At 65.7% G+C, this 55,792-nt stretch carries 53 protein-coding genes and 3 pseudogenes (2 of these 56 cut by a window edge); 28 read left to right on the top strand and 28 right to left on the bottom strand.

Translation table 11 applies throughout. From position 1 onward, the window contains the following. From mmsA to C380_RS10370, 15 genes are all read left to right on the top strand, one after another. Positions 1-1,124: the 3' portion of a multiple monosaccharide ABC transporter ATP-binding protein gene (gene mmsA, locus C380_RS10435; RefSeq protein ID WP_015013816.1), read on the top strand. It extends 394 nt beyond the left edge of the window; 1,124 of the gene's 1,518 nt are visible here — the last part of the coding sequence; the start codon falls outside the window, past its left edge; its stop codon occupies positions 1,122-1,124. Between the two features lies 1 nt (position 1,125). After that, the gene (mmsB, locus tag C380_RS10430) at positions 1,126-2,355 is read left to right on the top strand and encodes a multiple monosaccharide ABC transporter permease (protein ID WP_015013815.1); all 1,230 of its coding nucleotides are present in this window, start codon (positions 1,126-1,128) and stop codon (positions 2,353-2,355) included. Next, complete coding sequence (locus C380_RS10425) at positions 2,355-3,989, top strand: sugar ABC transporter ATP-binding protein (RefSeq protein WP_015013814.1); 1,635 nt, start codon at positions 2,355-2,357, stop codon at positions 3,987-3,989. The genes mmsB and C380_RS10425 overlap by 1 nt, the downstream gene beginning before the upstream one ends. Then, on the top strand, positions 3,982-5,028 hold the full coding sequence (locus C380_RS10420) for an ABC transporter permease (protein WP_015013813.1): 1,047 nt from the start codon (positions 3,982-3,984) through the stop codon (positions 5,026-5,028). The genes C380_RS10425 and C380_RS10420 overlap by 8 nt, the downstream gene beginning before the upstream one ends. After that, positions 5,025-6,062 carry a galactofuranose ABC transporter, permease protein YjfF gene (gene yjfF, locus C380_RS10415; protein WP_015013812.1) on the top strand — a complete coding sequence of 346 codons (1,038 nt, stop codon included), beginning with the start codon at positions 5,025-5,027 and terminating at the stop codon, positions 6,060-6,062. The genes C380_RS10420 and yjfF overlap by 4 nt, the downstream gene beginning before the upstream one ends. Before the next feature lie 34 nt (positions 6,063-6,096). Then, positions 6,097-7,830, top strand: a complete 1,734-nt coding sequence (locus tag C380_RS10410; protein ID WP_015013811.1) for an IlvD/Edd family dehydratase — start codon at positions 6,097-6,099, stop codon at positions 7,828-7,830. A gap of 109 nt (positions 7,831-7,939) precedes the next feature. Next, positions 7,940-8,878: a dihydrodipicolinate synthase family protein gene (locus tag C380_RS10405; RefSeq protein WP_015013810.1), complete on the top strand. Its 939-nt coding sequence runs from the start codon at positions 7,940-7,942 to the stop codon at positions 8,876-8,878. An 11-nt stretch (positions 8,879-8,889) separates the two neighbouring features. After that, positions 8,890-9,939 carry a 2-dehydro-3-deoxygalactonokinase gene (locus C380_RS10400; RefSeq protein ID WP_015013809.1) on the top strand — a complete coding sequence of 350 codons (1,050 nt, stop codon included), beginning with the start codon at positions 8,890-8,892 and terminating at the stop codon, positions 9,937-9,939. Next, complete coding sequence (locus C380_RS10395; protein WP_015013808.1) at positions 9,936-10,595, top strand: 2-dehydro-3-deoxy-6-phosphogalactonate aldolase; 660 nt, start codon at positions 9,936-9,938, stop codon at positions 10,593-10,595. Before C380_RS10400 ends, C380_RS10395 begins: the two co-directional genes overlap by 4 nt. A 57-nt stretch (positions 10,596-10,652) precedes the next feature. Next, positions 10,653-11,801 (top strand): galactonate dehydratase, encoded by a 1,149-nt coding sequence (gene dgoD / locus C380_RS10390; protein ID WP_015013807.1) that lies wholly within the window; start codon positions 10,653-10,655, stop codon positions 11,799-11,801. 335 nt (positions 11,802-12,136) lie between these two features. Beyond that, positions 12,137-13,810 carry a hypothetical protein gene (locus C380_RS10385; RefSeq protein ID WP_015013806.1) on the top strand — a complete coding sequence of 558 codons (1,674 nt, stop codon included), beginning with the start codon at positions 12,137-12,139 and terminating at the stop codon, positions 13,808-13,810. Next, positions 13,807-13,950 (top strand): hypothetical protein, encoded by a 144-nt coding sequence (locus C380_RS25310; protein WP_168162363.1) that lies wholly within the window; start codon positions 13,807-13,809, stop codon positions 13,948-13,950. Before C380_RS10385 ends, C380_RS25310 begins: the two co-directional genes overlap by 4 nt. Then, on the top strand, positions 13,922-16,477 hold the full coding sequence (locus C380_RS10380; RefSeq protein WP_238544116.1) for a DUF2726 domain-containing protein: 2,556 nt from the start codon (positions 13,922-13,924) through the stop codon (positions 16,475-16,477). The genes C380_RS25310 and C380_RS10380 overlap by 29 nt, the downstream gene beginning before the upstream one ends. A 35-nt stretch (positions 16,478-16,512) precedes the next feature. Beyond that, positions 16,513-17,391, top strand: coding sequence for a nucleotidyltransferase (locus C380_RS10375; RefSeq protein ID WP_015013804.1), 879 nt, complete (start codon positions 16,513-16,515; stop codon positions 17,389-17,391). Then, a complete protein-coding gene (locus C380_RS10370) occupies positions 17,369-17,950 on the top strand; it encodes an SLATT domain-containing protein (RefSeq protein WP_015013803.1) in 582 nt (193 codons plus the stop codon). Before C380_RS10375 ends, C380_RS10370 begins: the two co-directional genes overlap by 23 nt. A gap of 200 nt (positions 17,951-18,150) precedes the next feature. Here the strand turns inward: C380_RS10370 and C380_RS10365 are convergent, their stop codons facing one another. From C380_RS10365 to C380_RS10355, 3 genes are read right to left on the bottom strand one after another with little or no spacing between them, the layout of a single operon-like run. Further along, positions 18,151-19,170, bottom strand: coding sequence for a tyrosine-type recombinase/integrase (locus C380_RS10365; protein WP_015012965.1), 1,020 nt, complete (start codon positions 19,168-19,170; stop codon positions 18,151-18,153). After that, positions 19,163-20,164, bottom strand: a complete 1,002-nt coding sequence (locus tag C380_RS10360; protein WP_008903160.1) for a tyrosine-type recombinase/integrase — start codon at positions 20,162-20,164, stop codon at positions 19,163-19,165. The genes C380_RS10365 and C380_RS10360 overlap by 8 nt, the downstream gene beginning before the upstream one ends. Continuing rightward, positions 20,161-21,411 (bottom strand): site-specific integrase, encoded by a 1,251-nt coding sequence (locus C380_RS10355; protein WP_235516236.1) that lies wholly within the window; start codon positions 21,409-21,411, stop codon positions 20,161-20,163. The genes C380_RS10360 and C380_RS10355 overlap by 4 nt, the downstream gene beginning before the upstream one ends. A gap of 458 nt (positions 21,412-21,869) precedes the next feature. Here C380_RS10355 and C380_RS10350 point away from each other — a divergent pair, with 458 nt between their 5' ends. Beyond that, entirely contained in the window at positions 21,870-22,763 is an 894-nt protein-coding gene (locus tag C380_RS10350; protein WP_015013802.1) for a hypothetical protein, read from the top strand. Then, the gene (locus tag C380_RS10345) at positions 22,760-25,060 is read left to right on the top strand and encodes an ATP-dependent DNA helicase (protein ID WP_015013801.1); all 2,301 of its coding nucleotides are present in this window, start codon (positions 22,760-22,762) and stop codon (positions 25,058-25,060) included. The genes C380_RS10350 and C380_RS10345 overlap by 4 nt, the downstream gene beginning before the upstream one ends. A gap of 245 nt (positions 25,061-25,305) precedes the next feature. On the opposite strand, the gene C380_RS10340 is transcribed toward C380_RS10345, so the two are convergent. Further along, positions 25,306-26,820, bottom strand: coding sequence for a tripartite tricarboxylate transporter permease (locus C380_RS10340; protein WP_015013800.1), 1,515 nt, complete (start codon positions 26,818-26,820; stop codon positions 25,306-25,308). A gap of 10 nt (positions 26,821-26,830) precedes the next feature. Further along, on the bottom strand, positions 26,831-27,253 hold the full coding sequence (locus C380_RS10335) for a tripartite tricarboxylate transporter TctB family protein (RefSeq protein WP_015013799.1): 423 nt from the start codon (positions 27,251-27,253) through the stop codon (positions 26,831-26,833). 152 nt (positions 27,254-27,405) lie between these two features. On the opposite strand from C380_RS10335, the gene C380_RS10330 reads away from it, so the two are divergent. The 4 genes from C380_RS10330 (at position 27,406) to C380_RS10315 (ending at position 31,002) form a co-directional block, all read left to right on the top strand. Then, positions 27,406-28,104: a response regulator transcription factor gene (locus C380_RS10330; RefSeq protein ID WP_015013798.1), complete on the top strand. Its 699-nt coding sequence runs from the start codon at positions 27,406-27,408 to the stop codon at positions 28,102-28,104. Next, positions 28,085-29,575 (top strand): sensor histidine kinase, encoded by a 1,491-nt coding sequence (locus C380_RS10325; RefSeq protein ID WP_015013797.1) that lies wholly within the window; start codon positions 28,085-28,087, stop codon positions 29,573-29,575. Before C380_RS10330 ends, C380_RS10325 begins: the two co-directional genes overlap by 20 nt. Then, positions 29,572-30,345 carry a YkgJ family cysteine cluster protein gene (locus C380_RS10320; protein ID WP_015013796.1) on the top strand — a complete coding sequence of 258 codons (774 nt, stop codon included), beginning with the start codon at positions 29,572-29,574 and terminating at the stop codon, positions 30,343-30,345. The genes C380_RS10325 and C380_RS10320 overlap by 4 nt, the downstream gene beginning before the upstream one ends. A gap of 120 nt (positions 30,346-30,465) precedes the next feature. After that, positions 30,466-31,002 (top strand): hypothetical protein, encoded by a 537-nt coding sequence (locus tag C380_RS10315; protein WP_015013795.1) that lies wholly within the window; start codon positions 30,466-30,468, stop codon positions 31,000-31,002. A gap of 78 nt (positions 31,003-31,080) precedes the next feature. Here the strand turns inward: C380_RS10315 and C380_RS25860 are convergent, their stop codons facing one another. The 4 genes from C380_RS25860 to C380_RS10300 form a co-directional block, all read right to left on the bottom strand. After that, the gene (locus C380_RS25860; RefSeq protein WP_369750476.1) at positions 31,081-31,590 is read right to left on the bottom strand and encodes an IS30 family transposase; all 510 of its coding nucleotides are present in this window, start codon (positions 31,588-31,590) and stop codon (positions 31,081-31,083) included. Continuing rightward, positions 31,512-32,051, bottom strand: coding sequence for a helix-turn-helix domain-containing protein (locus C380_RS25855; RefSeq protein WP_015011973.1), 540 nt, complete (start codon positions 32,049-32,051; stop codon positions 31,512-31,514). The genes C380_RS25860 and C380_RS25855 overlap by 79 nt, the downstream gene beginning before the upstream one ends. A gap of 215 nt (positions 32,052-32,266) precedes the next feature. Beyond that, positions 32,267-32,698, bottom strand: a complete 432-nt coding sequence (locus tag C380_RS10305) for a nuclear transport factor 2 family protein (RefSeq protein ID WP_238544091.1) — start codon at positions 32,696-32,698, stop codon at positions 32,267-32,269. Continuing rightward, entirely contained in the window at positions 32,695-33,705 is a 1,011-nt protein-coding gene (locus tag C380_RS10300; protein ID WP_015013793.1) for a zinc-dependent alcohol dehydrogenase family protein, read from the bottom strand. The genes C380_RS10305 and C380_RS10300 overlap by 4 nt, the downstream gene beginning before the upstream one ends. A gap of 109 nt (positions 33,706-33,814) precedes the next feature. On the opposite strand from C380_RS10300, the gene C380_RS10295 reads away from it, so the two are divergent. Further along, complete coding sequence (locus tag C380_RS10295) at positions 33,815-34,690, top strand: LysR family transcriptional regulator (protein WP_015013792.1); 876 nt, start codon at positions 33,815-33,817, stop codon at positions 34,688-34,690. A 42-nt stretch (positions 34,691-34,732) separates the two neighbouring features. On the opposite strand, the gene C380_RS24015 is transcribed toward C380_RS10295, so the two are convergent. Continuing rightward, on the bottom strand, positions 34,733-35,689 hold the full coding sequence (locus tag C380_RS24015; protein WP_015013791.1) for a LysR family transcriptional regulator: 957 nt from the start codon (positions 35,687-35,689) through the stop codon (positions 34,733-34,735). 58 nt (positions 35,690-35,747) lie between these two features. Here C380_RS24015 and C380_RS10285 point away from each other — a divergent pair, with 58 nt between their 5' ends. Next, the gene (locus tag C380_RS10285) at positions 35,748-36,926 is read left to right on the top strand and encodes a lyase family protein (RefSeq protein ID WP_238544090.1); all 1,179 of its coding nucleotides are present in this window, start codon (positions 35,748-35,750) and stop codon (positions 36,924-36,926) included. Between the two features lie 30 nt (positions 36,927-36,956). On the opposite strand, the gene C380_RS10280 is transcribed toward C380_RS10285, so the two are convergent. Then, positions 36,957-37,367, bottom strand: a complete 411-nt coding sequence (locus C380_RS10280) for a hypothetical protein (RefSeq protein WP_015013789.1) — start codon at positions 37,365-37,367, stop codon at positions 36,957-36,959. A 116-nt stretch (positions 37,368-37,483) separates the two neighbouring features. On the opposite strand from C380_RS10280, the gene C380_RS10275 reads away from it, so the two are divergent. Beyond that, positions 37,484-38,365, top strand: coding sequence for a LysR substrate-binding domain-containing protein (locus tag C380_RS10275; protein WP_015013788.1), 882 nt, complete (start codon positions 37,484-37,486; stop codon positions 38,363-38,365). 79 nt (positions 38,366-38,444) lie between these two features. Here C380_RS10275 and C380_RS25555 read toward each other — a convergent pair whose 3' ends face one another. After that, positions 38,445-38,621 carry a hypothetical protein gene (locus C380_RS25555; RefSeq protein ID WP_209819402.1) on the bottom strand — a complete coding sequence of 59 codons (177 nt, stop codon included), beginning with the start codon at positions 38,619-38,621 and terminating at the stop codon, positions 38,445-38,447. A gap of 235 nt (positions 38,622-38,856) precedes the next feature. On the opposite strand from C380_RS25555, the gene C380_RS10270 reads away from it, so the two are divergent. Continuing rightward, positions 38,857-39,228, top strand: coding sequence for a hypothetical protein (locus C380_RS10270; RefSeq protein WP_015013787.1), 372 nt, complete (start codon positions 38,857-38,859; stop codon positions 39,226-39,228). 98 nt (positions 39,229-39,326) lie between these two features. Here C380_RS10270 and C380_RS10265 read toward each other — a convergent pair whose 3' ends face one another. From C380_RS10265 to C380_RS10235, 7 genes are all read right to left on the bottom strand, one after another. After that, entirely contained in the window at positions 39,327-40,280 is a 954-nt protein-coding gene (locus C380_RS10265; RefSeq protein ID WP_015013786.1) for a CysB family HTH-type transcriptional regulator, read from the bottom strand. A gap of 194 nt (positions 40,281-40,474) precedes the next feature. Then, positions 40,475-41,833, bottom strand: coding sequence for a sulfatase (locus tag C380_RS10260; RefSeq protein ID WP_015013785.1), 1,359 nt, complete (start codon positions 41,831-41,833; stop codon positions 40,475-40,477). Then, positions 41,830-42,924, bottom strand: coding sequence for an ABC transporter substrate-binding protein (locus C380_RS10255; RefSeq protein ID WP_015013784.1), 1,095 nt, complete (start codon positions 42,922-42,924; stop codon positions 41,830-41,832). The genes C380_RS10260 and C380_RS10255 overlap by 4 nt, the downstream gene beginning before the upstream one ends. Positions 42,925-42,960: 36 nt before the next feature. Further along, positions 42,961-43,794, bottom strand: coding sequence for an ABC transporter ATP-binding protein (locus C380_RS10250; protein WP_015013783.1), 834 nt, complete (start codon positions 43,792-43,794; stop codon positions 42,961-42,963). 45 nt (positions 43,795-43,839) lie between these two features. Further along, the gene (locus C380_RS10245; protein WP_015013782.1) at positions 43,840-44,643 is read right to left on the bottom strand and encodes an ABC transporter permease; all 804 of its coding nucleotides are present in this window, start codon (positions 44,641-44,643) and stop codon (positions 43,840-43,842) included. A 13-nt stretch (positions 44,644-44,656) separates the two neighbouring features. Further along, positions 44,657-45,529 (bottom strand): ABC transporter permease, encoded by an 873-nt coding sequence (locus C380_RS10240; RefSeq protein ID WP_051022678.1) that lies wholly within the window; start codon positions 45,527-45,529, stop codon positions 44,657-44,659. 294 nt (positions 45,530-45,823) lie between these two features. Continuing rightward, the gene (locus C380_RS10235; RefSeq protein ID WP_015013780.1) at positions 45,824-46,930 is read right to left on the bottom strand and encodes an ABC transporter substrate-binding protein; all 1,107 of its coding nucleotides are present in this window, start codon (positions 46,928-46,930) and stop codon (positions 45,824-45,826) included. 268 nt (positions 46,931-47,198) lie between these two features. Here C380_RS10235 and C380_RS10230 point away from each other — a divergent pair, with 268 nt between their 5' ends. Further along, positions 47,199-48,056, top strand: coding sequence for a TauD/TfdA family dioxygenase (locus C380_RS10230; RefSeq protein ID WP_015013779.1), 858 nt, complete (start codon positions 47,199-47,201; stop codon positions 48,054-48,056). 305 nt (positions 48,057-48,361) lie between these two features. Beyond that, positions 48,362-49,726, top strand: a pseudogene (locus C380_RS10225) (LLM class flavin-dependent oxidoreductase). 18 nt (positions 49,727-49,744) lie between these two features. On the opposite strand, the gene C380_RS10220 reads toward C380_RS10225, so the two are convergent. The 3 genes from C380_RS10220 to C380_RS10210 form a co-directional block, all read right to left on the bottom strand. After that, a complete protein-coding gene (locus tag C380_RS10220; protein ID WP_015013776.1) occupies positions 49,745-50,701 on the bottom strand; it encodes a universal stress protein in 957 nt (318 codons plus the stop codon). Positions 50,702-50,824: 123 nt separating this feature from the next. Next, on the bottom strand, positions 50,825-51,229 hold the full coding sequence (locus tag C380_RS10215; RefSeq protein WP_015013775.1) for a GreA/GreB family elongation factor: 405 nt from the start codon (positions 51,227-51,229) through the stop codon (positions 50,825-50,827). Between the two features lie 437 nt (positions 51,230-51,666). Next, positions 51,667-51,882, bottom strand: a complete 216-nt coding sequence (locus C380_RS10210) for a molybdopterin-binding protein (protein ID WP_015013774.1) — start codon at positions 51,880-51,882, stop codon at positions 51,667-51,669. Positions 51,883-51,967: 85 nt separating this feature from the next. On the opposite strand from C380_RS10210, the pseudogene C380_RS25850 reads away from it, so the two are divergent. Next, positions 51,968-52,297, top strand: a pseudogene (locus tag C380_RS25850) (hypothetical protein); the annotation flags it as partial. On the opposite strand, the pseudogene C380_RS25845 reads toward C380_RS25850, so the two are convergent. The 6 genes and pseudogenes from C380_RS25845 to C380_RS10185 all read right to left on the bottom strand — a co-directional run. Beyond that, positions 52,283-52,675: pseudogene (locus tag C380_RS25845) on the bottom strand (ABC transporter ATP-binding protein); the annotation flags it as partial. The pseudogenes C380_RS25850 and C380_RS25845 sit on opposite strands and share 15 nt — an antisense overlap. A gap of 149 nt (positions 52,676-52,824) precedes the next feature. Then, positions 52,825-53,709, bottom strand: coding sequence for an aliphatic sulfonate ABC transporter permease SsuC (gene ssuC, locus C380_RS10200; RefSeq protein ID WP_015013772.1), 885 nt, complete (start codon positions 53,707-53,709; stop codon positions 52,825-52,827). Further along, positions 53,706-54,083, bottom strand: a complete 378-nt coding sequence (locus C380_RS10195; protein WP_015013771.1) for a VOC family protein — start codon at positions 54,081-54,083, stop codon at positions 53,706-53,708. Before C380_RS10195 ends, ssuC begins: the two co-directional genes overlap by 4 nt. A gap of 26 nt (positions 54,084-54,109) precedes the next feature. Continuing rightward, on the bottom strand, positions 54,110-55,273 hold the full coding sequence (gene ssuD / locus C380_RS10190; protein WP_015013770.1) for an FMNH2-dependent alkanesulfonate monooxygenase: 1,164 nt from the start codon (positions 55,271-55,273) through the stop codon (positions 54,110-54,112). 46 nt (positions 55,274-55,319) lie between these two features. Continuing rightward, complete coding sequence (locus C380_RS25300; RefSeq protein ID WP_015013769.1) at positions 55,320-55,460, bottom strand: hypothetical protein; 141 nt, start codon at positions 55,458-55,460, stop codon at positions 55,320-55,322. Between the two features lie 41 nt (positions 55,461-55,501). Continuing rightward, positions 55,502-55,792: the end of a sulfonate ABC transporter substrate-binding protein gene (locus C380_RS10185; protein ID WP_015013768.1), read on the bottom strand. It continues 687 nt past the right edge of the window; 291 of the gene's 978 nt are visible here — the last part of the coding sequence; its start codon lies beyond the right edge, outside the window; it ends in the stop codon at positions 55,502-55,504.

Genomic DNA, 55,792 nt, shown 5'->3' with positions numbered 1-55,792 from the left:
AATCGCCCGACACACCCGTGGGCCAGTTGGGTGTGGGCAAGCAGCAGCTGGTGGAGATTGCCAAGGCTTTGTCGCGCAAGGTGCGCCTGCTGATCCTGGACGAGCCCACCGCCAGCCTCAACGAGAACGACAGCCAGGCGCTGCTGGACCTGCTGCTGGAACTGAAAGCCCAGGGCATTACCTGCATCCTGATCTCGCACAAGCTCAACGAAATCTCGCGCGTGGCCGATGCCATCACCGTGCTGCGCGATGGCAGCACCGTGCAGATGCTGGACTGCCGCGAGGGCCCGGTGAGCGAAGACCGCGTGATCCAGGCCATGGTGGGCCGCGAGATGAGCGACCGCTACCCCCAGCGCCAGCCGCAAGTGGGTGACATTGTTTTTGAGGTGCGCAACTGGCGCGCCCACCACCCGCAGCGCAGCGACCGCGAGCACCTCAAGGGGATCGACCTGAATGTGCGGCGCGGCGAGATTGTGGGCATTGCGGGCCTGATGGGCGCAGGCCGCACCGAGCTGGCCATGAGCATCTTCGGCCGCTCGTGGGGCCAGCGCATTAGCGGCGAAGTGCGGCTGCACGGCCAGCCCATCGACGTGAGCACGGTGGAAAAGGCCGTACGCCACGGCCTGGCCTATGTGACCGAAGACCGCAAGGGCAATGGCCTGGTGCTGAACGAAGACATCCAGTTCAACACCTCGCTGGCCAACCTGCCGGGCGTGTCGTTCGCCAGCGTGATCGACAGCGGTCAGGAACACCGCGTGGCACAGGACTACCGCGAGAAGCTGCGCATCCGCTGCTCGGGCGTGGACCAGAAGACGCTGAACCTCTCGGGCGGCAACCAGCAAAAAGTGGTGCTGAGCAAATGGCTGTTCACCAGCCCCGAAGTGCTCATCCTCGACGAGCCCACGCGCGGCATCGACGTGGGCGCCAAGTACGAGATCTACACCCTCATCGCCCAGCTGGCGGCCGAGGGCAAATGCGTGATCGTGATCTCCTCCGAAATGCCCGAGCTGCTGGGCATCACGGACCGCATCTATGTGATGAACGAAGGCCGCTTTGTGGCCGAGATGCCAACTTCAGATGCCTCGCAAGAAAAGATCATGCGAGCGATTGTGAAAGCCAGTTGATATGATCCAGACCACCCATCCCCCCGCCAGCACGCTGGCCGACGGCAGCCCGACAGCAGCGGCGCGGCACGACAAATCGCTGTTGCAGCACCTGCAGCACAACCTGCGCGAATACGGCATGTTGATCACGCTGGTGGCCATCATGGGCTTCTTCCAGTACATGACCGAGGGCACGCTGATGCAGCCCTTGAACCTCACCAATCTGGTGCTGCAGAACAGCTACATCGTCATCATGGCGCTGGGCATGCTGCTGGTCATCGTGGCCGGGCACATCGACCTGTCGGTGGGCTCGGTGTGTGGCTTCATCGGCGCACTGGCTGCGGTGCTGATGGTCGAATACAACTGGCACTTTGTGCCCGCCACGCTGGTGTGCCTGCTGTGCGGCGGACTCATTGGCGCCATTCAAGGCAGCTTTGTGGCGTTCTCGCGCATTCCGTCGTTCATCGTCACGCTGGCGGGCATGCTGATCTTCAAGGGCCTGGCGCTGGCGCTGCTGGCGGGTCAGTCGGTGGGGCCGTTCCCTTCGGCGTTCCAGATGCTCAGCTCGGGCTTTATCCCCGACCTGTTCAGCGTGGAGGGTCTGCGCATGACCTCGCTGCTGCTGGGCGCTGCCGTGGCTGCGGCCCTGGCCGTGGGCGGCCTGCGCCAGCGCGCCAACCGCCTGCGCCATAGCGTGCAGACGGAGCCCGCTGGCCTGTTCGTCGCACGCACGGTGGTGTTTGGCGGGTTGCTGGTGTACTTCAGCTACCTGCTCGCTTCGTACAAGGGCCTGCCCAATGTGCTCATCGTGATGGCGCTGCTGATCGTGCTGTTCGACTTTGTCACCAGCCGCACCACCGTCGGCCGCCGCATCTATGCCATGGGCGGCAACGAGAAGGCGGCCAAGCTCTCGGGCATCAAGACCGAGCGGCTCACGCTGTATGCCTTCATCAACATGGGCGTGCTGGCGGCCCTGGCCGGGCTGGTGTTTGCGGCGCGGCTCAACACCGCCACGCCCAAGGCGGGGCTGGGCTTTGAGCTGGACGTGATTGCGGCCTGCTTCATCGGCGGCGCCTCTGCATCGGGCGGCGTGGGGAAGGTGATGGGCGCGGTCATCGGCGCCTTTGTGATGGGCGTGATGAACAACGGCATGTCCATCCTGGGCATCGGCATCGACTACCAGCAGGTCATCAAGGGCGTCGTGCTGCTGGCCGCCGTGCTCGTGGACGTTTACAACAAGAACAAAGCGTGATGACCCCCATGGACCCGTCCACCGCTCACGCCCCCGCTGCCGCGCCTGTGCTGCAGCTTTCGGGCATCCACAAGCAGTTTGCGGGCATACCCGTGCTGCGCGACGTGCAGCTCAACCTCTACCCCGGCGAGATCCATGCGCTGATGGGGCAAAACGGTGCGGGCAAGTCCACACTGATCAAGGTGCTGACAGGCGTGCTGGAGGCCAGCGACGGGCAGATGCGGCTGGGCGGGAACGCCGCAGCGCCGGGCCGCCCCAAGCAAGGCGACGCCCCCTCGGGGGGCAGCGACCCGCGCAGCGGCGGAGCGTGGGGGCAGGTCAGTGTGTGGCCCGACTCGCCCCTGGCCGCGCAGCGCCTGGGCATCAGCACGGTGTACCAGGAGGTCAACCTTTGCCCCAACCTCTCGGTGGCCGAGAACATCTTTGCGGGCCGCTACCCGCGCTGCGGGATTGCGCAGGGTTTTCGCATCGACTGGGCCACGCTGCACCAGCGCGCCCGCGATCTGGTGGCGCGCATCGGGCTGCAGATCGACGTGACGCGCCTGCTGTCGGACTACCCCGTGGCAGTGCAACAGCTGGTGGCGATTGCGCGGGCGCTCAGCATCGAATCGCGTGTGCTGATCCTGGATGAGCCCACCTCCAGCCTGGACGACGACGAGGTGCAAAAGCTCTTCGAGGTGCTGCGGCGCCTGCGCAGCGAGGGGCTGTCCATCGTCTTTGTGACGCATTTCCTGAATCAGGTGTATGCCGTGTCCGACCGCATCACCGTGCTGCGCAACGGCAGCTGGGTGGGTGAGTGGCTGGCCAAGGACCTGGGCCCTCAGGCGTTGATTGCTGCCATGCTGGGCCGCGACCTGGCCGCTGCATCGGAGCGACCCGCACCAGCACCCGCCGTGGACAGCCGCCAAGCCAACCTGCTGCAAGCCGAGGGCCTGGGGCAGGACACGCAACTGCAGCCGCTGGACCTGCAGATCCGCGCTGGCGAGGTGGTGGGCCTAGCGGGGCTGCTGGGCTCTGGCCGCACCGAGCTGGCGCGCCTGCTGTTTGGCCTGGAGCAGCCCGACCGGGGCGCGCTGCGCATCGACGGGCAGGTGGTGAAGTTTGCCAACCCCATGGACGCCATCCGCCATGGCCTCGCCCTGTGCCCCGAAGAGCGCAAGACCGACGGCATCGTGGCCGAGCTGTCGGTGCGCGAGAACATTGCGCTGGCGCTGCAGGCGCGCATGGGCGTGGGCCAATTCCTCTCGCGCGCCGAGCAGACGGCGCTGGCCGAACGCTACGTGAAGCTGCTGGGCATCAAGACCGAAACCGTAGACAAGCCCATCGGCCTGCTCTCGGGCGGCAACCAGCAAAAGGCGATCCTCGCGCGGTGGATGGCCATCGAGCCGCGCCTGCTCATCCTGGACGAACCCACGCGCGGCATCGACGTGGCCGCCAAGCAGGAAATCATGGACCAAATCCTGCGCCTGGCGCAGGCGGGCATGGCCGTGCTGTTTATCTCTTCCGAAATGAGCGAGGTGGTGCGCGTGGCGCACCGCATCGTGGTGCTCCGCGACCGCCACAAGGTGGGTGAGCTGCCTGCGGGCAGCAGCGAGGACGCCGTCTACGACCTGATTGCTGCAGAACATGTCTGAACGCTCCCCTTCCCTTTTGGCGTCGCTTTTGCGCCACCGCTTGGCCTGGCCGCTGATCACGCTGGCGCTGCTGCTGATCGTGAACACCGTTTTCAACAGCAGCTTCCTGCACATTGAATGGCGCGACGGCCACCTGTACGGCAGCCTCATCGATATCCTGAACCGCGCTGCACCGCTGGTGCTGGTATCGCTGGGCATGACGCTGGTGATTGCCACGCGCGGCATCGACATCTCGGTGGGCGCCGTGGTCGCCATAGCTGCTGCTGTGGCTGCTTGGCTCATCGGCGGTTCGGTGTCGGGCACCGAGAGCCGGTTCCCACTCCCAGTCGCCATCCTGGGTGCCATCGGCATCGCACTGCTGTGCGGGCTGTGGAACGGCGTGCTGGTGGCCAAGGTGGGCATGCAGCCCATCATTGCCACGCTGATCCTCATGGTGGCAGGCCGGGGCATTGCCCAGCTTATCACCGACGGGCAGATCATCACCATCTACTACACGCCCTACTTCTTCATGGGCGGCGGGTACCTGGCGGGGCTGCCGTTCTCGCTATTTGTGGTGGCTGTGGTCTTTGCCGTGCTGTACCTGGCCATCACGCGCACGGCGCTGGGCCTGTTCATCCAGGCGGTGGGTATCAACCCCACGGCAGCGCGCGTGGCGGGCGTTCAGGCGGGGCGACTCATCGTGGCGGCCTATGTGTTCTGCGGCGTGTGCGCGGGCATTGCGGGGCTGCTCATCAGCTCCAACGTGAAGAGTGCCGACGGCAACAACGCCGGGCAGCTGCTGGAGCTGGACGCCATCCTGGCCGTCACGCTGGGCGGCACCGCCCTCACCGGTGGCCGGTTCAGCCTGGTGGGCAGCGTGATCGGTGCGCTCATCATCCAGACGCTGACATACGCCATCTACTCGCTGGGCGTGCCGCCCGAGATCAACCTGGTGGTGAAAGCCGTGGTGGTCTTCATCGTGATGCTGCTGCAGTCGCCCGAGTTCCGGGCGCAAGTGGGCGCCCTGGCACGTCGCCCCGGCGCGGGAGCTTTGCAATGAGCGCCGTACCCAAGACCGCAGGCTTCGGCACCGTGAAGCACCCTGCCCCACAGGCCACGGCCGAGCGCGCGCGGTTCAACCCCAAGTACCTGCCGCTGGCCGCCACCATCTCGCTGTTCGTGGCCATGGCCACGCTGGGCTCGGTGCTGTACACCGGGTTTTTCTCGGCCCAGGTGTTCCTCAACCTGCTGATCGACAACGCCTTCCTCATCATCGTGGCGGTGGGCATGACGTTCGTGATCCTGTCGGGCGGCATCGACCTGTCGGTGGGCTCGGTGGTGGCGCTCACCACCATGGTGCTGGCCGCGCTGGTGGAACACCGGGGCTGGAACCCACTAGCCGCCATCCCGCTGGTGCTGCTGATGGGCACGGCGTTTGGCGCGTTCATGGGTTTCCTCATCGAGCGCTTTCGGCTGCAGCCCTTCATCGTCACGCTGGCCGGCATGTTCCTGGCGCGCGGGCTGTGCTACCTGATCAGCATCGACTCGATCAGCATCACTCACGAGGGCTATTCGGAGCTGGCCCAGTGGCGCCTGCCGCTGTGGGAAGGCGCATCGCTCTCGCTGGGCGCGCTCATTGCCATCGCGGTGCTGCTGGTGGCGCTGTTTGTGGCGCACTGCACGCCCTTTGGCCGCAGTGTGTATGCCGTGGGCGGTAGCGAGCACTCGGCCGTGCTCATGGGCCTGCCGGTGCGCCGCACGCTCATTGGCGTGTACACGCTGTCGGGCTTTTGCTCGGCGCTGGCGGGCGTGGTGTTCACGTTCTACATGCTGTCGGGCTATGGCCTGCATGCCGTGGGCATGGAGCTGGACGCGATTGCCGCCGTGGTCATTGGCGGCACGCTGCTCACGGGTGGCGTGGGCTATGTGGCGGGCACGCTGTTTGGCGTGCTCATGCTCGGAATCATCCAGACCCTGATTTCCTTCGACGGCACGCTCAGCTCCTGGTGGACGCGCATCGTCGTTGGTGTGCTGCTGTTCGCTTTCTGTCTGCTGCAGCGGCTGCTTTCGCGCCGCTCGGGCAAGGCCCGTTGAACCTTCATTTCTCCCCTTTCTCTCGCACCCCACCATGACCACCCCCAAGCGCAAACTTCGCTCCGCCGAATGGTTCGGCACCGCCGACAAAAACGGCTTCATGTACCGCAGCTGGATGAAGAACCAGGGCATCCCCGACCACGCGTTCGACGGCCGCCCCGTGATCGGCATCTGCAACACCTGGTCCGAGCTGACCCCGTGCAATGCTCACTTTCGCAAGATTGCCGAGCATGTGAAACGCGGCATTTACGAGGCAGGCGGCTTCCCCGTCGAATTCCCGGTGTTCTCCAACGGCGAATCCAATCTGCGCCCCACGGCCATGCTCACCCGCAACCTGGCCAGCATGGATGTGGAAGAGGCCATTCGGGGCAACCCCATCGACGCCGTGGTGCTGCTGGTGGGCTGCGACAAGACCACGCCCGCGCTGCTGATGGGCGCGGCCAGCTGCGATGTGCCTGCCATCGTGGTCACGGGCGGGCCCATGCTCAACGGCAAGCTCGACGGCAAGGACATCGGCTCGGGCACGGCCGTGTGGCGCCTGCATGAATCGCTGAAGGCGGGCGAGATCAACGAGCACCAGTTCTTCGCGGCCGAGGCCGGCATGTCCCGCTCCGCCGGCACCTGCAACACCATGGGCACGGCCAGCACCATGGCCTGCATGGCCGAGTCGCTGGGCACATCGCTGCCGCACAACGCAGCCATACCGGCCGTGGACTCGCGCCGCTATGTGCTGGCCCACATGTCCGGCAAGCGCATTGTGGAGATGGCGCACGAAGGGCTCACGCTCTCCAAGATCCTGACCCGCGAAGCGTTCGAGAACGCCATCCGCACCAACGCGGCCATCGGCGGCTCGACCAATGCCGTCATCCATTTGAAGGCCATCGCGGGCCGCATCGGCGTGCAGCTGGACCTGGAGGACTGGACCCGCATCGGCCGTGGCACGCCCACGCTGGTGGACCTGCAGCCCTCGGGCCGCTTCCTGATGGAAGAGTTCTACTACGCGGGCGGCCTGCCCGCCGTGCTGCGCCGCCTGGGCGAGAACAGCCTGCTGCCCCACCCCAACGCGCTCACCGTCAACGGCAAGAGCCTGTGGGACAACGTGCGCGAAGCCCCGCAATACAACGACGAGGTGATCCGCCCCATCAACAACCCGTTGATTGCCGACGGCGGCATCTGCATCCTGCGCGGCAACCTCGCGCCGCGTGGCGCGGTGCTTAAGCCCTCGGCCGCATCGCCCGAGCTGCTCAAGCACCGGGGCCGCGCCGTGGTGTTCGAGAACCTGGAGCACTACAAAGAGCGCATCGTGGATGAGAACCTGGACATCGACGCGAGCTGCGTGATGGTGCTCAAGAACTGCGGCCCCAAGGGCTACCCCGGCATGGCCGAGGTGGGCAACATGGGCCTGCCGCCCAAGCTGCTGCGCCAGGGCGTGAAGGACATGGTGCGCATCTCCGACGCGCGCATGAGCGGCACCGCCTACGGCACGGTGGTGCTGCATGTGGCGCCCGAGGCCGCTGCACTCGGCCCCTTGGCTGCGGTGCGCGATGGCGACTTCATCGAGCTGGACTGTGAGAACGGCCGCTTGCACCTGGACATCAGCGATGAGGAACTGGCAGCACGCCTGGCCGCGTTGGCGGGCACCGACAACGGTGGGCGCGGCGGCTACCAGCGCCTGTACGTGGACCACGTACTGCAGGCCGACGATGGCTGCGACTTTGACTTCCTCGTCGGCTGCCGGGGCGCTGCCGTTCCTCGCCACTCTCACTGATACCGGTGGTTAAGCCGCTGGTTGAAATGCTACGACTTTCATAGCTAATAGCGCTTGCTAGATAAGCGCCAGAGCCCTATTTCACTCAAATTTCGATCCTTCCCTCGCCATGCCAGCCACCCATTCCCTCCAGAACCCTCGCTACCGAGGCATCTTCCCCGTCGTGCCCACCACGTTCCATGAGGACGGCACACTCGACCTCGACAGCCAGAAGCGCTGCCTCGACTTCATGATCGACGCCGGCGTGGATGGCGTCTGCATCCTGGCCAACTTCTCCGAGCAGTTCTCGCTGTCCGACGCGGAGCGCGAAGTCCTCACCCGCACATCGCTGGAGCATGTGGCGGGCCGTGTGCCGGTCATCGTCACCACAACACACTACGGCACGCGCGTGTGTGCCGAGCGCAGCCGCGCCGCGCAGGACATGGGCGCGGCCATGGTGATGGTCATGCCGCCTTACCACGGTGCCACCTTCCGCGTGCCCGAGGCGCAGATCTACGAGTTCTATGCCCGTGTGTCGGATGCGATCCGCATTCCGATCATGGTGCAGGACGCGCCCGCCAGCGGCACCGTGCTTTCGGCCCCCTTCCTGGTCCGCATGGCGCAAGAGATTGAAAACCTGGCCTACTTCAAGATCGAAGTGCCCGGTGCCGCCAGCAAGCTGCGCGAGCTGATCCGCCTGGGCGGCGATGCCATCGAAGGCCCGTGGGACGGCGAAGAGGCCATCACCCTGCTGGCCGACCTGGATGCGGGCGCCACAGGCGCGATGACGGGTGGCGCGTTCCCTGACGGCATTCGCCCCATCATCGAGGCGCACCGCCAGGGTGAAATGGACCAGGCGTTTGCGCTCTACCAGCGCTGGTTGCCGCTCATCAACCACGAGAACCGCCAGGGCGGCATCCTCACAGCCAAGGCACTGATGAAGGAAGGCGGCGTGATCGCCTGCGAGGCAGGCCGCCACCCCTTCCCGGCCATGCACCCCGAGGTGCGGCGCGGCCTGATCGACATCGCGCGGCGGCTTGACCCGCTGGTGCTGCGCTGGGCACGTTAAGCAGGACACGCATGGTGCCTGCACGTTTTCTGGTGCCCGCCGAGGCGGGCCTGATCGCCCTGGACTGGGGCACCAGCGCATTGCGCGCCTTCCGCATGGGCGCGCATAGCGAGGTGCTGGAGACGCGGCACCGCCCCTGGGGCATCATGAACCTGCCCCCCACCACCGCGAGCGTGGCAGACGGCGAGCCCGGCGCCGCGTTTGAACGCGCACTGCAAGACACCTGCGGCGACTGGCTGGCCGCCACACCCGGCCTGCCTCTGCTGGCCTGCGGCATGGTGGGCAGCGCCCAGGGCTGGCGCGAGGCCAAGTACCTGCCGACGCCCACCTCGCTCGATGCACTGGCGCGGGGCCTGACGCTGGTGGAGCGGCGCGACGGCCCGCCACTGCACATCGTGCCGGGCCTGTTGCAGCAGGGCGCGCTGCCCAACGTGATGCGCGGCGAAGAAACACAGGTGCTGGGCGTGCTGGCGGGCCTTGCGCTGCCTGCGGATGCGCCCGTGCTCATCGGCCTGCCCGGCACCCACAGCAAATGGGTGCTGGCACGCCGGGGCCGCATCGAACAGTTCCACACCTTCATGACCGGCGAGGTGTTTGCTGCCCTGCGCGGTCACACCATCTTGGGCAAAACCATGCAGGCCGCTGCCACGCCCGACGACGAAGCCTTTGTGCGCGGGCTGGAGGTGGCGCGCGGAAGTGACGCCGCACTGGGCTTGCTCTCGCACATTTTCAGCACACGCACGCTGGGCCTGACCGGAACACTGGCGCCCACCGCCCAAGCGGACTACCTCTCGGGCCTGCTGATCGGGCACGAGATCGCCAGCTTGGCCCGTGTGCAGGATCAGACGCAGGCCACACCCCAAACGCTGGTGCTTTGCGGCGAGCCCGACCTGTGCCGCCGCTACGCCATCGCGCTGCAGACCTACGGCTTTGCCGCCCCCACCATCGCCACGCAAGCCACGGTCATCGGGCTGTGGCAGATCGCGCTGGCGGCAGGGCTGGTCGTTGCGCCAGCCCCCTCATCCTCACACCCCTTCACCGCCGGGAGTCTGGCTGCATGAACCCCATCGACAAAGCCCTGTTCCACATCCTGCAGCGCTGCGGACTCATCGCCATCCTGCGCGGCGTGCAGCCGCACGAGGTGGTGGCCATCGGCCACGCTCTGTACGACGCGGGGTTTCGCATCATCGAAGTGCCGCTCAACTCGCCCGAGCCGCTGGCCAGCATCCGCGCGCTGCGCGATGCACTGCCCGCCGACTGCCTCGTGGGTGCAGGCACCGTGCTCTCCATCGAGGCCGTGGCCGATGTGGCCGCAGCGGGCGGGCAGATCATCGTCATGCCCCACAGCGACCCCGACGTGATCCGCGCCGCACGCGCCGCTGGCATGGCCTGCGCGCCCGGCGTGGCGACGCTGACCGAGGCCTATGCCGCGCTGGCAGCGGGCGCCAACATGCTCAAGCTGTTCCCGGCCGAGGCGCTGCCGCCCCATGTGCTCAAGGCCTGGCGCGCCGTCATCACGCCGCCCATGGCGCTGGTGCCCGTGGGCGGCATCGTGCCCGAGAGCATTGCCCCCTATGCGGCAGCAGGCGCCAGCGGCTTTGGCCTGGGCTCGGCCCTGTACCGGCCCGGCGACCAGGCTCCCGAAGTCGCGCACAAGGCTGCAGCGTTTGCGCGGGCGTGGCGGGCATCCTTTGGAACCGCGCCCGCCACGGCCTGAACCGCCCCCTACTCGCTCCAGACAACCCAGCATTTCTGAACCGACTGTCCAGCTCCCATGAAGATCACCCGACTCACCACGTTCATCGTCCCGCCGCGCTGGTGCTTCCTCAAAATCGAAACCGACGAAGGCATCACCGGCTGGGGCGAGCCTGTGCTGGAAGGCCGCGCGCACACCGTGGCCGCTGCCGTCGATGAACTGGCCGACTACCTCATTGGCAAAGACCCGCGCCACATCGAAGACCACTGGACCGTGCTGTACCGGGGCGGCTTCTACCGGGGCGGCGGCGTGCACATGAGCGCACTGGCCGGGATCGACCAGGCCCTGTGGGACATCAAGGGCAAGGCGTTGGGCGTGCCCGTGTCCGAGCTACTGGGCGGCAATGTGCGCAGCCACATCAAGGTGTACAGCTGGATAGGCGGCGACCGCCCCAGCGAGACCGCCGCCGCCGCGCAAGCCGCCGTGGCACGCGGCTTCACGGCCGTGAAGATGAACGGCACCGAAGAGGTGCAGTACGTGGACAGCTACGACAAGGTGGAGCGCTGCCTGCAAAACGTGGCCGCCGTGCGCGAGGCCGTGGGCCCCAACGTGGGCATTGGCGTGGACTTCCACGGCCGCGTGCACCGGCCCATGGCCAAGGTGCTGGTCAAGGAGCTGGAGCCCTACAAGCTCATGTTCATCGAAGAGCCCGTGCTGAGCGAACACGAAGAAGCGCTCAAGGAAATCGCGCGCATCTCGTCCACCCCCATCGCCCTGGGCGAGCGCCTGTACTCGCGCTGGGACTTCAAGCGCGTGCTGCAGGGCTGCTACGCCGACATCATCCAGCCCGACCCCTCGCACGCAGGCGGCATCACCGAAACCCGCAAGATCGCCAGCATGGCCGAGGCCTACGACGTGGCCCTGGCCCTGCACTGCCCGCTGGGCCCGATTGCACTGGCGGCCAACCTGCAGCTGGATGCGGTTTGCTACAACGCCTTCATCCAGGAGCAGAGCCTGGGCATCCACTACAACCAGGCCAACGACCTGATGGACTATGTGTCCAACCCCGGGGTGTTTGCGTACCAGGATGGCATGGTCGCCATCCCCACCGGGCCGGGGTTGGGGATTGAGGTGAATGAGGACTATGTGCGCGAGCGGGCGCAGGAGGGACACCGGTGGAGGAATCCGGTGTGGCGGCACCGGGATGGAAGTTTTGCGGAGTGGTGAGGGGATTGGGATCTTCGTCAGTGGATTCGGTGGCAATGGGCGGCTTTAGGCTGGGTGCAGTCACTCGAGTTCGCAAAGCTGAATGTCAGGCGTAAGTGAGACCTGACGAAGGTGCTCCATTAGTAGTTGACACCGGTAGCCGCTCCTTCTTACGATCTACCTGCGGTTCAAGCCGAATCGTGGGCAAGTTGGCGCCCGTCAGTGCACGCACCGGACCCTGTCCGGCACGGCAAAGCCAGTTGGATTGCGAGAGTTCCCTTTCCCCGGCTCGATGACCTCCACTTGGAGAGCCGGACAACGCGTGCCGTCCCTCGATGCTCTCTAGGAGTTCATCCATGGCAACCACTGCTGCGCCGACGGCGCATCCCGCCTCCCCTCAAGACCTGCAGGCTACGGCCGCAGCCCTGTGGACCTACGTCCATCTCAAGGTGCCCCGCTTCACTTCCGAGGCCGCGCTCAAGGTCGTCGAAGGCCTCCAGCCCCAACCCGATGAAGACCCCAAGCTCCTGGCCAAGCGCCTGCGCAAAGCTCTGAGCGACACGGGCGTCGCTCTCAAGCACACGGCAGCGCTGGACGCCGCGTCCCGCATCCTCGGCCGGTCCAGCTGGCACGCCCTCAATCGGGAGCCGCTCACCCCGAAGCTCAAGCTCACTATGGTGGTAAAGGCGCCGGAGGAGGAGTTCTCCAGCTGGCACGAGCTCGCGCCGCGGCTCGCAGAGTGGCTCGAGGCTTGGCATCAGGTCAAGCCCACCAAGGTGTTCGAGGTTCGGTTCGGCAGCGACTTCATCCTGGTCTGCGTGCCGGAGCCGAAGAAGGACAGCATCGCTGGCGAGACTAACATGGTGCCGGCACTGTCCATCACTCCGCTGGGCGACACGCAGGACTGGCTGACCGAGGCGCCGGCGGCGTTCGAGATGGTCCGCAGGCGGTTGGAGGAAACCGACAAGGCCATCCTGGACGGGGTGGCCACGCTCCAGATTTGCGGTCGACACGGACCCGATGTGTTGGCGAGGCTGCCGGCCATCCCGCAGTCCGTCACGCCCGACGACACCTGCAACTCCGAGCTGGTGCTCCTTCGCGAGGACAACGAGCTGGTGCCAGGCGACGGGTTCGAAATCGCCCGCGGCGACGAGATGACGTGCTGGTCCCAGCTCGAGCTGGCCGTAAAGGATGAGGCGAAGGGCCAGCCGCCGGAAATTTCCCTGGAGGAGGCCGCCTGGTGTGTCGGCAAGGGCCGCTACGTGTGGCAGATGACGACCCTGCACCCCGACGACTATGTACCTGGGCAGACTCACTCGATGCTCACCGAGGCCGAGTCCGAGAAGCTTCTTCGTCGCTACCGCTTGGCGAGGCGCATCCTCGGCGGAAAGGTGATGCACCACCACGTCACGAAGCAACTAAAGTACCTGAGCGGCCCGGATGACACCTACCGCGTCGATCTGCATCGAGTCTTCCATGCGCTGAACGACGCTGGCCACGACTGGGACTCGTTCTGCGCCGAGACGGGCATCGAGCAGGAAAAGGTTCCCGAGGTGAAAGTCGGCTTCGTCATGACGTTGGCCGAGCACCTGAAGCTGAAGGACCCCAACAAGCTATTTGCCTCACCGCCGCGGGCGAAGCTGGCCAAGGCCGTCGATGACACCCTTATCCGCGCGCTGATGCCGCGCGTGGACTTCGTGCGCTACCGGACGCCGCGAGACCTAACCCCCGACCAGGTCGAGGGCATTCGCGATGCCATCGAAGACTTCAGCGCCTCCATCCGCATCCAGAAGATGCAGCAGATCGGTCAGTTCGTCGACCGTGATGACCCGCTGCCGTACCTCTGCTATGCAGGCGACGGCGAGGAGCTGCGGCTGAAGCTTGCGGAGCTTGGGCTGGAGATGTATGTCGGCGTGATGCCGCACCTGGTTTCCACTGAAGGAGTCATCGAAAAGCTGCCTGGCGTGTGGTCGTTCGCCTTTGGGCACGCCATCTACCTGGACATCGACCGCATCGAGGAGGGCGCATGAGCAAGAAGTCCAAGAAGAAGCCACAGGCAACAACCGCTGTCGCGGCAGCGGTCAACGCAGTAGCCGTTGAACCGGATGCCCCGCCCGAAGCCGCAGTTCCGCTTGGCGGACATGCAGGCATCGGCTCGAGCGCACATTGACAACAAGGCATGGGCCGAAATCCTTGCGTTGGGTCGCGTGCCGCTGACGGCCATCCACAAGGACGACCGGAAATCCGCCGAGGTGTGGCTGTTGCGGGCAAAGATTCTTGGCCTCTATCCGCCCAGCATTCGGTCCCCCTACGAGCTGGCAACGGAGGTACGCGAGGAGTACGAGGGCGCGCTCAAGGAACTGGCCGGCCGCATCGAGGCGCTGCATACGCTGCAGCTCGAGTTCGACCTGTACCTCGACACGCTGGGCTGGTCGATTGACGATTGCGCACAAGCGTTCCGGCGCCTGTCGCGTGCCTGTATGGAGCTGACGAATGTCGATTGGCTGCGGAAGCTTCGCGGGCGCGCGTTGATGCTGTTGAGGGCCCAGGAGGGGCGACGGGGCGAGGAGATGTCGGCCGCTGACCAGGAGACGCTGGCGGCCCTTCCAGACCTCACCTTGGCGCTCAGCGAAGCTTATGCGGCGGCAGAGCAGGGCGAAGCCCTCGATGAAGAGGGCCGTGCACTCGTCACCGTGCTGAAGCTGGACCTCGACCTGATGATGGCGGACCCGTGGGACTACGGGCGAGTTGGTGACGCGCTTCTCCGGCTTCCATGCCCGAGCGAGGGCACCCTCATCGCCTTGCCCAAGGACGAATCGTCGGGCCGTGCGCAACTGCAGTTGACACCGCGCGCCTGGGCCTTCATGTGGATGCTCGGGCACACCCCCGGAGAGGGCTTCGCCGACCTGTTGCAGCGCTTCTCAGAGCCGTTCGCCTGCGATGCCTGTGAAGGGCTTCGCCGTGTGCTTTGTGCCCTGTCGGCCGTGCCCGCCGACGTGGACGAGCATTTGTCGCTCGCGGTGCGCGCCTTGATGCGGTTCGCCGACGCTGACGCGCATTGGTTCGGGGAGCAGCTGACGATGACGCTGTCCGACGGGGTGCGGGAAATCTACGTTGGAATGTCAGGGCTGCACATGACGTCGGTCGGTGACCTGCTGTTGCGGTTGTACGAACATTCGTCCGAGGACTTCACACGGCGAGCCGAGCTCGAGAGCCTCTATCGGATTTTCACCGCCAGCACCCAGTACTCCCCGTTGGAGGACGAAGACAACGGCGACCAGGACATGCCGGGCCTTGGCTGGCTATGCGAGCAGAGCCTGTCCTTCCAGCTCGCGGCGGCCTACGTCATCCAAGGTGTGGCCGGTCGGATGCGCCTGCTGCTCGACGCCATGCATCGAGCGACAAGTGCTGGCGTGCCAATGCCGCAGAACTACTACTCAGGCGACCTCAGCGGCGAGGACCTTGATGAGCCCGAGGCCTGGCCGGTACTCGATGCACTCGAGCAGCTGTCGGCGGTGCGTGAGCAGATGGCCGAGAAGACCCGGCGCATGTGGCTCGAGGTCGTAGGGGACATCTTCGACGCGCTGTCCAAACTTGGCGACAAGGTACGGGCCCAACTGCTGCCGCTGGCCCGCGACTTCGGTGATGACCTTCTTGAGAAGAAGCATTCGTTCCGCCTGGGCTACCTCGAGCAGGTCGCGGGCGACCCTGACGATGCATTGCACTACTACCTCATCGACCTCGACACTGCCGAGAACTTGCCCGACGTCAGCGTGAAGAACGCCAAGTTGCTTTGGGCGCGGTCCGAGGACCTGGGCCAAGTGCAGCAGTTCGTCGACAAGCTTCAAGAGGAGATGCCGACGTCGAGTCGTAGCGATGTGGTGCAGCAGCTCTTGACGGATGCGAAGGCGCGCCTTGCCACGCTGAACAAGCGCGACCAGTTCGAGCGGACGGCGGTGAGTCGTTGGCCGTCGCTGACCGCACCTGCGCGCAAGCTGCTCAGCGTGTTCGCCAGCATCAAGAGCTACAACGGCCTGGCCGAGGTGGCCGAGTACGCCGGCATGGACCTGACCTGGGCCGGTCGACATTACGACAAGCTGGTCGAGCTTGGGATGCTCTTGGTCACGGACAAGACCTTCCGCATCAACCCGCACATCGCACCGCTGCTTGAACGCGAGTCTCAGCACGCGGTCATTGGCAGGATTGTTCGCTCCCAGGGAACGAGCGCAGTCAAGCAGGTGTTCAACAGCCAGCGCGAATTCACCATCTACCAGGTGCTGGTGCAGCTGTGCCCCAACCACCTCGTGTTCCCAAACTGCTCGCTGCAGAGCGTCATGAGCTTCGACCGGATGAAGGAGCTGGTGAGCGAAGACGACTTCGGCTACTACCTTCGGGCGAGCGTCGACATCGTCGTTGTGTCTTCGACGAAGTACCTGCCGATGTTGGCCATCGAGGTCGATTCGGTCTGGCACGACACCGAGCGCCAGCAACGGAATGACAACAAGAAGGACCGCCTGTTCGCAGCCGCCGGCATTCCATTCATGCGCCTTCGGCCGGTCGGTAGCCCGTCCGAGAACACCATCCGTGCCCAGGTTGCTGAGCACGTCGATGAGCTGGTTCGCAGCCTGCGCGCCGACCTGCCGGGGTACGACCAAGCACGTGGTCTGCTGGAAGACCTGTCTGGCGTTAAAACTTGAGCGGTCAGTATCAACACGCAGCCTAGGGAGGCTCAATGGGAGTAGGTGATTGGTTCCAAACTTTTTGCGGGAACATCCGCATCGGCACGGAGAAGCGTGGTTCTATTGGCTACCGCACAGGCCGCATCGTTGGCCAGCTGAACGCTGACCTGCGCGGCCTCGACTCGAAGACGAGCTACCGCTTCTACGTGGGCTCTTACGGGCGTTCGACGGCCATCCCGAGCGTGAGCGACGTCGACTTGCTGTACGAGCTGCCCAACGAGCTGTACGCCCGGTTCAACGGTCACGCCGGCAACGGGCAGTCGGCCCTGCTGGCCCATGTGCGCGCGTCAATCCAGAAGACCTACTCGGTCACCGAAATCGGTGGGGATGGGCAGGTCGTTGTTCTTCGGTTTGATGATGGCGTGAAGTTCGAGGTCCTGCCGGCGTTCCTGAACACAGAAGGTGGCTACACATTCGCCGACACCAACAACGGCGGCTCTTGGCGCGCCTGCAAGCCGAAGCAGGAAATGACGGCCTTCAGCACGCGGAATACCGAGTGCAACGGCAACCTGGTGGAGCTGGCGCGTATGGCTCGTGCGTGGCGCGACCAGAACAACGTTTCTATGAGCGGGATGCTCATCGACACCTTGGCCTACCAGTTCATCAATGGCTGGGCGTACAAGGACAAGTCCTACGTCTACTACGACTGGATGACCAGGGACTTCTTCGCCTTCCTGGCGGGCCAGGATGCCGGCAAGACGTATTGGACGGCGCCGGGCAGCGGCTCTTGGGTGTATGGCAGCGGCTTCCAGTACAAGGCCCGCCAGGCCGAACTGCGTACGAAAGAAGCCATCGACTACCAGCAGAACAACTATGACTACAGCGCAAAACAACTCTACAGGGGCATCTATGGCACCGACTTCCCCAGCTAATCCGTCCACCGCCCTGGAGGGGCAGCTGCGCGAGATGTATGGCCGTGCCGCGTACACGCACAAGACCCATCAGAAGATGGCAGACGGCTATGTCACCAAGTACAAGCGCATCAAGCTCATCGAAATCGTGCTGTCGGCAGCGACGACCACCAGCCTGCTGGTAGCACTCTTTGGCAAGAGCGAGGCCGCGACGGCGGTCGGTGCGGTCCTGTCGGCCATCTTGGCCGGCTGCGCCCTGTACTTCAAAGAGGCATCCCTGGGCGAGCAGGCGCAGCTGCACACCGAGGTCGGTGCAAAGCTGTGGGGCGCACGCGAGGCTCTCCTCAGCCTGCTGGTCGACCTGCAAGACGGGCGACCGGTCGAGGAAGTTCGCCAGCAACGCGACCGCCTGAACGCCGAGTTGGAAGACATCTACAAGGCCGCGCCGAGAACCAACAGCAAGGCATACAGCGATGCGCAAGAGGCGCTCAAGAATGCGGAGGAGCTTTTCTTCACCGACGAGGAGCTGAACAAGATGTTGCCGAAGCAATTGCGTAGCAACGCTGGGACTACGACGTAGCGATAGGCCGACCCTAAATGACGGGTGTGCCGCCGAGACGGGTCGTTCGCCAGGGAGGTTCGAAAGTCAGCTCCGCTGCTTATGGAGAGCTCTCCATAAGCAGCGTTATGCACAGCACGCAGTTATGCACAGTTGGTCCGGCAGCGCGGCGTCGCCGCCCTCGCAAGAGGGCTGCGGTCGCGTCTTTGAACTTCACGTAATCACAAGGTCTTGAGGAACTTCAACAGATCGTCTTCTGCCCGGAACCGCTGTGGGACCACATTGGGATCCTGAAGCCTGGCCAGTGCCTTTTCCTTCATGGCGAGATCGGCCTCTATGTACTGATGCGTTGTCGCCGGACTCTCGTGTCCGAGCCACAGAGCGATCACGCTGATTTCCACGCCCGACTGCAGAAGGTGCATAGCGGTCGAGTGACGCAGGCAGTGTGGAGAGATCGTTCTCCCGGCCAGGCTCGGCGTCGTGAGCGCGGCTTTCTTGACGGCCAATGCCAGGCGCTGCGTCACGTTGGACCGCGTCATCGCCTGTCCGCCACGGTTGGGCAGCAGCGCCGACGTGGGAGTCAGGTCCGGGTTGAACTTCAGCCAGGCGCGGATCACCTTGACCGTCGATCGCCAGAGCGGCACCGACCGCTGCTTGCGTCCCTTGCCATGCAGATGCACGCAGGCGGCGGGTGCCAGCACGACGTCGCCCACTTTTACGCCGATTGCCTCCGACACGCGGGCACCGGTGTTGTACAGCAGGGCCAGCAGCAGCTTGTCTCGCTGGCCCATCCAATCCGCTCCTGGCGCGCCGATCACGGCCAGCATCTCCTCGCGTGTCAGGAACTCGAACATCGGCCGCTCGAAGCGCTTCATCGGCACGCCGAGCGCCTGCTCGACGACCTGAAGTGCCGTCACGTCTCGCCGGGCCGCGAACTTCAGGAACGAGCGCAGCGCGGCCAGTCGCGCATTGCGGCTGCGAACGGTGTTGTGCCGATCGCGTTCGAGATGATCGAGGAAGTCCAGGATCAGCGCGGGCGTCAGGTCGGCGAGCGACAGCGTCGTGGGCGTCTTGTGCAGTTGCGCCTGGGCGAAGTCCAGGAACAGCACGAACGCGTCCCGATAGGCCGCAACGGTCTGCGGGCTCAACGCGCGCTGCTGCGTCAGGTGCTCGGCGAAGAAGGACTGGACCAGCGTCGCGAAGCTCGGCGGAGCGGGCTTGCGGTGTTCAGAACTACTCATCGTCGTTCTCCGCGACGTCGGCGAAGCGTTCGAATCGAGCGCCGGCCAACGCCATCAACTCCGGCACGCCGCTCAGGTACCAGTACGTGCTGGAGATATTGATGTGGCCCATGTACGTGGACAGGGCCAGCATTCGTTGGTCAAGGTTCGCTCCCTGCTGGTGCCACAGGATCATCCGTCTCACGGCGAAGCTATGGCGCAGGTCATGCACCCGCGGTCGGCCATGGCCGCCGCGATCGATCCAACCCAATTGCTCGCGCAGCTGACAGAACACTCGATGCACCTGCCGATCTCCCAGCGGTTCACCCCGGTGCACGCCACGCGAGCCCACGAAGAATGTCATCTGCGGCTTCGCAGGCACGTACTGGCGGCGCAAGGCCCGGTAGGCTGCCATCGGACCGATCACGCTGGGGTGCAGCGGCACCATGCGGGACTTGCCAAACTTGGTCTGCTGTATGGTCAGGATGCCGCCGTCCAGATCTGCATCCGAGTCGGCCAGGTTGATCGCTTCAGAGACCCGAAGCCCGGCCGATGCGATCAGACCGAACAGCGTTGCATAGGTGGTGGCACGAAGGCCATCCGAGGGGCCGAGTCGGCGGGCAGCGACGATCAATGCCGCGATCTCGGCTTCGCTGTAGATGTGAGGCGCCACGCGGCGCGGGATCGGACCGAAGCTGGAATCGTCAGGAACTTCGACAGTCGGATCGAACTGCTGGAGCCAGCGCATGAAGGGGCGCAGCGTTGCCAGTCGGCGCGCTGCCGTGTCGACATTGGCCCGGCCGCCCACGAGATACCGAGGCTGTACCTGGTGCGCCCACTGGACCATCACGTCTACCGTCAACGCGATGTCGCGTCCCTCTCCGACCATGAAGCGAGTGAAGCTGCGCACAGCGAGATCAGAGGAGCACGGCTTGAACCCGAGGCGCAGGCGTTCAGTCAGGTATTGCTCCACCTTGGCGGTGAGGTCGATGTTCGCCGATGCTGCGGCGCTCATGATGCACTCCCAGGCCAAGGCAGAGCGACCTCGGCAAGCAGTTGCAAGTCGAGCTTGGCGTAGATCAACGAGGTGTCCAGCGATCGATGCCGAAGCACATCGGCGACCTCCTTGATCGAACTGCCGCTGTTGACCAGGCGACAGGCCAGCGTGTGACGCAACGAATGGCAACCGCGTGAGATGCCGGCACCTCGCAGGGCACGCCCGATTGCCTGGCTCACTGCATCGACGCCGATGGGCTTGTCGTGTGGCGCCAACCGACGGACGAACAGCGATGGCAGCGTGGTTGCGGGCCGCTCGTGTCTCATGTACTCCGCCAGAGCCTGCCCGGTGAGCACCGGCAGCGGTAGGACATCCTGGCGCTGGGACTTTGTTCGCTTCAAGGTCACCGTTCCGGCACGCCAATCGAAGTCGCCGATCTCCAGCTTGGCGATCTCGCCCACGCGCAGTCCGAGATCCAAGGCCAGGCGCACCATGGCCAGCAGGCGCAGCGGAGCCCGCTTGGCCTCGGCGCAATGCGCTTCGAGGCGCTGGACCTCCTCGGTCGTCAGCGCGCGCGGCAACGATGCTTGGCTCCATCGCACCGGCGACGAGATAGCGCCGAGCAGGCTGTTCACTGCGTCACCGCAGGTCCCGCGGTATCGGAAGTAGGCCCGCAGCGCAGCAGTGACCGCGCTGGAATGCGACCCGCTGCTGACCCGCGTGAGCTCGGTTGCGATGAAGCCGCGAACGTCTTCCGGCTGCAACTCGCCGATGGCGATGGCCTTGCCCGCGAACTTGCATTGCAGCAGACGACCTACGAGTACCAGCCGATCCTCGCGCGTGCCTATCGCCAGGCCGCGGGCGTCGCGCATGTGGACGTTGTAACGGTTCAGTTCTTCTGCAATGGGACCGCTGGGGCCTGGCAGTTCCACGATGACATGCTGTTCCCGCAACAAGGCGAGCAGGTGTCCGAGACTGGCGCTCAAGCCGCTGCGTGTACGCAGAGCCGCGGGATGGCAGTCGCAGCGCGGCAGATGCGAATCCAGAAACTGCTCGACGAGGGCTTCGTCGATCTGTTCGGCAGATACCTGGCACTTCGCCATCCAGTGGGCAAAGTGCGACCAGGCACGAAGGGCAGTCTCCGAGCTGCCTTCGGCGTACCGGCCGCGCTCCAGCAATGCCTGGAACGCCCCGACGTATGAAGACAGCGGGCCATCGAGCAGCCATGCCCTGGCCATCGGGTGCATCGAAAGAATCAAGTCCATGGTGATCTCCAGTTGTGAGATCACCATTCATGCGCCGACTGCGAACTTATGTCCAGTTCAACGGCACCGCCTCCTTGCGATCTACCAGGGCGATCACAGCCTCTGGCGCGTTCAGACTGGCCAACTGTCCATAACTGCGTGCTGTGCATAACGCTGCGTTGCAGCCTCTCGCCGCCTCTTCCGATTTACCTGCTGCATAGACGGCCTCATAACAATAACTTCCGATTGTTCGCAACATGCGGGGCAAGTGCATCTTCATACCCCCGGAGGACTCATTTCTTCCCCTCAAAATGTCATGGCGAGAACGCTCACATTTCAATAGCTGCTAGCGCTTATCTATAGGGCGGAAGAGGCAAATTCGACCCAAACTTCTTCACCACACTCCCTCCTACATCCAAAAAGCAGTCCGCCAGACACTGTGATTAAAATCAGTGTTACGCCAGCCCACCCACTCCGCCATGACGGTGCTGCCCTCCCCCACTTCGGACTCCCCACGCTCCGCCCCGATCACCCGCTTTCACCGCACGCGCCTGATGCAGATCTGGCGCTCGGCGGGGTGGCCGTGCAAGGATGGGCTGGAGATTGACCTGCTGGCTGCGGGCCTCATCAGTCTGCACATTGCGGCCGATGGTTGCGAAACCCTGCGCCTCACCGACGAAGGCATCCGCACGCTGGCGCAAGCCCGCCAGCGCGGCGTGCGGGCGCTGAGCCTGCACGACCGGCTGGGGCAGAAGTTTGCAGCGCAGTTGCTGGCTTCGGGGCGCATCGTATGGACCGAACTGTCACTGCGCGCGGTGATCGACAGCGTGCCGATGGGGGATGGGGTGCCGCCTGCGGCCACGGCCGATGCACCCGCCAATACCGCGCCCGCCATGGCACCACTATGGGCCGAGGATGACCACGCCCCCGCTGCCCGCGCCGCCGCCAACGTGTGGCGCATGGCACGACCCGATCTTTTTTCGGTGCGCAACACCTCCGTGCCAGCCTACCTGCAGCCCATGGTGCATGAGGTGAAGGCGAGCCGGGCCGACCTGCTGTCGGACCTGCGGCACGGCGCCAAGCGGCAGGCCTACCAGTGGCTGTGCGAGGAGTGTTACTACGTCTTCCCGGCGGGCATTGCCGAGCCTGATGAGATCCCTGAGCACTTCGGCATCTGGGTATTGCACGGCAGCGTGGAGAACGGGCGCTTTGAGCTGCTGCGCCCCGCGCGGCACAACAGCTGCACGCTGCCCTTTGCGGTGTGGATGGCACTTTGCAAGGCCACGCCGCTGCGCAGCGATGACGACATGGCTCAGGCCCATTTGGGCGAGCCAGCCCCGCCCGCGACAAACACCCCGACCACCCCGCCATGACCTATACCGTGGCGGTGCGCGAGCTGTGCGAGTTCACCGCCAAGCAGGGTGACCTGGACCTGCGCTTCACGCCTGCGCCCACCGCGCTGGAAGGTATGGCAGGCCATGCCGTGGCAGCAGCGCGCCGGGGTACAGGCTATCGCGCCGAAGTGGCACTCAGCGGCAGCTACCAGAGCCTGCGCGTGCGCGGCCGGGCCGATGGCTACGACCCCGCGCAGCAGCGCATCGACGAAGTCAAAACCTTCAAGGGGCGGCTGAACCGGCAACCCGCATCCCACCGCCACCTGCACTGGGCGCAGGCCAAGGTGTATGGCTGGCTGCTGTGTGAGCAAGAGCAGCTGGCACACATCGATGTAGCGCTGGTGTACCTGGACGTGGGCACGCAACAAGAGACGGTGTTCACCGAGCGCTGCAGCGCGGCTGACCTGCGCCAGCACTTCGAGGCCCAGTGCCAGCGCTTCATTGCCTGGGCCGAACAGCAGATGGCCCACCGCGCGGCACGCGATGCGGCGCTGACCACCTTGGCATTTCCGTTTGGCGACTTTCGCACCGGCCAACGCCCGCTGGCCGAGGCCGTGTACAAGACGGCAGTCGCGGGCCGCTGCCTGCTGGCCCAAGCGCCCACAGGCATTGGCAAGACCATGGGCACGCTGTTCCCACTGCTCAAGGCTGCACCTGCGCAGCACATCGACAAGGTGTTCTTTCTGGCCGCCAAAACCTCAGGCCGGCAGATGGCGCTGGATGCGCTGGCGCGCCTGTCTGACAGCGCACCGGCGCTGCCACTGCGCGTGCTGGAGCTGGTAGCACGCGACAAGGCGTGTGAACACCCGGACAAGGCCTGCCACGGCGAATCGTGCCCACTGGCCCGGGGCTTCTACGACCGGCTGCCCGCCGCACGCGCAGCGGCGGTGGCCACCACCATGGAAGGGAAAAACGTCCCCGCTTTGCTACAAACCCGAGTGCGTGAGGTTGCCCTGCAGCACGAGGTCTGCCCCTACTACCTGAGCCAGGAGCTGGCCCGCTGGGCCGATGTGGTGGTGGGCGACTACAACTACTACTTTGATATGGGTGGCGTGCTGCACGGCCTGGTCCAGGCCAACCAGTGGCGCACGGCGCTGCTGGTGGACGAAGCCCACAACCTGGTGGAGCGCGGCCGCAAGATGTTCACCGCCGAGCTGCACCCCGCCGCCCTGGCCCAGGCCCGCAGCAGCCCCACGGCTGCGCAGCACCCGCCGGTGAAGAAGGCGTTGGACAAGGTGCGCCGCGCCTGGGTGGCGCTGGACAAGGCACACCCGGCCCCGTACACGGTGCTCGAAGCCTTCCCCGACAAGCTGCTGGCCGCGCTGCAGCAGTGCACCACAACACTCACAGAGCACTTCACAGACCACCCCACCGAGCCCGATGGCGCGCTGCAAACGTTCTACTTCGACGCCCTGCACCTGCAGCGCATGGCCGACCTGCTGGATGCGCATTCGATGGTGGACGTCACCCAGGCTTCTGCCACCCACCACCGTACCTTCAAGCCCAGCGATTCCGTGGTCTGCATCCGCAACGTGGTACCCGCACCCTTTCTGCAACCGCGCCTCGTTGCGGCACACACCAGCACCTTGTTCTCGGCCACGCTGCAGCCCGCGCGCTACTATGCCGACCTGCTGGGCCTGCCCGACGATCATGTGTGGGTGGATGTGGAGTCACCCTTTGCCGCGCACCAGCTGCAGGTGCAAGTGGCGCGCCACATCTCCACGCGCTACCCGCACCGCGCTGCATCGCTGGCACCGATTGCGGCGCTGATGGCGCAGCAGTTCCGTGCGCGGCCCGGCAACTACCTGGCGTTTTTCAGCAGCTATGACTATCTGCAGCAGGCGGCCACGCTGTTTGCGCAGCAGCACCCCGATGTGCCGTACTGGTGCCAGTCGCGCCGCATGCTGGAGGGCGAGCAGCGCGAGTTTCTGGCGCGCTTTACCGACAGCAGCCAGGGCATTGCCTTTGCCGTGCTGGGCGGCGCGTTTGCCGAGGGCATCGACCTGCCGGGCAAGCGGTTGATTGGTGCCTTTCTGGCCACGCTGGGCCTGCCGCAGGTCAACCCCGTCAACGAGCAGATCCGCGAACGCATGCAGGCGCTGTTTGGTGCGGGCTACGACTACACCTATCTGTACCCCGGCCTGCAAAAGGTAGTGCAGGCCGCGGGCCGGGTGATCCGCACACCGAGCGATGAAGGCGTGGTGCACCTGATGGACGACCGGTTTGCGCAGGCCCAGGTGCGTGCGCTGCTGCCCACATGGTGGCGGGTGGACTGAAAGCCTGGGAGGCTGAGAGTCTTTTGCCTATGCCCGCCTTGCACGCCATAACACCGCTGCTCGTCGTTACAAATGCGCGCCATAGCCCGAGCTATGGCTGTGCTTTGCGTCTCGATCAGCGGTGTTATGGCGCACCTTTCGGGCACTGGCAAAAAACTCTCAGCCTTTGAGACAAAAAAAGGCCGGTCACCCATTGGGGACCGGCCTTGCAAAGGCCGCCATGGCGGCACACAGAGAGTCAATCGTCAGGAGGCAACGGGCTCCGCCACCGCCAGTTCCTTGGCCTTGCCACGCTGGCGGAAGAACGACACCGTCTGCCACAGAATGAACGCAGCGATCAGGCTGATCAGCGTGCCGCTGATGGGGCGGTTGATGAACACTTCAAAGCTACCGCGCGACAGCAGCATGGAGCGGCGGAAGTTCTCTTCGAGCATGGGGCCCAGGATGAAGCCCAGCATCAGCGGTGAGGGGTCCATCTCCAGCCGCATGAACAGGTAGCCCAGCGCACCAAACGCCACAGTGATGAACACGTCGTCCAGATTGTTGTTGATGCTGTAGGTGCCGATGCAGCAGAAGAACAGGATGGCCGGGAACAGCACGTTGTACGGAATCTTGAACACCGACAGCCAGTAGCGCACCAGCGGTACATTCAGCACCAGCAGGAAGCAGTTGCCGATCCACATGCTGGCCACCAGGCCCCAGAAGAGTTCGGGATGGCCGGCAATCATGTTGGGGCCGGGCTGGATGCCCTTGATGATGAACGCGGCCATCATCAGCGCCATCACGGCGTTCTCGGGGATACCGATGCTCATCAGCGGGATGAAGCTGGTGCGTGCAGCCGCTTCGTCCGCCGCAGCCTGGCCAGCCACGCCTTCGATGCAGCCGGTGCCGATTTCATCGCGGTACTTGCTGACCTTCTTGTCCAGCGCATAGGCAGCAAACTGGGCAATCACGGGGCCGCCACCGGGCAGGATCCCCAGGATGGAGCCCACCACGCTGCCACGCAGCGCGCTGGGGATGATGCGCTTGAACTCAGGCCAGGTGGGCATGAGCTTGATCTTGCCGTTGAAGGGCGAGCGCTCTTCGCGCGAGTCAAGGTTCTTGGCGATTTCGGCAATGCCGAAGCAGCCCAGCGCAATGCTCACAATGCCCACGCCGTCGGCCAGGAACGGAGCATCCCAGGTGAAGCGGGCCAGGCCGCTGTTCACGTCGGTACCGATGGAGCCCAGCAGCACACCCACCATGCACATGGCCAGGCCATTGAGCAGGCTGCCCGTGGTCACAAAGCTCACGCACACAAAGCCCACCAGCATCAGCGCGCAGTAGTCGGCAGGGCCAAACAAGAAGGCCACCTCGCCCAGGCTGGGCGCCAGGAAAGCCAGCACCACGATGGCTACCGTGCCCCCGATGAAGCTGGAGAACCCGGCGGTGAACAGTGCCAGCCCCGTTTTCCCTTTCAGCGTCATCGCATACCCGTCGATACACGCCACGATACTGCTGGCATGCGGGATCTTCATGGTAATGGCGCTCACGCTGTCGCCGTATTGGGCACCGTAGTAAATGCCGGCCAGCATGATGAGTGCACCGGTGGTGTCGATGGAATAGGTCAGCGGCAGCAGCAGGCTGATGGTGGCCAGCGGGCCCAGGCCCGGCAGCAGGCCCACGAGGGTACCCACGGTGCAGCCCAGGGCGCAGAACATCAGGTTCTGCAGCGTCAGTGCGTGGCTGAAGCCAAACGCAAGGTTGTTCAAAACTTCCATGGCGGTGACCTCAGTACAGCGGCAGGCTCACGCCCAGCAGCTTTTGGAATGCAAACGCGATGGCGACCAGCACCGCAGCGATCTTCAGGTTGCGCTTCCACGAGTACGACGTACCCGCAAAGCCCGAGCAGAACACCAGAAACACGATGCCGGCGATCATGTTCACAAAGTGCGACAGTGCCGCAAAGCCGCACAGGCTACCCAGGATGATGGCGATGTTGCGCACCTGAAAGTCCATGGGCACGGGCGCCACCAGGCGCGCGCGCACCACGGTGATGACCCCGATCACAAACAGCATGCAGCTGACGATGAACGGGAACATGCCCGGCCCGGCGCGGCCGAGCGTCCCCAGCGAATAGCTCAGGGACGGCAGGCCGAAGCCCAGCGCCAGAGCCATGAGGGCGAAGCCTCTGAGTAGATTGCGGTTGATCATGAAAAGGTTGTCTCCTGATAGGCTTGACGACCCCATCCGGCGGTGCAAATGGCGCGCAGGGCTGGGGTATGCTGACGGGCAGACTATCCCCATCGAACCTGATCGCAGGCTGATCTTGGCCATGCGTAATTTCACGTAGAACCCCGACCTCCATGCGCCTCCTCCTGGTGGAAGACGACCCGGTGCTCAGCCGCACCATGGCCCAAGGCCTCGAAAACGCTGGCCACCGCGTCGAGCTGGCCCATACCGTCGAAGAAGCCCAGCACTGGTGGGCCGTACAGGCTTTCGACGCCGTGCTGCTGGACCTGAACCTGCCGCATGCCGCCCACGCACGCAGCGGCCTGGGCAGCGGCCTGACAGCCCTGCGCGCCGCCCGTGCGCGCGGCGACCGCACCCCGGTGCTGGTGCTCAGCGCCCGCGACAGCACCGAGGAGCGCATCGCCGGGCTGGACGCTGGCGCCGACGACTACCTGGGCAAGCCCTACGAACTCAAAGAGGTGGAAGCCCGCCTGCGCGCTCTGCTGCGACGCGCGAGTGGCACCGCCGACATCGTCACCGTGGGCCAACTGGTGCTGGACCGCCAGGCGCGCCGCGTCAGCGTGGCCGGGCAGCCGCTGGAGCTGCCCGCGCGCGAGTTTGACCTGCTGTGGGAGTTGATGACCCCACCCGGCCGTGTGCTGAGCAAGGGCGACCTGTCCTCGCGCCTGTCGGACGGCGGCGAAGTGGTGGGCGAAAACGCGCTGGAGGCCTCGTTCTCGCGCCTGCGGCGCAAGATTGCAGGCAGCGGTGCGGCCATCCGCACGCTGCGCGGACTGGGCTACGTGCTAGAGGATGACGTTGGCCAGCCCTGAACCCGGCACCGCACCGCTGCACCCGCAGCCGCCCGACCTGCGCCAGCGCATAGGCCGGCGCGTGCTGCTATCGCTGGTGCTGATCTGGGGGCTGGGCAGCACCGTGGTGCTGGGCGTGGGCAACCACTTTGTGGCCGAGGCGTTTGACCGCGCCTTGCTGGACGACGCCCACGCGCTGGCGGCCCATGTGCGCGGCGGCCAGGCGGCTGACCCACCAGGCACCCTTCTGCAGCTCGACCTCACCCCGCGCGAGGTGGGCCTGCTGCGTTTTGACCAGAGCGAAACCGTGTGGTTTGCGGTGTATGCCGCCGACGGCAGTTTCATCGCTGGCGACTCGCACCTGGCGCCGGGCGTGGTGGCGGCGGGCAGCAGCCACGCGTTTTCTCACCTCTCGCAAGACGGGCGCGAGATGCGGCGCGCCACCTTGCAGATTGCGGGGCCGCCGTCGTTCACCGTCGTCATCGCGCAGACCACGGCAGAGCGCACGCAGCTGCTGCGCAGGCTGCTGGTGTACTCGGGCCTTGCCCAGCTGTGGCTGCTGGTGGTGCTGGGGTCATGGCTGCTGCGCGGCATAGAGCGCGACCTGCACCCACTGGGGGCGCTGCAAGACGCCATGGACCAGCGCGACGCCGCCGACCTGCAACCCCTGCCTCCGGCGCTGACGCAGCAGGCCAGCACCAGCGACGTGCAACGCCTGGGCGTGGCCCTGGACGGCTTGCTGGCACGCGTGCAGCAAAGCCTGCATGCGCAGCGCGAGTTTGCGGGCAATGTGGCGCATGAGCTGCGCACCCCGCTCGCTGGCATCCGCGCCCAGGCCGCCCACGCGCTGGCGCACAACGACCCGGCCGTCTGGCGCAGCGAAATCGAAGGCATCGCCCAGGCCGAACAGCGCGCCAGCCGCACCGTGGACCAGTTGCTCGCCCTGGCCCGTGCGGCCGAGGGCGGCATTGCGCTAACGCTGCAGCCCTTGGCCTTGCACACCCTGGTGCGCGACGTGCTGCTGCGATACCTGCCCCGCGCCGATGCGCTGGGGGTGGACCTGGGCGCTGAGGGCCTGGACCAGGCCGTGGTGGTGCGGGGCAACATCGCGCTGGTGGAAGGCATCCTGAACAACCTGCTGGACAACGCACTGCGCTACGGGCGCGGCACGCCGCCCCACATCACCGTGGCGCTGCACACCGAGCCAGGCTTTGGCGTGCTGCGCGTGACCGACAACGGCCCTGGCGTGGACGCCGCGCTGGCGCAGCAGCTGCAACAGCGCTGGGCTCAGGGCGACCAGGGCCAGCGCCTGGGCCAGGGCGCGGGGCTGGGCCTGGCCATCGTGGCGCGGTATGTACAGTTGATGGACGGCCGGCTGGAGCTGACCCCAGCCAGCGATGCAGCCGACGGGTCAGGCCTGGCGGCCAGCGTGTGGCTGCCGCTGGCGCCCAGCGCGTTGGCCCCCTCCAGCGCGCCCCCCACATCCCCATGACGAGCCCGCCCGACTCAGCACTGACCGAGGCCGAGCGAGCGGCCTTCCTGCAGTCCATCGCCCGCGTGCGCAGCGCGGCCGGGCGGGCCCTGCGGGCAGCACAGACAAATGCCGTGCAAGGTACAGCAGCCCATGGCACCGGCGCCATCGCCACCGGCCAGGCCCCCGACGCCACCGAATCCGCAGCCCAGGCTGCAGTCGATTTCATTGCGCAACTGCACCAGGACCTGGACACCGTGGCCGAACAGGCCCGCACCAACGGCCCCCAGCCAGCATGCCAAGCGGGCTGCGCGCACTGCTGTCACCTGCGCGTGGAGGCGACCGACCCCGAGGTGCTGCACATTGCCCAGCACCTGCAGACGCTGCCCAGCGCAGACCAAGCGACAACCCTGCGGCGTCTGCAACAGCATGTGGCGGCGGCAAGCGTGGGCACCACGCGCCAGCCCTGCAGCTTTCTCGTCCATGACCGGTGCACCATTTACAGCGTGCGCCCCGCTGCCTGCCGCAAGGCGCACTCCTTGTCGGCTGCGCACTGTGCAGAGCAGTCGCCCACCATCCCGCAGAACCTGCGCCTGCTGGTGGATGCCGAGGCGCTGATGGCGGGCACCGCCCTGGCCTACCGCGACCAGCCCCTGCCCGCCAGCGCCCACGAACTCAACGCCGCCGTGCTGGCAGCGCTGGATGGCACAGCGTCGCCCCCAGCTGGCGCCCTGCTGCGCTGGTACCGGGGTGATGAAGGCGCGCTAGCCCTGCGCGGCACGCCGCCGTAAAAGCCTGTGTGCCTTGATATCCGTCAAGACCCGCCGCAGCCAGCCGCCCACAATGCAGCCAGTCCCGCAACAGTCTGGCCGTGCGGCCAAACTGCGCAACGAACCACCGCCTCACGCCCGATGACCCAGCCCCCAATCCGCCCCTGCGCCCTCCTCCAGCTGGCAGCCGCTGCCGCTGTGGCGGCGGGCCTCGCAGGCTGCAACAAGCCCGAAGCCACCGGCCCCGCCACCACCAGCTTCGATGCCATCACCACCGCGTGCACCCAGTTCCTGGCCGCACGGCAACCCCATGTGCTGCCCGGCGCAGCGGGCGACTGGACCCTGACCGGATACAGCCCCGCCCTGGTCCAGCCCGAAGTCACACGCACCGAATCCACCGTGACGCCTTATGTGGGCAAGCTCGTCATCAAGGACAACGAGGCCCAGGCACACGCAGCGACGCAAGCCGCTGCCCAGGCCATCACCCTCACCCCCGCACACCTGCTGTCCAACCGCACGCACACCTTCATCTACAGCTTTGACGGCACCCAATGGCGCTGGCAAAACGGCCAGCGGCTGACGAAGATACCGGGGCAGAACGACCGGCTGGAGGCCGTGACGCTGGCGGATGTCTCAGCAGCAGGGCCCAGGGGGTTTGCGGGCTGCCTGCCTCGCTGAGCCGGATCAAAATGCTCTCTTTTCGATAGCCTCCAAGGCATGATTCACTAGCGCCTGAGGCTGTTTTCTCTGGCGGTTTCAACAACGAAGTGCACCAGTCCCCAGTGTAAGTGGGGTCACTTTGTAGCCGTGGAACACCTCATGCGGAGTCTTCCAGCCCAAGCATCTGCGGGGTCGGTGGTTGAGCCGGTACACGGCTTGGAGCACCTCTTGCTCGCTGGCCTTGCCCAGATCGCTGCCCTTGGGGAAGTAGTGGCGTAGCAGCCCATTGTGGTTCTCGTTGAGTCCTCGCTGCCAGGGGCTGTGCGGGTCAGCAAAGTACACCTTCGTCTTCAGGCGTCTGTGCACCCACCTGTGCTCGGCGAACTCCTTGCCGTTGTCCAGCGTCAGGGTGTGGCGGCGCTTGGGATGGGGCCTGAGCATTTCGATGATGGCCTGGCCCACCGGCTCGGCCTGGCGCCGCTGCACACGCTGCGCCAGTGTGTAGCGCGAGCGCCGCTCGGTCAGGGTCACCAGCCCTGCCAGCCCACCCGCACCCGAGACGATGGTGTCGCCCTCCCAATCCCCCAGGCGCGCTCGCTTGTCCACGATGGCGGGGCGCTGTGCGATACCCACGCGATCGCGCAGTTGCCCCGCACCCTGTGTGCCTTGCGCCGGCAATGGCCGCAACGCAGGCGCGGTGCAGCTTGTCCCATGCGGCGCAGCCGGTTGTAGATGCAGGTGTGGCTGATGCGCAGGCGCCTTTCCAGCCCCAGGCGGGCGGCTGCCTGCTGAGGCGACAGGTCCAGCTGCAGATACGACAGCACCAGCTCCCACTGGGCACCGTCAAAGCGCTGAGCGTTGGTCTGGCCGCTTTGGCGCGAGAGAGCCTGTTGATGGGCGTTGTGGGCTTGGTAGGCTGTGCTGGCGTCGCTGTTGCGCCGGATCTCGCGGGCAATGGTGCTGCGGTGGCGCCCCAGGCGCAGGGCTGTCTGTGTGATCGACAGCCCCACGTCGCGCAGGCATTGGATTTGGTAACGTTCGCTTTGGCTCAGATGGGTGTAGTTCATGGTGCACTTGGGTTGACTGGCAGGTCACACAAGTCATCTTCACTTACTTGTCTGGGCCTACCTTTTGGCAACGTGCACTTCGTTGTTGAAACCGCCTCTCATATTCCGCTTCAAGACAGTCCTACGCCGCCTCATGCCACCCGGTGCAGCCCGGTGCAGCCTGGCGTCGTACGCCAGGCCTGAGGGTGGTCGCCCCACCAAGCCATTCACACCGCTCATTCCAGGTCGGCATCCAGCCGGGCGATCAAGCCCAGCGCATCCACGGTGATGTCCAGGTTGCCGATCTCATGACCAAAATCCCCCGTGAAGTCCACCCGCACCCTCGCGCGCTGCGGCCCCAGGCGTTGCATCGACAGGAACCGGGTCACCGTCTGGTAGCCAACGAAGTACTGTTCGACATAGCGGCGTATTCCGGGATGGCCATCAAAATGTTGGCCCGTGGAGGGGTCGTCGATCGCGGCATCGTGCGCAAAGAGGCCGAGCACCTGCTCCACCGCAAACGCATTGGTGGCGGCGATCAACGCATCGGCCACGCGCCGCAGGTGTTCGTGCGTGGGGTCCATCGCGCCACGCCGCATCGCTGCGGCGTCGTCCCTGCTGACTGGCGCGCTGGCACTTTCTGCAAAGGGTTGGCCTGGCTTGCTCATGGCTGCACGCTCACCACCACCTTGCCACAGGCGCGGCCCTCGGCGACCAGGGCGTGTGCCGCTTCGGCCGTATCCAGCGTGAAGCTGGTCGGGTCGAGCAACGGCGCCAGCTGCCCCGCTTCCGCAAGGGTGGTGGCCTGCTCCATGATCTCGCCATGGTGTTCGCGAAACTCCCCGGTGAGGATGGGAAGCAGCGTGAAAACGCCCGAGAACGTCGCGCCCCGGAACGACAGCGGCGCCAGCTTGTGGGTGCCCCAGCCCAGCGACGTCACCACATGGCCCGAGTAGCGGCGGACGGCCACAAACGACGCATCCAGCACCGGCCCACCCACGGTGTCGTAAACAATATCAAAGCCTTGGCCGTCGGTGAACGCGTTGACATAGGCCTCGACCGAGGTCGTTTCATGGTCGATGGGCGTCGCGCCCAGAGACCGGATGTAACCGGCCTGCGCCGCCGTGCCCGTGGCAAACACCTCGGCCCCCCTGGCGCGGGCCAGCTGCACAGCCACATGGCCCACGCCACCGGCGCCGCCGTGCACCAGCACCTTGTGCCCGCTGCGCACGTTGGCGCGGTCCACCAGGCCCTCCCAGGCGGTGATGAAGACCAGCGGCAAGGCCGCTGCCTGGCGCATGGTCAGCCGGCCCGGCTTGTGGGCCAGCAGCCGGGCATCCACCGCAGCGTATTGCGCCAGGCTGCCTTGCAGCCCGCCGATGCCGCCGGTAAAGCCATACACCGCATCCCCCACCTTGAAGCGAGAGACGCCCTGCCCCACCTCCTCCACCACCCCGGCAAGGTCCATGCCCAAAACGGCGGGCAGTGGTTGCTGGGCGTGCTCGGCGGCGCCGGCGCGGATCTTGGTGTCCAGCGGGTTCACGCCGCTGGCGTGGATGCGGACAAGCACCTGGCCCGCAGCGGCCTGCGGCCGGGGCAGCCAGGTAGGGGTCAATGCGCCGTTGGGGGCGGCGAGCACCAGGGCCTGCATGGTGGGGGCGGTAGGGATGGACATGGCGTTTTCCTTCGTGGGGTTGAACAGTGCCGCCAGTTTTCACCTTTCTCTTTTGAATGAAAAGTCACAAGATTGAAACCTTTCCATTCACTTTTGTATGATGCAGCCGATGAACTGGGATGACGTACAGGTGTTCTTGGCCATTGCCCGGCACGGCACGCTGGGTGCCGCAGGCCGCGCCCTCCAACAAAGCCAGCCCACCATGGGCCGCAGGCTGAAGGCGCTGGAGCATTCTTTGGGCCACACCCTCTTCCAGCGGACCTCCGAGGGCTTCGTCTTGACCGACGAAGGCGCCGCCGTGCTGCGCCACGCCGAGGGCATGGAGGCGCAAGCGCTGTCGTTCTCCCGCCAGCTGGATGGCACAGACCAGCAGCTGGAAGGCGCGCTGCGGGTATCGACCTCTGACTGGTTTGGCCTGCATGTGCTGGCGCCGCTGTGCGCAGCGTTCACCCACCACCACCCCCGCGTCAGCATCGAACTCCTGACCGATGCACGCCTCTTCAGCCTGGCGCGCCGCGAGGCGGATCTGGTGGCACGCATCGTTCCCTTTGACGAGCCCGATGTCATACAGCGCAGGCTGATGCATGTGCCCTACGCGCTGTACATGCAGCGTGGTGCGGACATGCCCACAGACGGCGCGGACGTTCGCCTCATCACCATGGACCTGGGCTTCAGCGAGATGCCGGACGCGGCCTGGCTGCGCGAGGCCTTTCCATCGGCGCGCATCGCTTTTCGCAGCAACAACCGGCACGTGCAGGCCGTGGCCTGCGCATCCGGAGCGGGCCTGGCCGTACTGCCCTGCCCCTTGGGGGATTCACACCCCGGCCTGCAAAAGCTGGACAGTGCCCCTGCACCACCAGGGCGCGACGTGTGGCTGGGCTACCACCGGGACCTGCGCAGGGTGCCTCGGCTGCGCGCTCTGGTGGAGATGCTGATGCAAGCGCTGAGCCCTGCCCAGAGCGATGCCGGCGACCAGGGCGGCTGACACAGCGCTGGTCGCGCCGCCGCAGCGTTTGGCTGACTGTCGTTAGTGACGCAGCCCGCCCCCAACGGTCAGCACATGCGTGATGAAGCTTTGACTCGGGTGGGTCTGGTGCGCCAGCACCTCCGCCTTAACGAGGACGCCCAGGGGTCCCACCGCCTGCGAGTTCCACGGCAACACCGCCAGCTCCTCACGCTGAACCAGCGGCCGCACCAGGCTGGCGGGCGCACAAGCCAGCATGTCGCTGTCGGCCAGCATGGCGTGCATGATCTCTGTGGATCGGCTCGACACGCGGCACAGCTCGGGCACGCCACCCAGTTCATCAAAGAGGCTCTCCACCTGCTGGGGGCCCAGCCCGGTCAGGGGTGGGGCCAACCAACGCTGCGCCAGCAGCTCTGCGGCCGTGACGGTGGCCTGCCGGGTCAGAGGGTGCTGGGGGCGGCACACCACCACAAACCCGTCCTGCAGCGCCGCACGAAACCCAAACCCTTGCGGCAGCGGGGTCGGCTCCCGGCAGATGGCCAGGTCCAGCGTGCCTTCCTGAATGCTCTCCAGCAAATTGTCGATCGTGACCTCGTGCACATCGATGGCCGCATCGGGATGCGCGGCGACGTAGGTCGGGATGGCCACCGTGAGCAGGCCGTTAATGCCCGCCGCGATGCTGCCGATGCGGATCAGTGCGGACGCAGCGCCCTGCTGCATCAGCGCGGCATTGCCCGCTGCCGCCTGCAGAGGGACCAGTGATGCGCGCAACAGCGGTAGCACCGCCTCCCCCAGGCGGGTCAGCCGCATGCCTTTGGAGTGCCGCTCGAACAGAGGCCCGCCCAGAGAGCTTTCCAGTTCGACCAGCGCATGGGTGGCGGCGGGCTGGCTCAGGCCGATGGAGGAAGCCGCCCGGTGCAGGCTTTGCAGGTCGGCAATCGCAATGGCCAGTTGCAGGTGCTTGAGGCGCACCCGCCCCAGGATGCGGTTGAACAGGACGGAAGGCGTCAAATCCGGCATGGTTTATTCAAAAAATGAATTCACTTGAAAAAGAAGCATTGGCCTTGCGGAGCCTGCTGTGGAACGAAACGCCGCTCAGTTGCGCCTGGAGATGCTGGACTTTGCCGATGCGCTGGACCAGGTGCGCGCACGGCTCATCACCATAGCGCAGGCACACACCGCCACCTATGTGCCTGCCTACACCAACGGCGTGCAGGCCATGCCCATCAGCTATGGGCACTACCTGATGGCGTTTGCCGATTCGTTTGCGCGCGACTCTGCACGCATCCGCGAGGCCTACGCGCGCATCAACCTCAGCCCCATGGGCACGGCCGTGCTGGCCAACTCCAGCTGGAGCATCAACCGCGAGCGCCTCGCACAGCTGCTGGGGTTTGACGGGCTCATCGTCAACTCGCTGGATGCGGGGCAGATCAGCACGTATGACATCCCTATCGAGGCCACTTCCATCGCCAGTTCCACTGCCATCCGCGTGGGCGCGTTGATGCAGGATGTACACACCCAGTACCACCAGACGCGGCCGTGGCTGCTGCTGGCCAGCGGCAAGACCTACACCAGCAGCGCCATGCCGCAAAAGGCCAACCCCGGCATCATCCAGAACACCCGCGCCAAAGCCAGCGATGTGGTGGCGTCGGCCCAGGCATCGCTGTGGCGGGCCCATAACGTCACGCCCGGCATGATCGACTACAAGAACACCTGGAGCCCCGGCAGCGCCAAAACCTTTGTCCATGGCGTGGAAATGCTGCAGCAACTGGCAGATGTGCTGGACTCGCTGCGCATCGACCCGGCCCGTGCACTGGACGAACTGGAATCCGAATGGACCACGTCGATGGAGTTGGCCGAAACCCTGCAGCGCACCCATGCCATTCCGTTCCGGGTGGGCCATCACTTTGCGTCGGACGTGGTCGTGTACGCCAAGGAACGCAACATTCGGCCCAAGGACTTTCCGTACGCCGAGGCCGTCCGCATCTACCGCGAAGCGGGCAAAAAGTACGACATCAAGGACCAGCGCCTGCCGCTGACGGAAAAGGAATTCCGCCGCGCCCTGTCCCCCGCCGAGATGGTGCTGACGCGCACCGGCACAGGCGGCCCCCAGCCCCAGGAGGTCGCGCGCATGGTGGCCGCCGCCAAGGACACGCTGGCCAAGGACCGCGCCTGGTCAGCCGAAGCCCGGCAGCGCCTGCTGACCGCAGAGGCCGCGCTAAACGCGGCGTTTGAAGGCGTGAAGTCGCTGCCCTGACGCTCTCCCCGAGTGCCCGGGTGCCCCCACTCAGCGGGCCAACACGGGCTGCGGGGTGCCGGGGCCACCGCCACGACGTTGGGCCAGTGCGATGAGGATGTGAATGCCGGCCGCCAGTGCCACCAGCACCACGGCACCCAGCCCCCACAGCGCCCAGGCCAGGAAGGTTACCGCGCCTGCGAGAGCAGGCACCGCCTCCAGCACGGCCTGCACGATGGGACCTGCGGAGGAGACCAGGGCCTCCCACTGGCCCATCAGTTCCGGGGGCATCCAGGCCTTGAGCCAGGCGGGCATCAAGATCACGTCCGCCACCGCGCTGCCCCCTGCCAGGGCGCCCGCGCTGGACACTACCCACACGATGACTGCATGCAGGGCCCAGCACGCCAGCGACCACAGGGCCAGCAAGGCCAATGAGAGAAACCAGTTGATTGCGTAGAACATGCAAAACCTCCTTGAGTTGCGCAATGGGCAAGCGGTCAGTATGGGCAAACCGGCATGACATAGACACCAGCCCGGGCCGCACCTAGCATTCGGTTTTCTCGAACCTGAGGCCGTGCATGCTGAACTACCGCCACCTGTACTACTTCTGGATGGTTGCCAAGGAAGGCGGCTTTGCCCGGGCTGCAGACCGGCTGGAGATGGCCGTGCAGACCATCAGCGCACAGGTGCGGGACCTGGAGAAGTCGCTGGGCCACCAGCTTCTCAAGCCCTCGGGGCGCGGTGTGGCGCTGACCGAAGCCGGGCAGGCCGCGTTCATCCGGGCCGAAGAGATTTTTCAACTGGGCCAGTACATTGAAGAAGAAGTGCGCGAGGCCGCCACGGCCCGCGTGGCGCGGTTGTCGGTGGGGCTGTCAGACGGCATCTCCAAACTGGCAGCCCATGCGCTGCTGGAGCCGGTGCTGGCAACGCCCCATCTGCGGCTGGTGTGCCACGAAGGAGAGTCGGACGAACTGCTGTCCGAGCTGGCCCTGCACCAGTTGGACGTGGTGCTGGCCGGGCAGGCAGCGCCGCGCATCCCGCAGCAACGCCTGACCAGCGAACGCATCGCGCGCTCGCCGCTGCAGTGGTACGGACCAGCATCGCTGGTCAAGAAGGCAGCGCGCGATCGCTTTCCCCAGTCCCTCCAAGATTTGCCAGTGCTGCTGCCCACACACCACGCGCCGTTGCGGGCCACGCTGGATGCGTGGTTTCAAGACCTGGGTCTGCAGCCGCGCGTGGTGGGCGAGTTTGAGGACAGCGCCTTGCTGGCCGTCTTTGCAGCGCGGGGGCTGGGGGTGTTTCCGGTCAGCCGCTTGGGGGCGCAAGACGTGGGGCTGGTGCGAGGCCTGCGCCTGCTGGGCGATTGCCCTGCGCTTTTTGAGGAGGTGCACGCCATCTGGTCGCGCAGAGGTCAGCATCACCCCCTGGTGCGGCAGATGGTGGAGGCGTCTGCGCGGTAGGCGGCAGTACCAAAGCAGCCCTGCTTGTATCGCGTGGGAGCAAGCTGCAGGAGCAGCCGAGGCCGCCCTGCCCGTCCGCCTAGCGGCGATAGCGTGAACGCGGCTGCCAGCCGTCCCGGTACTGCGTCTGGACCCGTAGCGGCACCGGAACGCGCCGCAGCGCGGGCGCCGGCCCAACGGCATCACGGAAAAGCCAGCGCGCGAGACGTTGACGCAGAGAAGCAATGAGCGAAGGGATGGCAGACCAGAGATTCATGGATAGCTCCTTGTAGCGGTCGGTAGCAAGTGAACAGGAGCCCTGAATCTGCGGCCCGGCATCGCCATCAAAAAGCAGGTTTTCTCTGGGCCTGGCATCCAAAAATACGAAGCTTCGCGCCAGGGGTCGGGCGCACCGAATGCACAGGATTTTCAAGCGCATCACGCAGAAAAAGCCTGCTGGCTGGCTGCGCCCCTGCGGGCTACGGTGTCACCTTCAACCCAGGAGATTGCCCATGCAGATTCTTGTCAGAACCCATCACCCCGAAGCGGCGCAACTGCGTGAGACGGTGGAGCGCCGCGTGCGATTTGCCTTCCGGCGGCTGAATGCCCTGGTGCCCCGTGCAGACATCAAACTGGATGACATCAATGGCCCCCGGGGCGGTGCAGACAAACGCTGCCAGATTGCCCTGCACACCGACGGCGCAGGCCCGGTGGTGGTGTCGTCTGTGGCCAGGAACTGGCGCTGCGCGCTGGACGAAGCCCTGGCCAGTGCGGCACGCCATCTGCTGCGTGCCTGGCGCCGCCAGGCCACGCCTCGACGGCAGCGCCGCCGCGACCGCATGGCGGGTGCTGAACACTCTGGCGGCACGGAGCAACCCACCTGAAATGTCACTGCCGCTCCATGGAGCGGAAGGCCTGTGCAATACGCGGAAGCGGGCCGCCCTGCCGCTCACCAGCAGGTGCGGCACCCATCACCCAGCCATCACTCCCCCAGAAGGCTCCCGGGCTCAGCGCCCTGCGCCACGGCCTTTTGCACCACATCGCGGGTGAGCGTGGGTACAAAGCTTTCAATGAACTGGTAGGCATACCCGCGCAGCCAGGCGCCACGCCGCAGGCCCAGGCGGGTGAGATTGACCTCGAACAGATGGCCCGCGTCGATGAGCCGCAGGTGGCGGTCGCGCTCTTCATCGACCGCGATGGACGCGACGATGCCCACGCCCATGTCCAGCTCCACATAGGTCTTGATCACGTCGGCGTCCATGGCGGTGAGCACGATGTCGGGCGCAATGCCTTCGCGCGCAAAGGCCTCGTCGATGTGCGCGCGGCCGGTGTAGCCCAGCTCGTAAGTGATGATGGGGTACTGTGCCAGTTGCTCCAGCGTCACCGGGCTAGGCAGGTCCAGCAGGCGATGGCCCGGAGGCACCACGATGCTGTGCGTCCAGCGGTAGCACGGCAGGGTGACCAGGGCGTCATAGCCAGCCAGGGCCTCGGTGGCCACGCCGATGTCGGCTTCGCCAGACAGCAGCATCTCCGCCACCTGGCGGGGCGAGCCCTGGTGCAGGTGCAGCGACACCTGCGGGAACAAGGCCCGAAAGTCGCGCACCACCTGGGGCAGCGCATACCGCGCCTGCGAGTGTGTGGCCGCGACCGACAGACGCCCCTGCGCGCTGTCGCTGAAGTCCTGGCCGGCGCGCCTGAGGTTGTCGGCCTCCAGCAGCAGGCGCTCCACCGTGGGCAGCAGTACCTCGCCAGGCGGTGTCAGGCCCGTGAGGCGCTTGCCCGCTCGCACAAAAATCTCCACGCCCAGCTCTTCCTCCAGTTCGCGGATCTGGCGACTCACTCCGGGTTGAGAGGTGTGCAGGATGTGGGCCACTTCGGTCAGGTTGAAGCCCCGCCGCACGGTTTCGCGCACGGAGCGCAATTGCTGAAAGTTCATGAATGAAAAGCTGGTCCCACAATGTCCCTGTGACGGCCTCCTGCCAAGGCCCGTACTGGTGACGATCCCTTTGGCACGAAGCCATAGGGCCCATCGGGCAGAGGGCTTGCAGATACTATGTTTTTGATAGCATCAAGCGCATATTCCACTAGCGCATCAGTCAATTTTCTTTGGTTTTCTGCCAAACAGAGGCCTCACATGCCACGCTGGCTCAGGTCGGGCACATAGCGGTCGGCCTGGATGTCGGGCGACAGGCCGTGGGTGATGACCTCGTCGGTGATGGGCAGGAACTGCGCGTTCCACTGCTCCCACGCCGTGCGCAATCGTTCGAAAACTTCGGGGTGTTTGTCGCGCAGGTTCGCGCGCTCCAGCGTGTCGGCTTCCACGTCGAACAAAAACTCGTTGTCGTTGATGCGCAGGTACTTGAAGCGGCCCTCGCGCACCGCCCTCTGGCGCTGCGACTTGTAGCGCCAGAACAGCGTGCGCGGGTGCGCGGGCGCGTCGAACAGCAGCACGGGCAGGATGTTCTCGCCGTCGGGCGGGTAGTCGGCATGGGGCGCCACGCCCGCAGCGGCCAGCAGGGTGGGCAGCCAGTCCATGGTGGCGGTGACCTGGTCGCTCACCTGCGGTGCGATGCGCGCAGGCCAGCGCAGCAGTGTGGGCACGCGGATGCCGCCTTCCAGCAGCTCGGTCTTCTGGCCGGTGAAGGGCCAGGTCTTGGAAAAGCGCTCGCCGCCGTTGTCGCTGGTGAACACCACGATGGTGTTGTCGGCCAGGCCTTGTGCCTTGAGGGCCTCCAGTACTTGACCCACGGCCTTGTCGAGCGAGCGCACCATGCGCGCATAGGTGGCCAGGTTTCCGCCGTCGTAGTGAAACAGGTCCTTCAGGCCCAGCGATATTTCTTCGTCCTCCGGCCCCACCCAGGGCCAGTGCGGCGCGGTGAAGTGCAGCGACAAAAAGAACGGCTTGGCCGCGCTGCGCTCGCCGATCCAGCGCGTGGCCTCGTCGGCCAGCAGCTGCGTGTAATAGCCCACGCGCTCCACCGGCACCTCGCCTTCGTACAAATCGCGCGCCACGGCATCACCCACGCCGGGCTTGTGCGTGAAGTAGTCGATGGCGCCACCGTAGTTGCCAAAGAAGCGGTCGTAGCCACTCTTGAGCGGGCCGAATGTGGGCAGGCTGCCCAGGTGCCACTTGCCGATCAGCGCCGTGTCATAGCCCGCGTCGCGCAGCAGCGATGGCAGCGTGGGATGCTCCGGCGGCAGGCCGTGCACATGGGCCTTGCGCACCAGGGGTTCCTCCAGCCCGCCACGCAGGCGGTACTGGTAGCGCCCGGTGATCAGTGCAAAGCGCGTGGCCGAGCACACGGCCGAGTTGGCATAGGCCTGCGTGAAGCGCACGCCCTCGCCCGCCAGCGCATCGAGGTGCGGCGTGGTGAAGTCGGCCTGGCCGTACACGCTCAGGTCGGCCCAGCCCAGGTCGTCGGCCAGGATAAAGACGATGTTGGGCGCCTGGGTGGAAGCGGAGGCGGCCACATTGGTGATGATGCTCATGCCGCCCCCTTGGCCTTGCCTGCGGCGTCGGTCTCGCGCCACTGCTTTTCGAGCTTGAGGTCCTTGACGGCTTGCTGCACAAACGCAGGCTGGAACCAGGCCTTCACATCAAAGGTCTGGCGGATCAGCCCCAGCTTGACGCCGTCATCCAGCACGCCCTGGTAGCCCGCGATGAAGCCTTCATCGAGCAGCGGCGAGTAGCGCGCATTGAGGTTGTCGCCCGCCAGTTCTTCGCGGAACGACAACTCCGGGTTGCCGCTGTTGTCGGCGTACAGCTTGATGAGCGCCTCGCGGTTGCCCTCTTGCGAAGACCAGTGGGCGGCCCGCACCAGTTGGGTCACCAGGCGCTGGGTGAGCTGCGGGTTTTGCGCGGCGAAATCCTCGGTGGCCAGGATGCCCGAGTTGATGGTGTAGTCCGGCCCCCGGCCCTTGGTGCTCAGCGCGATCTGCGCGCCCTGCGCCTTGAGCAGGAACAGATCCGAGCCGCCAAACGTGGCATCGATCTGCCCGGCCACTACGGCAGCCTTGGACGTGGGCCAGTCCATGTTGATGAGCTTCACGTCCTTTTCGGTCAGGCCCGCTGTGGCCAGCAGGTTGTCGAACGTGCGCTGGTAGGCGGTGCCCTTGAGCACCGTGACCTTCTTGCCCTTGAGGTCGGCCACCGTCTTGATGTGCACGCCCGGCGCGGTGGCCAGGTAGCTGTTACTGCCCCGGCCCGTGGCCGCGATGAAGCGGGTGGGCAGGCCGCGCGCGCGGCCAATCACAGCGGCCAGGTCGCCCAGCGAGACGATGTCGAGCTGCTTGGCCGACAGCGCCTCGTGCACCGCCGGACCTGCGCCGCGAAAGAAGTTCCACTCGATCTTGATGCCGTCCTTGGCAAATTCATCTTCCAGCCACTTGTTGGCCTGCAGCACCGCAAACACGCTGCCGCCGGGCGAAGGCTTGCCGGCGGTGCCCAGGTCGGGCGAGCCGATGCGGATGACCTTGGCAGGCGACTGGGCGCGCAGCACCAGAGGGGCGGCCAAGGCGGTAGCGCCAGCCACCAGCAGCGAGCGGCGTGCGGAGAAAACAGAGGAGTTCTTTGGTGTCATGGGAATCTCGGGAATCAGAAAAGGGAGAACAAAAAATCAAACGGCAAACTGCCACTGCGCGGCAGGCGCCAGCTGCTCGCCGCGCTTGAGCGGCGGCTCGGCCAGGTCGGCCGCCGGGTGGCCCGCAAACTCGCGCAGCACGCTGTCCTTGATGGCGGTGAACGCGTGCGAGGTGCGCTCGCGCGGATGGGGCAGCCCCACGGGCACAGTGCGGCGGATGCGGCCGGGGCGCGGCTCCATCACCACCACGCGGTCGCCCAGGTACACGGCCTCTTCCACGTCGTGGGTCACCAAAATCATGGTGATGCCCTCTTGCTGCCAGATGCGGCGTAGCTCCTGCTGCAGGTGGGCGCGGGTCATCGCGTCGAGTGCGCCAAAGGGCTCGTCCAGCAGCAGGATGTCGGGCCGGTTGACCAGCGCCCGCGCAATGGCCACGCGCTGCGACATGCCGCCCGAGAGCTGGTGCGGGTAGGCTGTCTCAAAGCCCTGCAGCCCCACCAGTTCGATGTGCTCGCGCACGGTGGCGCGCTGCTGGCCCTCGGTCAGGCTGGAATTGAGCAGGCCTAGCGCCACGTTTTTCTCGACCGTGAGCCAGGGAAATAAGCGGTGCTCCTGGAACACGATGCCCCGCTTGAGGCTGGTGCCCACAATGCGCTGGCCATTGAGCAGGATCTCGCCCTGGTAGTCGCCCTCCAGCCCGATGACTAGGCGCAGCAGCGTGGACTTGCCGCAGCCACTCGACCCCACGATGCTCACGAACTCGCCGGGCTCGATGGTGAGGTTGATATCCTGCAGTACCGGCAGGGCTTCGCCCTTGACCTCGTACTGCTTGTTCAGGCCGCGAATGGCCAGGGTGCCGGCGTGTGCCATGTTGATTTCCTTGTGTTCGTATGCGTATGCGATGCGTTAGCGGCATCAGTAACTGGCGACAGTGCGGTCGCGCCAAGCCAGCAGGCGCTTTTCCAGCGCGGCCAGCAGCGCGTTCAGCGCAAAGCCCACCAGGCCCACCACCACCACGCCAAACAGCACCAGGTCCATCCAGAAGTGCTCGCGTCCGTCGATGAGCGTGTTGCCAATGCCCTTGCCCGAGGCCAGCAGGTATTCCGCGCCCAGCGTGGCCAGCCAGCTGTAGATCAGCGAGAGCTGGATGCCGGTGAACAGCGAGGGCGCGGCCGCAGGTGCCACCACGCGGCGCAGCGTTTGCCACACGCTGACCTCGTACACGCGGGCCACCTCCAGGTATTCGCGCGGCACGCTGCGCAGGCCCTCCAGCGTGTTGAGCACCACGGGGAAAAACGCCGCCATGGCAATGAAGGCCACCTTGGCGGCATCGCCCAGGCCAAACCACATCGACAGCATCGGAATCCACGCAAACAGCGAGATCTGCTTGAGCGTGTGGAAGGTGGGCCCCACCAGCCGCTCGGACCAGCGCGACCAGCCCAGCAGCGCCCCCACCGCCAGCCCGACGCTGGCGCCAATACCAAAGCCCCAGGCCATGCGCCACAGGGTGGCCGACAAGGCCACCCACAGCTCGCCGCTGACCACCTGGCCCACGCCGCGCTGCCACACGGCCAGCGGCGATACCAGCAAGGGCGAATCGGACGCACCCGAGGCCACCACCGCCCACCACACGGCCAGGATCAGCACAGGCAGCACCCAGCCCCGCAGGCGTGGGGGCACTTTGTGGAACAGGTTGCGTTGCACGTTCACAGAAGACATTCGCGTACCCCTTTCACAGACCCGGCTTGCGCCAGCGCAGCAGCCAGGCCTCGGACACGGCCAGCAGCTTGTCGATCACAAAACCCACAATGCCCACGGCCAGCACGGCGGCCAGCACCACGTCCAGTTGAAAGAGCTGGCGGCCATAGACGATGAGGAAGCCAATGCCCTCCGACGACGCCAGCAGCTCCACCACCACCAGAGCCAGCCAGGCATGGGTGAGCCCATAGCGCACGCCGTTCCAGATGGGCGCCGTGGCCGCCGGAAACACCACCTTGCGCAGCATTTGCCAGCGGGTAAAGCCATACACACGCGCCACCTCCACCAGCCGGTTGGGCACGTTCTGGATGCCCTGGCAGGTGTTGATGGCCACGGGCACCAGCGCGGCCTTGGCGATCAGCAGAAACTTCAATGCCTCATCGATGCCCACCACCAGGATCAACAGCGGAAGCCAGCCGATCACCGGCACCTGGCTGAACGCCTTGAACAGCGGAAACACGTAGTCGCGGAAGGTGGGTGACAGGCCCATGGCACCGCCCAGCAGCAGGCCCAGCGACAGGCCAATGCCAAAGCCCGCAAACACGCGGACCATGCTGATGCGCAGGTGGTCCCACAGCTCGCCGCTGGCCAGCAGCTCACCAAACACCTTGAACACGGCAGCGGGCGGAGGCAGCACCTGCTCGGGAACCCAGCCCCACACGGCGGACAACTGCCACAGTGCCAGCACGGCCAGCGGAAAAGGCCAGGCCCAGAGTGAGCGACCTGCCCAGGACCAGGACGCCTTGGTTCTTGCCGCTGCAACGCGCCGCGCGGGCGTGTCCGGCAGCGGCTCTAACGGGTGCGTGGGGCTGGCAGGCCCGGCCGCGTTCAGTGCGGGTATCGCCATCTTTTGCATGTCCTTTCGGGTGGAAGAAGTGCTACCGCCCAGGGCTGGACGGGCAACCTCAATAACAACCAAAAGAAATGTAAAAGACGTTTGTTATAAAAATAAATGGTTAATACTCATATGCAATGACAAAGATGTTTGCGGCATGAGCAGCGGTGCAGACGTTATGAGCGGGGCCAGACGCGGGCACAAAAAAACCCGCCGGGCACTGGGTGCCGGCGGGTTGCAAAGGGCGGTTTTCACCGGCCCGGTCCCCCTACCTAGGATTCAATCCTTCTGGCGCAGAGCTCACTACTAGGGCGCGGTTGCCAAGTCCCCGTTGGCGCCATACACGGGCCAGTAGGCCGCCAGCTTCAGTTCCTTGAGCGCAGCGTTCAGGTAGCGGCGGTCAAACCAGCTGTCGATCTCGGGCTTCTTGCGGATCAGCTTGAGCTTGAATGCCTCGTCGGCCGCGTCCTTGTAGCGCGCTACCAAAAATGGGTCGAGCAGCGGCGACAGGCGCACACGCAGCGGCTGGCCGATGAAGTCTTCACGCCACACCTTCTCGGGGTACTCGGCCTTGCCCCACTGCGCAAACAGTTCGGCACGGCGGTTTTCGTCGGAGTATTTGTGCGCGTACTGCACCACGGCCTTGACCACACGCTCCACGGCCTTGGGGTGGCGGGCGGCGAAGTCGTCGGTCACCAGCAGCGCTGTCTGGCGGGTGTACTTGTACGAATCTTCCGCCGCAGACCACACCACCTTGGCCAGGCCCTGGTCACGCAGCTTGAAAAAACCCACGTAGCCAAAAGCGGCGTCAATGTCTTTGCTCACCAAAGCGGCCTCGGCACTGGGCAGGTCCAGGTTGACCAGCTTCACGTCACGTTCGCTCAGGCCCTTGTCGGCCAGCGCACGCACGGCGGCCAGGTGCAGGTTGGTGCCCTTGAACACCGCCACCTTGCGGCCTTTGAGGTCTTCGATGCGCCGGATGTTGGAATCCGGCGGCACTGCCAAGTACAGGCCGGTACGCACGCCGCTGCCTAGGATGATCTTGGTCTTTACATCGCTGGCCCGGTGCACGATGGACGGCAAATCGCCCTGCCATGCAAAGTCCAGTTGTTTATTGACCAGCGCCTCGTTCACGGCGGGGCCTGCGCCCTTGAAGAAAGTCCACTGCACCTTCACGCCGTCTTTCTTGAACTCTTCTTCCAGCGCGCCATCGGTGTAGGCCAGCGCGGCCGACGTGCCGCCGTGGCGCACGGGGTCGCTGCCCACGCCGCCGGTGGCTACGCCAATGCGAATCACCTTCAGCGGTTCCGCCGTCTGCGCCGCGGCGCTGCACGCCCACAGGCCCAGCGCCAAGGCAGCGCCTGCTGCGGTCAAGGCCTTGCGGCGGGTTGCATTCCAGGGTGTTTTTGTCATGGGTGTCGCTCTTTCGTAGGGGTTGCGTTGGGACGGTGCGCGGGCCACGCCCTGCACCTGTCGAGCCCCACTCTAGGCACGCCCGGCAATGCGGCCAACGACCAAAAACAGATATCCAAATGCGCAAGCGCCCTACCCGCTCGCCTGACTGCAGCGCCTGTTTTTCCAACTATCGATATGCGAACAGCTTCGTTGGTGTGCAGCGCTTGCAGTGTCCCAATGGCATGGCCGTTCTCTTTCCACCACCCTCGTTTCAGAAAGCAGCACCATGTCCAAGATCAACGACTTGCACCCCACCTTCACCCGCTTTGCGGTGGAGCCCTACACCCCCACCATCGGCGCCGTCATCCACGACCTGGACCTGCGCCAGCCGCTGGATGCCACCACGCAGGCCGAGCTGCGCCAGGCCCTGGCCGTGCACGAGGTGCTGTTCTTCCGCGACCAGCACATCACGCCGCAGCAGCAGGTGGACTTCACCCGCACCTTTGGCAACGTGGCCGAGGTCAAGGCGTTCTTCCCTCGGCTGGAGAACCACCCCGAGATCGAGATCGTGGAAAGCACCGCCGAGCGCCCCAAGGCATCGAGCAACTGGCACGCCGACATCACCTGGCGCGAGCAGCCGCCCCTGGGCACCAGCCTGTATGCGCAGGTGATTCCGGCCAGCGGTGGCGACACACTGTGGGCCAGCCTCACCGCCGCCTACGCCAGCCTGCCGCCCGCCTTCCAGGCCTACCTGGAGACGCTGACGGCCGTGCACACCTGGGAGATCAGCGGCTGGACGGAGTACCTGCTGCGCAAGGACGCAAGCGGTGACGAGCTGAAGGCCGCGCGCGCCAAGTACCCGCCGGTGGAGCACCCGGTGGTGCGTGTGCACCCGGTCACAGGCAAGAAGGTGCTGTATGTGAACTCCACCTTCACCAGCCACATCAAGGGCCTGTCGCGCGTGGAGAGCGATGCCCTGCTGACCCAGCTGTTTGCGCTGCCCCAGGTGCCTGAGTTCCAGGCCCGCCTGCGCTGGGCGCCAGGCACGCTGGCCGTGTGGGACAACCGCTCCACCCAGCACTACGCGGTGGGCGACTTCTTCCCGCAGCACCGCAAGCTGCATCGCATCACTATCACTGAGTAGCCCCCTGAGTCGCCTTCGGCGCCTTCCCAGGGATGTCCTGCATCACCCTCGCGAGTCGGTGGTAGTGCGGATCGGGACAGTCCGCAAGGCGTCTTTTTGCAGCCAATAGCCGAGCTATTGGCAAAAAAAGCAACGCAGCGGATGGCCCGAGGCCGCGCTATCACCGACCGCAGGGAGTGATGCAGGACATCCCCGAAGGGGGACGCACCCGGTGGCCCGGCGAAGCCGGTTCCACGGATGCACTGGCCTGGTCCGCGCCGGTGCCGCAGGCCGCGGGCAAATCTCACAACGTTTTGAACACCCACATGACCGAACCACAAACCCCAAGAAAACTGCGCCTCGGCGCCTTCATCATGGCCACGGGCCACCACATTGCCGCGTGGCGCCACCCCGGTTCTCAGGCCGATGCGGGCGTCAATATCGACCACTACATCGAACTGGCACAGACCGCAGAGCGCGGCCTGTTCGACCAGGTGTTTGTGGCCGACAGCCCGGGGGTGTGGCACAAGGGCGACCGCGAGTCCTTCAGCCGCCAGGGGCGGCTCTCGCACTTCGAGCCCGTCACGCTGTGGGCGGCGCTCTCGGCCGTCACCAAGCACATCGGCTTTGTGGCCACGGCATCCACCACCTACGAAGACCCGTACCTGCTGGCACGCAAGTTCGCCTCGCTCGACCACATCAGCAAGGGCCGCGCGGCCTGGAACGTGGTGACCACCAGTGCAGAGAACGTGCACGGCAACTTTGGTCTGGATGCCCACCCCGACCCAGCGTTGCGGTACGAGCGCGCCCACGAGTTTGTGGATGTGGTCAAGGGCCTGTGGGACAGCTTTGACGACGACGCCTTCAGCCGCGACAAGGCCAGCGGCGTGTACTTTGACCCCGACAAGCTGCACACGCTCAACCACATCGGCAAGCACCTCAAGGTGCAGGGCCCGCTCAACATCGAGCGCTCGCCCCAGGGCCACCCGGTGATCGTGCAGGCAGGCTCTTCCGAAGACGGCAAGGAGCTGGCCGCCGCCACGGCCGAGGCCATCTTCACCGCCTGGACCAGCCTGGCCGAGGCCCAGGCGTTCTACAAGGACGTGAAAGGCCGCATGGCCAAGTAGGGCCGCCGGCCCGACGAGCTGCTAGTGCTGCCTGGTATCTCTCCGGTCATCGGCCGCACCGAGGAAGAAGCCCAGGCCCAATGGGCCGAGCTGCAAGCACTGATCCACCCCAGCGTGGGCCTGGCCACGCTGGCCCCTTTCTGGCCCGGCGAAGACCTCACGCAGTGGAACCTGGACGCACCACCGCCCTACATCCCCGAGCCACCCAAGGGCATCAACAGCCGCGCGCATGTGGTGCTGCAGCTGGTCCGCCGCGAGAACTACACCGTGCGCCAGTTGTACGAATACCTGGCCGGCGCGCGCGGCCACTGGGTGGTGGTGGGCACGCCGCAGACCATTGCAGACCGCATGCAGGAATGGTTTGAGAACGGCGCGGCCGATGGCTTCAACGTGATGCCGCCCGTGCTGCCCCAGTCGCTCAACGAGTTTGTGGACCTGGTGGTGCCGGAGCTGCAACGCCGTGGCCTGTTCCGCACCGCATACGAAGGCAACACGCTGCGGGAGAACCTGGGCCTGGCGCGGCCTGCCAGCCGCTATGCCACACCGCTGGCCAAGGCAGCCTGACACCGGAGGCCCGCCGCGTCATGCCCCGCTCCACAGCGCAGCGGGGTTGGGATGGCTTGGCGGGCGTGGCGCACCCGCCTTGACGCGGCGCACGGGCAGGTCGGTGGCAAGGCGCTTGACAGCAGTGCCCCGGGAGGCGGTCTGAAAGCCGTGCGGTGCCACCAGCACGTCCGTGCGCGCTTCGCGCAAGATGCGTTGCGCCACGCTCTCGAAGAACCAGTCCACCCACGGGGACGCGGGATGCCTGCCCACCACAATCAGGTCGGCCCCAGCGCTTTGCTGTGCCACCAGCACCTGTCGCGCCGGATCGCCCCGGCCGATGGACGATGACAACCGATTGCGCCGCGCGTCGTACGAGTCGGTCAGCGTGAACATGCGGTCTTGCGCATGGCGCCTGCACTGCTCGCGGTAGATCTGGATGGCGCGCTCCGACACCTCGGCATACCGCAGCTTGCCCTCATTGGCGGTGCTGATGGCATGGAACAGTTCCACACGTGCGCGGGGGTGCAGTGCCAGGCCTAGCTCGACCAATCGGTGCGATGCCTGCGAAAAGTCCACCGCCACCAACAGGCTGTGATAGGACTGGTCCGCCGCGTTGCGCACCACGACCACGGGGCGCTGGCAAGCACGCAGCAGCTGCAGGGCGGGGTGCGCGCCCCACAAGGCCCGCAGCCCCCGCTGCGGTGCAGTGCCCCACACCACCAGGTCGTGCGCGGCTGCCGCGCGGGCAATGTCTGCCACCGTGCAATCCACGCGCGATACGGCCTGCACAGCGATCTGGTGGCGCTGCCGCAGCTGCAGCGCATGCTGCGACAGGCGCACCGCCACATCAGGGGGAGGCACCTCACCGGGCTGGGCGACATACACCAGCTGCAACGCAGCCCGATGCTCTGCGCCCAGCAACGCCGCGCGTGCCAGCGCGTGCCCTCCCAGTTCAGAAAAATCGGTGACGACAAGGATGGAGCGAGGGATCATGGTGGTACGTCCTTCTGTGGTGAACAACGCGCACTCCTCCAACGGCTGCCAATGCCATTGGCGCCGGTCTGGTGGGAAGTGATCTGGTGATACGGCCCGCAGCGGGCCGGAATGCGGAGGCGACTAGGTGAGGTAGTCGCCCGTGGCTTCGGGCTGGTACTGGATGTTCTCGATGGTGGCTGCGCACTCTTCGCCGTGCGGCGTTTGCCACTTGGCCATATCTCCAACCCGCAGGCCCAGCAGGCTGATACCCACCGGCGACAGCACCGAGATAAAGCCCGCCGCAGGCTCGGCGTCCTGCGGGTAGCACAGGGTCAGCACCTGGCGCCGGTGGGTGTGCGGGTCCACCAGCTCGACGCGCGAGTTCATGGTGACCACATCCGCACGCACGGTGCGCGGGCTGGTGATGTCGGCGTTGGCCAGCAGGTCATCCAGCAAGGGCGCTGACCGGTTGCCGACCAGCTTGGTCAGGCGCGAATAGTCCAGGTCGGTGAGCGTGCGCTCGCCAGGGGTCACAACTGCATGCATACAAAGCACTCCATCGAATGCGGCGGTGCCCCGTGGGGACAAGACGGCCGCTACCGCGCTTGGCTGGTGCCCGGCGGTGGATGGTTGCGCTACAAGGGGATGAGGAGAGAGGGTGCCGCCGGGCTCAGGAATGTGCTGGCGTCAGCTGACGACGCGCGTTCTTCTTGGCCACCGCTCGCGCGCAGGCCGCTGCGCGGGGCAGCGCAGCCAGGGCGGCAAAGGGGCAAACCAGAAGGGTCGTCATGGGCCCGAGTGTAGGCAACCCGGGCGGCTTTGGGGGCAATAGCCCCAGGGTTCTTGCCAGATAGCGGCTGGTCAAGACTCGGTCAAGGCAAGTCGCGCTGCCTGCCAACGCGACACGCAGGCCTGCGTCACAGGGTGAGGGCTGCGCAGAGCCGCACGGCGTTGCGCCGTCGGCCCAGCGCCCTGCTCCCGACTCACAGCTTGGCGATCGACACCTCTGTGGACTTGACCAATGCGACCACATCGGAGCCCACGACCAGGCCCAGGTCGTCCACCGAGCGGGTGGTGATGACGGAGGTCACGATGCCCCAGGGGGTTTCGACATCGACCTCGGAGACGACGTCGCCGCGAATGATCTCGCGCACTTTGCCCTTGAACTGGTTGCGAACGTTGATGGCTTGAATGGACATGGGATTCTCCTAAAAAGTCCGTTGAAAGAAAAAGAAAAGGGGTGAAGAGGAAAGAGGTGAAAGCTCACACGGCCCAGCGCAACCCGTGCGCAGGTACACCCGGCCAAGGGGCTTCGTGCGCCGGGGCGCCATCGGGCTTTTGCAGCACGCGGTCCAAGATGCGTTTTTCGATGGCGGCAAACGCGGCGTCGCCGTGCGAGCGGGGGCGTGGCAGATCGATGCGCTGGTCCAGCGCAATCTGACCGTCCTCGATCAGGATCACGCGGTCGGCCAGGGCCACGGCCTCCTGCACGTCGTGGGTCACCAGCAGCGCGGTAAAGCCGCTGGTGCGCCACAGGCCTTCGATCAGGCGGTGCATCTCGATGCGCGTCAGCGCATCCAGTGCGCCCAGCGGCTCGTCGAGCAGCAGCAGACGCGGGTTGTGCACCAGGGCACGTGCCAGGGCCACGCGCTGACGTTGGCCGCCCGACAGGCGTGCCGGCCACTCGGTCAAACGGTCGCCCAGCCCCACGCGTGCCAGCACATCAGCCGCAGCGCCGCGCCGCTCGGGCGGTAGGCCCAGGGCCACGTTGTCGGCCACGCGCTTCCAGGGCAGCAGGCGCGAGTCCTGGAACATGATGCGGGTGTCACTGCTCAGGCCGTCGATGTCTTTGCCATCGATGCGGATCGCGCCGCCCGAGACGGACTCCAGGCCCGCCACCAGGCGCAGCAACGTGCTCTTGCCGCAGCCGCTGCGGCCCACGATGGCGACGAACTGGCCGGGTTCGATGACCAGGTCGGCCTTCTGGAGCACATTGCGCGCGCCGTAGCGTTTGTCCACGCCGCACACTTCCAGGCGCACGCCCTGGGGTTGCAAAGATGAACTTGTGGTCAAAAAAGTCTCCTGCGCTAGTGGCTATTGCGCCAGCAGCTATAAAAATGTGAGTATTCAAGCGTGAAGCATCAAGCCTGGTAACCGGGATGCCAGCGCAGCCAGTAACGTTCGAGCCCCTTGGCAAACACATCGGCCAGCTTGCCCAGCAGCGCGTAGAGCAAGATGCCCACGAGCACGATGTCGGTCTGCAGAAACTCGCGTGCATTCATCGTGAGGTAGCCGATGCCCGCCTGCGCCGAGATGGTTTCGGCCACGATCAGGATCACCCACATCAGGCCCAGCGAGAAGCGCAGGCCCACCAGGATGCTGGAGAGCGCGCCGGGCAGGATGATTTGCTGGTACAGCTGCCAGCGCCCCAGGCCGTAGGTGCGGCCCATCTCGATCAGGCCCGGGTCCACATTGCGGATGCCGTGGAAGGTGTTGAGGTAGATCGGGAAGAACACCGACACGCTGATGAGGAACAGCTTGGCCGATTCATCGATGCCAAACCACAGGATCACCAGCGGAATGAGCGCCAGTGCGGGAATGTTGCGCACCATCTGGATGGTGGAGTCGAGCAGCGTCTCGAACAGCTTGACCGAGCCGGTCAGCAGGCCCAGCAGCAGCCCCAGGCCGCCGCCAATCGCCAGCCCGGCCAGCGCACGGCCGGCGCTGACCTTGACGTGCGTCCACAGTTCGCCCGACAGGGTCAAGGTCCAGGCGGCCTTCACCACCTCCAGCGGCGCGGGCAGCACGCGGGTGGAGAGCCAGCCTTGCGACGAGGCGATCTGCCACAGCACGATGAGGCCCACCGGCACGGCCCATGGCAGCAGGCGCCGCGCCACGCTGGCAAAAAATCGGGCCACAGGTGCGGGCAGAAGGGGGCCGTCGAGCGGATGGTCGATGGTGTCCGCAATGGGTGGCGAGACCTGCAGCTCGCGCACGGGGACTGCGGTTGTCTGGGCCTGTGTCATGGCGATATTTCCTGGGGATCGTTGTCGGGCTCCAAGAACTCCAGCTGGTTGCCAGCGGGGTCCTTGACGTAAAAGCGCAGGTAGCCAGGCAGCGCACGGTTTTCCACCAGCGGCAGTTCGGCCTGCAGCAGGCGGTGGCGCAGTGCGGGCAGGTCCTGCACCTCAAAGGCCAGGTGCGACACGGCGGGTGCGGGCTGCCAGTGCTCGGTAGGCACCAGGTCGATGCGCTGCGTGCCGGCCACAAAACGCAGGGCCTTGCTGGCGTTCAGTCGCACCTCGGGCAGGCCCAGCAGGCTGCTGTAAAAGCGCCGGATGGGCGCCTCGGCACCGGCCGGGAACGGCAGCTGCACATGGTTGATGGACTGGATGGACATGGGCGGTCTCCTGGGCAGCGCTGCGCTCAGCTTTGCGATGCGCGCGGCACAAAGTCATTGGCCACGGTTTCGCCAAACGGGCCCAGCGGGTTGCCGCCCGCAAGTTTCTCGCGCACACCCACGGGCAGCAGCGGGAACACCAGCTCGGCAAAGCGGTAGGCCTCTTCCAGGTGTGGGTAGCCGGACAGCACAAAGGTGTCGAGCCCCAGCGCGGCGTATTCCTCGATGCGCGTGGCCACGGTCTGCGGGTCGCCCACCAGCGCCGTGCCTGCACCGCCCCGCACCAGACCCACACCAGCCCAGAGGTTGGGGCTGATCTCCAGGTCGGCCCGCGTGCGCTTCACACCAGCAGCATGCAGCTGGGCCATGCGGCGCTGGCCTTCGGAATCCATGCGCGCAAACACGGCCTGCGCACGTGCCACGGTCACGTCGTCCACATGGCTGATGAGTTCTTCGGCGGCCTGCCAGGCCTGGTCTTCGGTCTCGCGCACGATGACGTGCAGGCGGATGCCGAACTTCACGGTGCGACCATGTTTTGCAGCACGGGCGCGCACGTCGGCCACCTTCTTGGCCACTTCGGCAGGCGGCTCGCCCCAGGTCAGGTAGGTCTCGACCTGCTCGGCCGCCAGGTCGTGGGCGGCGTCGGACGAGCCCCCAAAGTACACCGGCGGGTGCGGCTGCTGCAGGGGCGGAAACAGCAGCTTGGCGCCCTTCACGCTGAGGTGCTGGCCGTCATAGTCGAACGATTCACCGCTGTGGCTGCGCGCGAGGATCTCGCGCCAGATGCGGATGAACTCGGCGGACTGCTCGTAGCGCGTGGCGTGGTCCAGAAACACGCCGTCGCCCTCCAGCTCGGTCTGGTCGCCACCGGTCACCAGGTTGATAAGCAATCGCCCGCCCGAGAGCCGGTCGAACGTAGCCGCCATGCGCGCAGCCAGCGCGGGCTGGTGCAGGCCGGGGCGCACGGCCACCAAAAATTTGAGCCTCTTGGTCACGGCGATCAGGCTGGATGCAACCACCCAGGGGTCTTCGCAAGAGCGCCCGGTGGGGATCAAAACGCCCTCGTAGCCCAGGCTGTCGGCGGCCACCGCCACCTGTTGGAGGTAGTCATGGCTGAGCTGGCGTGCGCCTTTGGCGGTGCCAAGGTAGCGGCTGTCGCCGTGGGTGGGAATGAACCAGAAAATTTGCATGGCACAGGTCTTCTCAAAGCGGGATCTCAGCGAGGTCCGTACGGGATCAGTAAGAGATGGCAAAGCCGAACTGGGGCGCGCGCAGGGCCCCGCGTCGCTGCTGCAGGCTCAGCCCCCAGGCGGCGGCCGTGACGCACAGCACGCGCCGCAGTTGGGCGTGCAACGGGAAAGGCATGGGGGCAGGCATGGGCAACTCCTTGGAACGTGTTGACGGTCTTGGTCGTGGGGTTACAGCAGATCGACCGGCGCGGCGTGCAGCAGGTTGAGCTTTTTGGGGATGAGCTTCAGGTCGAAGAAGGTGTCTGCAATCGCCTGCTGCTCGGCCAGGATTTCGCGCGTGACCGGGGCCGTGCCGAAACGGGCGCGGTTCAGGTACAGCTCGGTGATGGATTTGTCGAGGCCCAGCACGGCCGACAGCTCGGCGGCGGCGGCTTCCTTGTTCTTGGACGCCCAGGTGTCGATGGCGTTGACCTCTTCGATCGCGATGCGCAGCACATCGGTGTTCCGGGTCGCAAAGTC

The organism is Acidovorax sp. KKS102, assembly GCF_000302535.1.
Taxonomy (GTDB): Bacteria; Pseudomonadota; Gammaproteobacteria; order Burkholderiales; family Burkholderiaceae_C; genus Acidovorax.
The sequence above is the reverse complement of the archived record's forward strand: the minus strand, read 5'-3'. Positions and strand labels throughout refer to the sequence as shown.

Excerpts from the sequence above, each read along its gene's own strand:
- mmsB (WP_015013815.1), top strand. The coding sequence starts at position 1,126 with ATGATCCAGACCACCCATCCCCCCGCCAGCACGCTGGCCGACGGCAGC.
- C380_RS10195 (WP_015013771.1), bottom strand. The coding sequence starts at position 54,083 with ATGTCCATCCAGTCCATCAACCATGTGCAGCTGCCGTTCCCGGCCGGT.
- C380_RS10355 (WP_235516236.1), bottom strand. The coding sequence starts at position 21,411 with ATGGACTTGATTCTTTCGATGCACCCGATGGCCAGGGCATGGCTGCTC.
- C380_RS10380 (WP_238544116.1), top strand. The coding sequence starts at position 13,922 with ATGCAGGCATCGGCTCGAGCGCACATTGACAACAAGGCATGGGCCGAA.
- C380_RS10405 (WP_015013810.1), top strand. The coding sequence starts at position 7,940 with ATGCCAGCCACCCATTCCCTCCAGAACCCTCGCTACCGAGGCATCTTC.
- C380_RS10345 (WP_015013801.1), top strand. The coding sequence starts at position 22,760 with ATGACCTATACCGTGGCGGTGCGCGAGCTGTGCGAGTTCACCGCCAAG.
- C380_RS10375 (WP_015013804.1), top strand. The coding sequence starts at position 16,513 with ATGGGAGTAGGTGATTGGTTCCAAACTTTTTGCGGGAACATCCGCATC.
- C380_RS10425 (WP_015013814.1), top strand. The coding sequence starts at position 2,355 with ATGACCCCCATGGACCCGTCCACCGCTCACGCCCCCGCTGCCGCGCCT.
- C380_RS10420 (WP_015013813.1), top strand. The coding sequence starts at position 3,982 with ATGTCTGAACGCTCCCCTTCCCTTTTGGCGTCGCTTTTGCGCCACCGC.
- C380_RS10250 (WP_015013783.1), bottom strand. The coding sequence starts at position 43,794 with ATGGCACACGCCGGCACCCTGGCCATTCGCGGCCTGAACAAGCAGTAC.
- C380_RS10320 (WP_015013796.1), top strand. The coding sequence starts at position 29,572 with ATGACGAGCCCGCCCGACTCAGCACTGACCGAGGCCGAGCGAGCGGCC.
- C380_RS10220 (WP_015013776.1), bottom strand. The coding sequence starts at position 50,701 with ATGATCCCTCGCTCCATCCTTGTCGTCACCGATTTTTCTGAACTGGGA.
- C380_RS10240 (WP_051022678.1), bottom strand. The coding sequence starts at position 45,529 with ATGGCGATACCCGCACTGAACGCGGCCGGGCCTGCCAGCCCCACGCAC.
- C380_RS10245 (WP_015013782.1), bottom strand. The coding sequence starts at position 44,643 with ATGTCTTCTGTGAACGTGCAACGCAACCTGTTCCACAAAGTGCCCCCA.
- C380_RS25555 (WP_209819402.1), bottom strand. The coding sequence starts at position 38,621 with ATGAATCTCTGGTCTGCCATCCCTTCGCTCATTGCTTCTCTGCGTCAA.
- C380_RS10230 (WP_015013779.1), top strand. The coding sequence starts at position 47,199 with ATGTCCAAGATCAACGACTTGCACCCCACCTTCACCCGCTTTGCGGTG.
- C380_RS10260 (WP_015013785.1), bottom strand. The coding sequence starts at position 41,833 with ATGAGCATCATCACCAATGTGGCCGCCTCCGCTTCCACCCAGGCGCCC.
- C380_RS10235 (WP_015013780.1), bottom strand. The coding sequence starts at position 46,930 with ATGACAAAAACACCCTGGAATGCAACCCGCCGCAAGGCCTTGACCGCA.
- C380_RS10350 (WP_015013802.1), top strand. The coding sequence starts at position 21,870 with ATGACGGTGCTGCCCTCCCCCACTTCGGACTCCCCACGCTCCGCCCCG.
- C380_RS10265 (WP_015013786.1), bottom strand. The coding sequence starts at position 40,280 with ATGAACTTTCAGCAATTGCGCTCCGTGCGCGAAACCGTGCGGCGGGGC.
- C380_RS10255 (WP_015013784.1), bottom strand. The coding sequence starts at position 42,924 with ATGACACCAAAGAACTCCTCTGTTTTCTCCGCACGCCGCTCGCTGCTG.
- C380_RS10210 (WP_015013774.1), bottom strand. The coding sequence starts at position 51,882 with ATGTCCATTCAAGCCATCAACGTTCGCAACCAGTTCAAGGGCAAAGTG.
- C380_RS10315 (WP_015013795.1), top strand. The coding sequence starts at position 30,466 with ATGACCCAGCCCCCAATCCGCCCCTGCGCCCTCCTCCAGCTGGCAGCC.
- C380_RS10330 (WP_015013798.1), top strand. The coding sequence starts at position 27,406 with ATGCGCCTCCTCCTGGTGGAAGACGACCCGGTGCTCAGCCGCACCATG.
- C380_RS10340 (WP_015013800.1), bottom strand. The coding sequence starts at position 26,820 with ATGGAAGTTTTGAACAACCTTGCGTTTGGCTTCAGCCACGCACTGACG.
- C380_RS10325 (WP_015013797.1), top strand. The coding sequence starts at position 28,085 with ATGACGTTGGCCAGCCCTGAACCCGGCACCGCACCGCTGCACCCGCAG.
- C380_RS10335 (WP_015013799.1), bottom strand. The coding sequence starts at position 27,253 with ATGATCAACCGCAATCTACTCAGAGGCTTCGCCCTCATGGCTCTGGCG.
- ssuC (WP_015013772.1), bottom strand. The coding sequence starts at position 53,709 with ATGACACAGGCCCAGACAACCGCAGTCCCCGTGCGCGAGCTGCAGGTC.
- C380_RS10410 (WP_015013811.1), top strand. The coding sequence starts at position 6,097 with ATGACCACCCCCAAGCGCAAACTTCGCTCCGCCGAATGGTTCGGCACC.
- C380_RS10305 (WP_238544091.1), bottom strand. The coding sequence starts at position 32,698 with ATGAGCAAGCCAGGCCAACCCTTTGCAGAAAGTGCCAGCGCGCCAGTC.
- C380_RS10370 (WP_015013803.1), top strand. The coding sequence starts at position 17,369 with ATGGCACCGACTTCCCCAGCTAATCCGTCCACCGCCCTGGAGGGGCAG.
- C380_RS10360 (WP_008903160.1), bottom strand. The coding sequence starts at position 20,164 with ATGAGCGCCGCAGCATCGGCGAACATCGACCTCACCGCCAAGGTGGAG.
- C380_RS10280 (WP_015013789.1), bottom strand. The coding sequence starts at position 37,367 with ATGTTCTACGCAATCAACTGGTTTCTCTCATTGGCCTTGCTGGCCCTG.
- C380_RS10215 (WP_015013775.1), bottom strand. The coding sequence starts at position 51,229 with ATGCATGCAGTTGTGACCCCTGGCGAGCGCACGCTCACCGACCTGGAC.
- C380_RS10385 (WP_015013806.1), top strand. The coding sequence starts at position 12,137 with ATGGCAACCACTGCTGCGCCGACGGCGCATCCCGCCTCCCCTCAAGAC.
- C380_RS10275 (WP_015013788.1), top strand. The coding sequence starts at position 37,484 with ATGCTGAACTACCGCCACCTGTACTACTTCTGGATGGTTGCCAAGGAA.
- C380_RS10400 (WP_015013809.1), top strand. The coding sequence starts at position 8,890 with ATGGTGCCTGCACGTTTTCTGGTGCCCGCCGAGGCGGGCCTGATCGCC.
- yjfF (WP_015013812.1), top strand. The coding sequence starts at position 5,025 with ATGAGCGCCGTACCCAAGACCGCAGGCTTCGGCACCGTGAAGCACCCT.
- C380_RS25300 (WP_015013769.1), bottom strand. The coding sequence starts at position 55,460 with ATGCCTGCCCCCATGCCTTTCCCGTTGCACGCCCAACTGCGGCGCGTG.
- C380_RS10270 (WP_015013787.1), top strand. The coding sequence starts at position 38,857 with ATGCAGATTCTTGTCAGAACCCATCACCCCGAAGCGGCGCAACTGCGT.
- C380_RS10295 (WP_015013792.1), top strand. The coding sequence starts at position 33,815 with ATGAACTGGGATGACGTACAGGTGTTCTTGGCCATTGCCCGGCACGGC.
- C380_RS25855 (WP_015011973.1), bottom strand. The coding sequence starts at position 32,051 with ATGAACTACACCCATCTGAGCCAAAGCGAACGTTACCAAATCCAATGC.
- dgoD (WP_015013807.1), top strand. The coding sequence starts at position 10,653 with ATGAAGATCACCCGACTCACCACGTTCATCGTCCCGCCGCGCTGGTGC.
- C380_RS10395 (WP_015013808.1), top strand. The coding sequence starts at position 9,936 with ATGAACCCCATCGACAAAGCCCTGTTCCACATCCTGCAGCGCTGCGGA.
- ssuD (WP_015013770.1), bottom strand. The coding sequence starts at position 55,273 with ATGCAAATTTTCTGGTTCATTCCCACCCACGGCGACAGCCGCTACCTT.
- C380_RS24015 (WP_015013791.1), bottom strand. The coding sequence starts at position 35,689 with ATGCCGGATTTGACGCCTTCCGTCCTGTTCAACCGCATCCTGGGGCGG.
- C380_RS10300 (WP_015013793.1), bottom strand. The coding sequence starts at position 33,705 with ATGTCCATCCCTACCGCCCCCACCATGCAGGCCCTGGTGCTCGCCGCC.
- C380_RS25310 (WP_168162363.1), top strand. The coding sequence starts at position 13,807 with ATGAGCAAGAAGTCCAAGAAGAAGCCACAGGCAACAACCGCTGTCGCG.
- C380_RS10365 (WP_015012965.1), bottom strand. The coding sequence starts at position 19,170 with ATGAGTAGTTCTGAACACCGCAAGCCCGCTCCGCCGAGCTTCGCGACG.